The sequence below is a fragment of the Candidatus Angelobacter sp. genome (genome assembly GCA_035607015.1).
In the GTDB taxonomy this organism is placed as follows: Bacteria; Verrucomicrobiota; Verrucomicrobiia; order Limisphaerales; family AV2; genus AV2.
Genome location: DATNDF010000505.1, coordinates 1 through 46,388, shown reverse-complemented (window position 1 = coordinate 46,388; position 46,388 = coordinate 1). Strand labels below are relative to the sequence as shown.

The following is a 46,388-nucleotide window of genomic DNA, read 5'->3' as shown; positions in this document are numbered from 1 at the left end:
AACTCCAACCCCAACCGTTTTGATTCGCTGATCTCCTGCTCGGACTCCGCCAGGTGTTCGCGGATTTTTGAGATCTCATTTTCATCACGGAGCACGTTTTCCGAACATTCCTCGATTTCGGCCCGAAGCTTTTCGACCGCACTCCGCCGCTCGCCAATTTCCGCTTGCAGCACGTCAAACTGGTGCCGCGCGAGTTGGGTATCAAGATGCTGCAACTCGACCATCAACTGCTTGTAGCGGCGCGCTTTGCCTGCCTGACGCTGGAGTGAACCGATTTGTCGTTTTACTTCTCGAATCAGATCCCCGACACGCAATAAATTCTGCTCGGTATATTCGAGCTTGCGCAGTGCCTCGCGCTTCTGCGCCTTGAATTTCGTAATGCCTGCGGCCTCCTCGAATACCATTCGCCGGTCTTCGGGTTTGCTGGAGAGGATTTGCGTAATGTTTCCCTGTGCCATGATGCTGTAGCTCGTCCGCCCAACACCTGTCCCCATGAACAGCTGTTGAATGTCTTTCAGGCGGCACGGCGTGCGGTTGATAAAATACTCGCTTCCCCCGTCGCGAAAGACGCGGCGCGTGATCGTCACTTCGTTGAAGGCCAGTTCCACGCCTGCAGCCAGCAAATGCTCCGTGTCCACGTCGCCAATCGTCAACGACACCTCCGCCATCCCCAGCGGCTTGCGGCCGTCAGTGCCATTGAATATCACATCCGCCATTTCGCCACCGCGAAGCGCTTTGGCAGATTGTTCGCCAAGCACCCAGCGGATCGCGTCAGCAACGTTCGATTTGCCACACCCATTGGGGCCGACGATGGCGGTAATACCAGGCTGAAAATTCAATGACGTCTTGTCGGCAAACGACTTGAAGCCGAGCATGGTCAGGTTTTTCAGATACATAATTTGCCCAGAGTAACTACACTACGGCTTGTAAAGTAAAGCCTAAAAACCACAATATATCGGGGTAAGCCCTGGGCGAGGACTCAACTAATGGAGGCAGAAGCTATGTTTCGGCTAAAGCCGATGTTCCGCCTTGCAGGCGGACCGAGACTACAACTTACGACACCCAGTCAGTTAGAGAATCATTGACTGAATGTCCAGCATATTGTTTTGAAACCTGACAATTCCCGGATGGCAAAGTCGTCGGAAAACGCGGATGCCTCCGCGCAAGCGCTTATTTGAAGCGGTCTTCTTGGAGCGATTTCACGATCGCCCGCCTCAGTTCCAACGGGTCAACCGCGTCCTGACATCGATAGACCACTTGTCCGTCTGGCCCGATCAATATCGTATATGGCAGCGCGCCGTCCCACTTGGGGTCGAACGCCTCCATGAGCTTGTATTTGTCCGTCTCGCCAAAAAGTAGGTTGCGGCCTGATGCGTGATTTTTTTGAAGGAATGCAAGAACGGCATTCCTCTCGTCGGGATAATTCGCGGATACCGTGATCATTTCAAACGCACGGTGACGGTACATGCGGTTGATTGTGACCAAATCTGGAAACTCAGTGATGCACGGCCCGCACCATGTCGCCCAAAAGTTGATGAGCCGCGTTTTGCCGGGAGCGCCGTCGCGCAGGGCTTTCAAAACGTCCGCGCCCGCTAGCTCCACACCTACCGGTTCCGCGGCCAGGTTTTGCATGTATCGTTTGACCGCCTCCTCTTTGCCCGCCCACTTGATCGAACAGCCGAACGACTTTGTGCGCTTGGACTGAACCTCCCGCCCTGCCAGCAATGCGTCAATCGCGTCGCGTAGATCGTGAACCTTTACGAATTCCGGCCGTTCGCTGTCATCCACACGGCCCGCGTAGCGAAGTTTACGCTCCTTGTCGAAAACGAAAACGTGTGGCGTCGCCACCGGGCCATAGGCTCGTGCCGCCGCCTGCATTTCTCCGTCGTAAAGATACGGAAAGTTGAATTCTTTGCTCCTTGCCCGGATCCGCATTTCATCAAATGAATCGCTCAGATCAGTGTAGCCCAGTTCGTCGAGGCGAATCGAGCCAGGATCGTTGGGGTTGATCGCCACGAGAGAAACGCCCCTTGTTTTGTAATCGCCCGCAATCTGTTTGAGCCGTTCTTCATAATACTGGGCGGTCGGGCAATGATTGCATGTGAAGACGATCACAAGAACATCCGCCTTCTTGAAACTTCCAAGCGAATACCTCTTCCCATCCACTCCGCGCAGTTTGAAATCAGGCGCGTGCGACCCAAGGGCGAGCGCCTCACCAGATGGCGCTGCGGAGAGCAACCGCGCACCCGCAAGCAACGCGACAAAAAGAGGATAGAGTGTGTTCATAGATGAGGTTCTGGCAATGAATTCCGCCTCCAAAATCTGCGACATCGCCCCCGTGGACACAACCACTTTTTCCCGCACGACCGGGCTTTTGAAGCGACGGGGAAACGATCGAGTGAGGAGTTCTAATCCTGGTCCAAATCCGCCATCAGCTGACGGTAATCCTCCTCCACCATCGCGGCTACCTGCTCTGTCCAGTGGTTGCGCTCTTCTTCCAGTTCGCCGCGCAACGCCCTCAACCTGTGCGCACCCGGTGCCGGCTCAGTCTTCGAGTCACGAGTGGCGCGCGCAACGCCGATGACTCGCGGCTCCATCCTGGTTGACTCAGTTGTCATAACACGTCCTTCACACAAATCCGTCCGGGCAGTATGCTTGGACTGCTCTCCTTCAAATCCACCTGGGTCGTGCGCCAGCTGCAAAACTTTTTCTCACGTTTCCCGCAGACCGCTCACCCCATTAATGAAGAAGCAAATGCTCTATACGGCGGAGTACGACGATCTGCAATGCGAAGATATTCAAAACGTATTCACCACCTGTTCACAACTTCGCAATCGCAGCATCGACTTCGACCACTTGCCGCGAATCAGAGTCACGCCGGACGCCACGAATCGCTTTGGCGAGGAGCACCACCCCCCGTCGAACCGCGATTCACAGCCGACGAAGCCGCTCCTTCAGGAGCTGACGCGACGTTCCAGTCATACACCACGCGCAGCGCTCTTTCGAAATCGCCCCTCGGCACTTCGATTCGCACACCGGCCCTCGGGCGAGAGAAATCAAGTGTCTCACCCAATTTCGATTCGCTGTGAATTTCGGCCTGTATGCCAACCGCTGCCAACCGGCCCTTCAGCGGTTCGGCTTCGGCAGGCGAGTTAAACGCAGCTACGGTCACGGTCTTCATAGGATGAACTCATTTTAACCTACAAATCTTGAAAGGCAAATGGCAAAAAACATTCCGGGGCGTAAAGATTTGTTGGCCATCCCGGCCCGGTTTGATAGAACCGAAGCATTCCAATATCCATGGCCCCAGGATCAGTCAATTCGACTCATGCAAACGTATCAATCGTCTGACATCAGGAATTTCGCAATCGTCGGACACGCCTCATCGGGCAAGACAATGTTGAGTGAGGCGATGCTGGTGTGCAGCGGCTCGATTCACCGGATGGGCAGCGTCGCGAACGGCACGACGGTATCCGATTACCATGTAAGCGAGCAGCAACGTCACATCTCCGTCCACGCCTCGTTGCTCCACGCCGAATGGCTTGGAAAAAAATTCAACGTCATCGACACCCCCGGTTACCTGGACTTCATCAGCGAAGGTCTAGGCGCATTGCGCGTCGGTGACTTCGCGCTCGTCGTCATCCACGCGAATCATGGAGTCGGGGTTGGTACCGACCAGGTCTGGAATTACGCCACGCAATATGGCATTCCGAAGATGATTGTGATAAATGCCATGGACAAGGATCAGTCGAACTTCGAGAAAACGCTCGCTCAGTGCCGTGAGCACTTCGGAGAACGGGTCTTCCCAATGAACTGGCCGGTCAATCCGGGCTCCGGCTTTAACACCATCCTCGATGTCATGCGCAGTGAGATCGTCACTTATCAGAAGGACTTGAGCGGCAAATTTCAGGAAGTGCCGGCTGCCGGAGAATGGTCGGAAAAAGTCAATCAACTGCACAAACGATTGATCGAACACATCGCGGAATCCGATGACTCGCTGCTGGAGAAATTCTTCGACCGAGGGAGTTTGTCGGAAGACGAACTGCGCGCCGGAGTTCATGCCGCCGTGCAAAAGCAGTCGTTCATTCCCGTGTTTTGCACCTCCGCCGAAACGAACGTCGGTGTCGCCCGACTCATGGATTTCATTGCCAAATACGGCTCGTCACCGGTTGACCGCGAGAAAGTCGGGGCTGTGGATACCGCGGGCAACGAAACCCAGGTCGCCCTCTCGAGTCCCGAACCGGTCCTGTACGTGTTCAAGACGATGAGCGAGGCCCAGTTCGGCGAGCTTTCCTTTTTCCGGCTTTATTCCGGATCCGTGAAAGTTGGGGGGGAACTCTACAACAGCGACAGGCGCATCACTGAAAAAGTCGGCCAGATCTATGTTCTCAACGGAAAAAACCGGACGCCCGTCAACGGCCTCAACGCTGGCGACATCGGGGCGGTTGTCAAACTCAAGGACACACACACCGGCAACACGCTCTGCAGTTCGCGCATGATCGTTGCGCTTCCCAAAGTCGTTTATCCCAAACCCAACATTCACGCTGCGCTCAAACTGAATTCCAAGGGCGATGAGGACAAAATCGCCACCGGCCTGGCCGCATTGCACGAGGAGGATCCCACGTTTCTTTACCATGTGGATTCCGAATTGCACCAGACCGTGATGTCCGCCCAAGGCGATTTGCACCTTGCCGTGCTCACCGACCGGTTGAAGAGGCGCTATAAAGTCGAGATTGAGCTTATCCCGCCGAGGATCCCATTTCGCGAGACCATCAAGGGCCGGGCCGAGTCGAAGTATCGCCACAAAAAGCAGACCGGTGGCGCCGGGCAATTCGCCGAGGTCTGGATGCGCATTGAACCAAAGCCACGCAACACCGGCGTTGAATTCACACAAACTCTCACCGGCCAGAACGTGGACCGCGTTTATGTGCCGTCCGTTGAAAAGGGCGTTCTGTCGGCCTGCGCGGAAGGCATCCTCGCCGGTTATCGCGTGGTGGATTTGAAGATTGATTTCTACGACGGCAAGATGCATCCGGTGGATTCGAACGACATTTCGTTTCAGATCGCCGGCAAGGAAGCGTTCAAGGAAGCATTCACCAACGCGCGGCCCGGCTTGCTCGAACCCATCTACAACCTCGAAATCAAAGTCCACGAGGACGCGCTCGGCAAAGTGATCGGTGACCTTTCCAGCCGGCGCGGAAGAATTCTGGGCATGGACACCGACGGCTCGTTTCAGGTGGTCAAAGCCCAGGTTCCGGCGATGGAACTTTACCACTACGCCACCACGGTTCGCTCACTCACCGGCGGCCGCGGCATTCACACCGAGGAATTCAGCCACTACGAAGAAATGCCGCGCGAGCTGGAACAGAAAATCATCACCGAAAGCAAGAGCCGGAAGCAAGTGGAGCACTGAAATTCCGTTCGACTCGATCCCGATCTCGTCCGAATATTGCGAGAAGTTCAGCGAGGCACACCGTGAAATTCATCGCGGATCTCGATCGAATCCCCTTCCCCTGAACTGCCTTCCTCCTGACCTCCAATACTGCGGCCAACTGCCGACAACCAGTGCATGATAGCTGTGCTCGCAGATGGCGATGTCCGACGCCGACAAACGCTGCGCCATCGTTATCTGCAACATCGGCGTGCATGTCCGTAACGACTCCATCGCCGTTTCGATCGCGCGTGCTGCGCCGCCCGTCGGAAGCCAGGCAACACATATCATCGCGAACAGCGCGCCGGGTATCGAGCGAAGTCGGAGAAGCACTTTCATGCCTGGATGCTAATGAACGCGTGAGTTAAATCAACCACCTTGAGTGTTCAGATGTGTTCCCGGTTCCCTCGCAACCACGAACCCGACTCGTCGAACCACGCTTACTCGTTTATTCCCCAACGCGGAGGAATCGTCGCGTGATGCAGAATTCCATCCAGGAGCGAAGTGACCTTTTCCGCGCGCTTCGTGATGGTCTCGATCGAGGTGTTCAATTCACTCACTGAGGCGCCCGCGGCCTGCGACAGATAGTCCATATTGGCGCGCCGCGCGACTTCGCGCAAATATACCTGGATCGGGACCAATCCTCTGAGCTGATCTTCAGCTGTGCCGATCATCGCCACCAGAACTCCATCGCGCGCACCCCGCCACGGCACCCAGGTCTCGATCCATTTTTCAACAATGCAAGGCAACTCGCGCCGCGCGTGCGCGGAAAACAATATCAAATCAGAACCCGCTGCCTGACGCGCGGCCTGCCGGACGAATCCAGCATCCCGCAGGAAATCGAACCGCCACCATCTGAAATTGAATTCCATGTCCTTCCAGAACCTCTGAACAAGGCGTTCGCAGACCTGCATCGCACGATCGCGTGTCATGGCATCCTCGTAAGCGATGACCGCGGAAAAAACTCCCTCCCTCGCCGCCGTTGATTCACTGACATTCGGTTTAGCAAGCAGGTCGTTCATGAAATCGGCAGCTGTTGGCAACGACTTTTCACGAAACAAAGACGGCCGGATACGATTGCACCGTCGCTACCAAACTCGGCCCGACTCGAAGGAAGTCAAGAGCGACTTTGTCACTTGTTATTCACCGCTTGTTCCCAGGTTATGAACGTGTGTCTCTGCGGTGGAATACGAACAAAGAGGATGCTCCCCTCTCTGCTATTCACTTTGCGCACCGACGATGTAACGTGATAAGTTGAGCCGCCCCTATGGCTGAGATCATCCTTGCCACGCTGAACGCGAAATATGTCCACAGTGCCTTCGGTCTCCGTTACCTGCTCGCCAATCTGGGCGAACTGAGGACACAAACCTGCCTCGTCGAGTTCGATATCACGCAGCGGCCTCTCGATGTGGTGGAGGTGCTGCTGGCCCGCCAGCCAAAAATCATCGGCCTCGGCGTTTACATCTGGAACGTGGCGCAGACGACCGAAACCGTCGCGGCACTCAAACGATTGCGGCCCGATGTTGTTGTTGTCATTGGTGGGCCGGAAGTCAGTTTCGAGGTCGAGAATCAGGAAATCGCGCGCCTCGCGGATTATGTCATCACGGGCGAAGCAGACCGGAAGTTCGCCGAAGCTTGCCGCAAAATCCTTTCCGGGAGCCGCCCTGCGGATAAAATCATCGCCGCCGAACGTCCCGGTTTGAGCGAACTGGTGCTGCCTTACGACCTCTACACGGAAGAGGACGTGGCGCATCGTGTCATTTATGTGGAGGCATCGCGCGGTTGTCCGTTCACCTGCGAGTTTTGCCTGTCGTCACTCAACGTTCCCGTGCGGCAGTTTCCCCTGCCCGCTTTTCTTGAAGCGATGGAACGCCTGCTCGGTCGCGGAGTCCGACAATTCAAGTTTGTGGATCGCACATTCAACCTGAACCTGGACGTCAGCAAAGCAATACTCCAGTTCTTCTACGAGCGTTATCGACCGGGTTTGTTCGTACACTTTGAAATGATCCCCGATCGTCTGCCGGACGCATTGCGCCATCTCATCGCACAATTCCCGGCAGGCGCCCTGCAGTTTGAGATCGGCATTCAGACGTTCAATGCCGGGGTCAGCCGGCTCATCAGCCGTCGGCAGGATTATGCCAAACTCGCCGACAACCTTCGGTTTCTCCGTTCACAAACCGGCGTCCATGTCCACACGGACCTGATCGCCGGCCTTCCCGGAGAATCGCTTGAGAGCTTCGCCTCCGGGTTCGACCGGCTGATCGCGCTCCGTCCCCAGGAGATTCAAGTGGGCATTCTCAAACGGTTGCGCGGAACGCCGATCATTCGCCACGACGCTGAATGAGGAATGATCTACAATCCCGACCCGCCGTACGAAATCCTGCAGAACAAACTTGTGAGCTTCGTCGACATGCAACGGGTGCGCCGCTTCGCCCGCTATTGGGATCTCGTGGGCAACAGCGGCAATTTTGTGGAGACCACGCCGCTGATTTGGAGCGGGACACCGTCACCGTTCGCGGCGTTTATGCGGTGGAGCGACTGGCTCTTCGCGCGGGCCGGACGCAAGTCCGGCATTGCGCTGCCGCGTCTGATGGAGTGGCTGTTTGAGTTTTTGACGACAGAATCCGGGCTGCCGCATTCGGTCGTCGCCGATTCCCTTTGGAGTGATTACCGTCGAGCCGGCCGCCCGGACAAGCCAAAGTTTTTGCGCGGCTACATCACGGAAAAGGAACCGCCGGTTGGGCGCCGTCCTGCGGCCTCAGGTTTGAAGCGCCAGCACAGGCACCAGGCAGATGATGAGACCAAACGGTCGACCGTTCCGCGACCGGAGTTGCTGCGCTGAAGGTCAAACAAGGTTCAGCTGGCGCGCCCAGCTGTCTGCTTCCGGAGGCGACGCATCGAATGGATTGAGCAGGTTCAACGAGTTGACTCCCTCCGCGTCGATCACTTCCCAATCCACGAAGTAGCGGATGTGCTGGTTTTTGAGCATCCGCATGATCCTGGAACGCGCCTGCGCGCGCGTGTTACCGGGCGCCGAGCGCATGGCGTCGGCTATTTCGGCCGACGGAGGGTCCCAGGCGGAAGGCGTCTGGGCCAGGGCGATCCCCAAATTGCGCGCGGGGTCGATGTGATGAAACTCGAGGTCCTGCGCCTTCAGCCACGGATCGCTCCAACTGATGTTCTCTCGCTCCATAAACTGGCGGAACAGCCACCGCTTTGTGATCCAGTCAACCTTGCCGACCAGAATATCCGGACGCGTCGCCAGCGCGGAAAGGACTTCCTCCCAGACCCGGAGGACAACGTCAGTCTCGTTGTCGCGGCCGAAAAACTCCCTCCGCGACGCGTCGAGGAATTTAAAAAGAAGCTCTACCGCGCTCGCGCAACGGCCGTCCGTCAGAGGCACCAGCCAGGGACCGTCGGGTTGGTGGGACAAATTGCGAAAGGTCATCACCGCGTCGGCCAGAACGATTTTCGGCAGCTGGTCCAGTTCCAGCAGGTCAAGCACGAGCGCTGTCGTGCCCACCTTGAGCAGGAGAGATGTCGGCAAAACATTCGTATCCCCGTGAAGCAGGTGCAGGCGGCGGTACTTTCTGGCGTCGGCCAGGGGTTCGTCGCGCGTGTTGATGATGGCGCGGTTGAATTGCACCCACTCGAACAGGTCGTTGTTGATGTAATCCGCGCGCTGGCTGATCTGAAAATGGCTGTCAGCGCCGTGTCGCAACAAATCGCCGCGCAACTCCGCCCCCGGCGTCGAACCCACCCGGCCCGATCCGGCGAAGAGCAGCCGCAGCGTCAAAAACGCCAGCAACGCCAGCACGTTGTTTTCAGAGAGTGGCGCGGTGCGCCGAACGAGATAATTCTCGTGGCAGCCAAAAGTGGCTCCGGAGTAATGATCGACGTTGTTGCGAATGAAACTGACCTGCTCCGCAAGGTGCATTTCTTTGAGCGCGTGCAGCAGAATGGCGTCCCCGGCGCGATCGTAGCGCAGCAGGTCAATCAATGAAAGACATTCCGGTGTGCAATACTCCAGGTGGCCCATGTCCACATAGGACCTTCCGCCGTTGAAAAGAAAACCGCCATTCCCAGCCGGTTCATCCCAGTCGCGCTGGTGCATGTCCGCAAGGCCGAAGCGGTTCTTCTCAAAAATCCAGTTGCGAACCCGGCCGACGGCGCTGGGCGGCCCGGAGGGGTCGCTGGTCAAACAACCATATTCAGTTTCCAGGCCGACGATCCGGTTCATAAGCCGAGCTGGGCGACGGTCACTGCTTCGTACCGCGCACGGCGGCCACCCTTTCTCCCCAGCCAGCCAATCTCCGCCGTCCGTCCATTAACGGCCTTCCGCCAGCCGTCCCGTCGCTCGGCTTCGGCGGGAATCCCGTCATTAAAGGGTTTGTTCTCAATCAGGCACCACCACACCTGAAGCAGGATTTCGGCAACCTCGCCGCGGTCTGATTTTCCCGCCAGCACCTGGTTCGCCCACGTTTGCGCAGCCGCTTCGGGCTCGGGCTGGCTCGCGGCCACGACGACACCTTTGCTGTGAAGTTGAAACGCACCGTCGAAATGCAGTCGTGCAATCAGATCCTGGCCCGGCTCAGTGCCGGCCTCCACCAGCAGGAGTTCCACCAGAAACGGGGCGCTGAATATTTGCTCGAAATTCGTTTTAAGTTGCGGGCTTAACCCGAAGCTGATCAGCCGGCGCAGGCTCACGTCCTCGGGGGCGCGATTGAACGCTTCCAGATGCGCGGCATCAATGGCGGCTTGCCGGATTTTTTCAATGTCTGCGGGATGCCCCAGGCCAGCGAGCCCATGGCGGTCAAACAGCTCAAACACTTTCGAATGGCCCGTGCCGACACCGAGCAGCAGGATGCCGTCCGGCAGCGAGGCCGCAAAAACAGGCGATCCGCCCTTCAGCTGTTCGCGCACGTACTCGCGCCGATTCCCGATTGCCTCCAGCCAACGATATGGTTCTTCCGTCATGATTTCAGCAGTTCGGACTGCTGTTCGGCAGTCACATCTTCAACGCCGGACCCGCGCAGGATCTTGATGGTCGCAAAAGTGTGCGCTTCCGGATTTACACCGCCGGTGGCCGAGTCAAATTCGGACGCAGTCATCAGCAGACGCAGTGCGAACTGCACCGCCTGTTGAAGGTTCATCCGCGCGGGCCGTGGTTCGCCATACCTGTCCTGGAAACTCAGGATGCTGCGGATCGTCCCCGATCCCGAACCGGATGCGGCATAGCCGACGGCGTGGAACTGCGCCCCGAGCGGGTCGTAAAAGTAAATCTGTGGCTCGGGTGGCGTCACCGTCAGATCCACGCTCGCGAACAGCGGCATCACGACGCCGACGCCCTGCATGGTCAATGGTAGATTTTCGCGCAATAACCGCGCGAGGGCGCGGACCTTGGCCGGCAGGCTGAGCGACTGCAACTGGCTGCGCCGGTAGTATTCAAACGAAGTTTCCAGCACCCGCGCCATTTCAAACGCGGTTGCGGGTACTCCGGCGATCGCCAGGACCGACGTCGCATCCAGTTCGAGAACTTTGTCAACGCGGTCTGTGACGATGACATTACCCGCGGTCGCGCGGCGGTCGCCGGCCATCAGCACGCCATCTGCGAAGTGGAACGCAAAGACGGTGGTCGCCTGTGTCTGGACGGGCGCGTCGGGCGACACGGCGGCGCGCAAGGGCGAAACACGGTGAAGCGCGAGCAGGGAAAGGAAATCGCCCGCGATCGGAGAAGGATCGCTCATTGGCCGGTGCGTTGGCGGTAGCGGCGCGCCTGGTCCGGATCCACTTTGCGCATCCGTTTGAGCAGATCATCCACGTTGGGTTTGTCCACTTTCGGCGCGCTCGGACCGTCGCCTCCTCCGCCCGGACCGGCCGGCGCCACTGGACGGGATTTTTGTGATTGGTCAGGCATATCTTGCGGTTATTGTGACACGTTATGACAAGATTCGCAAATCGTCCGGCGAACGCGCCGCGTCAATCGCCCGACTGCAACGCAACACGTCGTCAGGTGTGAACAAATCGAGGAGCGAAATCTTAAAGGAACCGTCCTTGCCTTGCAACGTTATGTGGTCCCATTGCGCCGCCGTCACAGCCGACGCGAATTTCTGAATGCACTTTCCCCGCACGGTCGCGCGGGTCGTCGGTGGATGCGTAACGGCGCGCCGTACGGTTGCCTCATCGGGCGCTCCCAGAATCGCGCCCGATTGTTCGAGGCCGTAATACAGCCCTTCCGCCAGGTCCAGCCGGTGATATTCAAGGTCGAGACTCTGCAACCACGGGTCACCGTCGGGCAGTTTTTGCGCCGCTTGAAAACGCCGCACCAACGCGAGCTTTGCCACCCAATCAAGCCGGTCGTGACAACGCATGGGATCGGTTTCCAAGTCGGTCAACACCTTTTCCCAATCAGCCACCAGCGACGCCTTTGCGGCAACCGTCAGATCACAGACCTCGCGCACCGCCGCCAGATAGGCCCGCTGGACCGCCAGGCCCGTGGAGGCCCGCCCTCCATCGAGCATCACCGGCCAACGAAACTTCTCATCGCGGGAAATCTTCGTCAGTGCCTTCAGGGGATCGGCGAGTACGGGATAAATCCTCCTGGGATCCAACACCAGCGCCTCCAAAACCAGGGCGGTCGCGCCAACCTTCAACCGGGTCGCGAACGGCGACATGTTCGCGTCCCCCAGAATGACATGGAACCGCCGAAACTTTTTGGGGTTCGCGTGCGGTTCATCGCGCGTGTTGATAAGCGGCCGCCGCTGCATCGTATCAACGCTCTGCAATTCGCAGAAAAAGTCACTGCGCTGCGAAATCTGGAAGCCGGCGGAGAGGAATTTATCCTCGGTTTCCACGGCGAACTTGCCCGCCCCGGCAAAAATCTGACGCGTCACCAAAAAAGCCTGGATTCCCTGCGCCAGCGTTTCCCACGCCAGCGAACGGGGCAGCAGATAATTCTCGTGGCAACCGTAGCTGTGGCCGCAAAAATCCGTGTTGTTCTTGTAAAGCCTGACCGCGACGCCGCGTTGTTGAGTCAGATGATGCGCGCAGGCCATCAGGATGCGCTCTCCGGCGCGGTCGTGCGCGACCAGTTCATCGAGGGTGCGGCATTCCGGGGTGCAGTATTCGGGATGGGCGTGGTCGTTGTAAAAGCGCGCCCCGTTGCCGAGCACGAGATCGCTTTTGATTTCCACGAAGCTCAGTTCGCGCGCCGCGTCCTGGGCGTAATAGTCTGCCTCGTCGGTGTCCTGGCGCAGTTCGTGGACGCGAAAACCGCGCATGTCCACGTGCGGATCCTCGCACTCGTAGTCCCAGCACATCCAGACCCCAGGCTCGGTGGCGCTACGCACGAGCGCGATCGACTCGGCAACGACATCAACCTCGCCCGGCGCGTCGCTGAAGATGCCGATTTCCGTCTCCAACCCAAACTGGATGGTGGGCGCGATCATGTATTGTTACGCATTAAGACAGACGGATTGCGCGACCCGTTATGGAAAATTTTTTACAACCTGGAAAAGAATCCCTTTCCCGATCCTGCCGTTGGGTCAACCCCGATCACTGTGTCCGCCTTTGTCCAATCGGTGATTCATTGGTGAGACGAACGTTCCACGTCGTCATACCACGGCGTTTCCAACGGTGTCCGCTTTGCGTGGGCGGATGGGACCGAGTTTGATCACGTTGTCCGGGTCAAAATCCGTCAGTTTCAGCCAGTCTTCAGTGATGTCGGTCGAGGGGAACAGATCGTTCTCGATGTATTCCCGCCGCAGGGCGGCCAGCAGGTCTTCGCGAGTCAACTGGGTCTCCTGCCTGGTGTCTATCGAACGTCTGATCGCCAGGCTCTTGGCCCTCTCCACCACGGCGGCAATGATCGCGCCACTCGCCAGATCTCCGCGGTACAGAATGTCCCGCTTCCCGCTGCGGTAAACCACCTCCAGAAACTGGTTCTCCTCCGCTTTCGCGTAATGCACCTGAACGGCGGCCCGGGCCAATTCGATCTTCGGCTCCGCCAGTGGGAGCGAGTCGCGAAGGTAAATCTCGTAGATGCTCTGCGCTCCGGCGATATCCGGGCGTTTGACCTTGATCTTCCGGTCGATGCGGCCGGGCCGAAGAATGGCGGGATCAATCAAATCAGCCCGGTTCGAGGCCAGGATCACGACCACGTTTTGCAGCGGCTCAAGTCCGTCCATCTCCGTGCAGAACATGGGGACAAGTGTGCTCGCCATCGTGTGAAAGCGTCCGCCGTGGCGGGTGCCGAGAATGGATTCCGCCTCGTCGATGAACAGAAACGCCAGCGCCCCGTCGTTCGCGCGTTCGCGGCATTGAGTGAACAGGTCGCGCACCTGCCGTTCAGATTCGCCCACCCACATGTTCAGGATTTCCGGGCCTTTGACATGGAGGAAGAATTCCGGCCGGTCCACGCCGCTTTGCGTCTTTATTTGCTGTCGCAAATTGTAGGCGGTCGCCTTCCCGAGCAGCGTCTTGCCACAACCCGGCGGCCCATAGAGCAGGAAGCCCTTCGGCACTGTGTGCTCGAATCGCTTGAACAGGTCCCGATGCAGGAACGGCAGTTCAATCGTGTCGCGAATCGCCTGCACCGCCTCTTCCTGGCCCCCGATGGACGACCACGGCAGCTCGGTCACGTTCTCAAGCGAGCGTTCAACCCGCTTTCCAATCCCAATGACCTCGAGCGCCACCCGTTGGTTCACATCAAGCCGGATGTCCATGCCCGGCTTGAGCTTTTCCTTGCTCAACAAGGCGGAGCGTTGAAGAACGAGCGGCATCAGGCCGGATTCCTGACCAATGCGCAAACGGCCGTCGGAAAGCAATTCGTCAATGCGGACAATCGGGCCGTTGCGGTCGAAACCAAGCCCCTGCACCACTGCAAACGCCTCATTCAGCAACACGCGTTGGCCGACCTGCAGGCTGGACAGCGGAACCTGTGGATCGACACGGCAGACGTAATCCGTGCCACCAACGCAGACGTGGGCCTGGTCCGGTTGAATCAGAGTCAGCAGCGTGCCGACGCGAAAAGCAGGAGAGCGCAGCTTCTCGATGATCGCGTCCATCTTCTCGATCGCCTGGCGCGCCTCCTCGTTTGTTTCTTCAATGGATGCGATGCGTTCGCGCAAATAGACCATGTCGAGGATGGCCGGGTGGCGCGGCGGCAGTTTGCCAACGATAAGATCAGTCAACTGCAGGGCGGAAAGCCGATCCAACTCCTCACGCGGAAGCAGACCGCCGAGTGGTGAAGAAACCTCCGGGCCGTCAGCCGGGGATTTGCCGGCTGGAGATGGCGGCACGGACTTCTTCTTTGGCTCAGCCATGCCATGATATTACGCTGCTTCGTTCGATTTGCAAATGCAGACAAGCATTTTTTGCGCGAATCGCGGGCGCGTGCGTACTCCGGTCTTGCGTCGGATCAGGCCCGCTCCGCGCGCTCGACAATTGCGCGCGCGGCGCTGGTGACCGACTCCGCCAGTTCGCGTGGAGCCACCGCGACGGCACGGCCGCCCCAACTCAGAATCCACCGTTGAATTTCCGCGAGACTGGAAAGCCTCAAACGCAACTCAACGCCGCCGTCCTCCAACTCGACCAACCGTTGGGAAGGATGCCACCGCTTTTCGCGGATGTAATCGGCAGCCAGTTCGTCGAAACGGACCACGACGTCAAACTCATCACCGCCGGTGACAACTCCGAAACTGTCGCGCAACCGCTTCTCCAACGAAAACTTCTGCGGACGGACGAACGACTTGCCGGTGACGGTGGCCTCCAGAATCCGAGCCGGAACAAACGTGCGGATGTCCTTTCGCAGATGGCAGTAGGCGAAAAGAAACCACTCGCCATTGATATTGGCCAGGTGATACGGGTCAACCACGCGCGGCTCGGTTTCCTTTCGCCCGGGCTTGCGGTAGGTCAGCTCGAGTTGTTTGCGATTGGCTGTCGCCTTGGCAAGAGTATCGAAGATTTTCAAGTCCAAGACCGGCTCCGCGCTTGTGCGGAAGGAAATCGTCTGCTCCCAGTCGGCAAGGTTCAACGACACCGTGTCAGGCAGGGACGCGGCCATTTTCTTGAAGGCGCTGACGAGCGGCTTCTCGAAGGTCGTGCCGCGATACTGCTGCAAGGCCTTTTCAGCGACGAGCAAGGCGAAAAGTTCCCCCTCGGTGATCTGAAGGGTGGGAAAGCCGCTGACCTCCTCCGTGTAATGGAACCCATTCCGCACGCTGTCGAATTCAACCGGCAACTCCAGGCGGTCACGCATGAACTCGATGTCGCGATAAATCGATTTGGTGCTGACTTCAAGTTCACCCGCGAGAGCAGTGGCGTTGGGATATCCGCCGGACTGAACCGCCTGGTGAATCCGCAGCATCCGCTCAAGCGGGGGTCGGGAACACAGCGATCTTGCCTTCGGCCTGTCGGGCACCTTCACCGGAACGAGGGAACTACAATCCTTTCTGAAAGTAAACCACCGATCCTCCGCGGCCGACCCCGTTGGGCGCGGCGAGTGGTCGCCCCGCGCGCGAATCAGGAACTTTTGTCGAGTTTCGCCAGCAGTTCCTCATTCGTCTTGTGCTTTTTCAGCGCGGCGATGAGCGTCTCCATCGCTTCCACGGGATTCAAGTCCACCATCGTTCGACGCAGTTTACGAATGGCCTCGATATGTTTCGGTGGAAAAAGCTTTTCCTCCTTGCGCGTGCCGCTTTTGGGAATGTCAATGGCCGGAAACAGCCGGCGGTCGGAAAGCTTGCGATCGAGGATCAATTCCATGTTGCCGGTTCCTTTGAACTCTTGAAAAATCAGTTCGTCCATGCGAGAGCCTGTATCCACGAGGGCCGTTGCCAGGATGGTCAGCGATCCGCCGCCTTCAATCTTGCGCGCCGACGCGAACATTTTCCGGGGAATTTCCAGGGCGCGAGCGTCAACGCCGCCGGTCATCGTGCGGCCGCTCCCGCCGTGCACGCTGTTATAGGCGCGCGCCACGCGAGTGAGCGAATCCAGCAGCACAAACACGTCCTTGCCCGACTCCACCATGCGACGGCAGCGTTCGATCATGAACCGCGACAGGCGCACGTGTGTTTCCAGATCCTGGTCGTTCGATGACGCCACGACCTCGGCTTTGACCGAGCGCTGGAAATCCGTGACCTCCTCCGGCCGCTCATCGATGAGCAGCACCATTGCGTGTACCTCCGGATGGTTCGCGGTGACGGCATTCGCGATCTGTTTGAGAATGGTCGTCTTGCCCGTCCGCGGTGGCGCCACGATCAATCCGCGCGTGCCTTTGCCGAGGGGTGTGACCAGGTCAATAATGCGGGTTTCAACCAGATCAGGCGCCGTTTCGAGCTGGAACTTTTCCGTCGGATCAATGGTCGTCAGGTTCTCGAACCGCACGGCCTTGGTATATTCGGAAAACGCCATGCCATTGACTTTTTCCACTTCGCGCAGTTGCGGGCTGGTTCCCCGATGCGGCGGTTGAAGCGGACCGGCGACCTGCGAACCTTCGCGCAGGAAGTTTTTCTTGATCGTGTCCGGCGTGACGAAAATGTCTGTCGGTTTGGGTTGAAAGTGGTTGTCCGAGGAACGGAGGAAACCGAAGCCCTTCTCCGATATTTCCAAATAACCGGAACCGTAGTCCGGTGTGCCATTAGGCTTGTTGCTCATAATTCGACTGTGTTATGTCCGAAGGACCGCCCCAAAAGTGTGGCTTGAACGCCATCAGAATTTGAATCTAGGGAGAACCGCCGCACCGAAATACGAAAAGCACTGTTTTTACCCCGTGCGTCCGGTTTGGACCTGTGACACCGGACTAATACGGTCAATCCCCTGGCAACGCAACAAGTATTTTATCCAAAAAAACACTGTCCTCATCCCCCGACTTCGGCCTTCGCCTCTGCCGCCAGCGGCGTGCTGAGATAGCGTTCGCCAGTCGAGCAGGCGACCGTCACGATCATCTTTCCCTTGTTTTCCGGACGCTTTGCCAATTCGATTGCCGCCCAGACGTTGGCACCGGAAGAGATGCCCGCAAGAATACCCTCTTCTTTCGCCAGCCGCCGCGCCATGGCAAAAGCGTCCTCATTTGTGACCAGGATGCACTCGGCGATTTGCGGGTTTCCCTTCCCGTCCTTCAAATGAAGGTTCCTGGGAATGAAGCCGGCACCCGTTCCCTGGATCTTGTGCGGTCCGGGCTTCAGTGGTTGGCCCGCGAGACTTTGAGAAATCACGGGCGAATCCTTCGGCTCCACCGCCACGGCCTGGAAGGATGGTTTGCGCGGTTTGATCACTTCGTAGCAGCCGGTGATCGTTCCTCCGGTTCCCACCGCCGATACCACGATGTCCACCTGACCATCCGTGTCGGCCCAGATTTCTTCGGCCGTCGTTTTGCGATGGATTTCGGGATTCGCCGGATTTTCAAACTGCTGGGGTATCCAGGATTTCGGCGTCTCTTTGGCGAGTTGCTCGGCCTTGGCGATCGCGCCCTTCATTCCTTCGGCGCCCGGCGTCAATACGAGTTTCGCGCCGAGCATCGCCAGCAGGGTGCGCCTCTCAATCGACATGGTCTCAGGCATCGTAAGAATGAGTTTGTAACCCTTCGCGGCTGCCACAAACGCCAGTGCGATACCCGTATTGCCACTCGTCGGTTCGATGATCGTCGTCTCTTTGTCGATGATCTTCCGCCGCTCGGCGTCTTCGATCATCGCCATGCCGATGCGGTCCTTGACGCTGCCGAGCGGATTGAAGAATTCGCATTTCAATAGAATGGTCGCCGGCACCCCCGCCGTCACTCTGTTAAGTCTCACCAGTGGCGTGCTGCCGACGGTCTCGACAATGTCGTTGTAAATTCGTCCCATAAAAATCAAAGGCGCGCTTGCGCGAAAACGGACTGATTTGTGTGTCCGGATAGTGGCCGAATATTTCAACGGGGCAAGTATTTTTTGGCATCCTCCAGGTGCTTCGCACGATCCGGTTCCAAGGCCGGGGCGGCGCAGAATCTGCCGAAAACAAATGTCCCCGCCGAATCTTTCGATTCGACGGGGACGAAATGGGGGGTGGGAGTGCGCCACACTCTCTTTCCCGTGCCGGCATTAGGCGCGCGTTGGCTGCCAGCTTCCCGACGCTATTCTCCACGGCAAGCGGAGTCTCCGGCCTCGTAGCAGGGCCGCCCAGCGCATTGCTGCGTCTGGATTTCGAGTGAGGCTTTTCAGCTCGCTTGTGCTGGTGGTTGCGCCACCGGCTTGCGAACCAGGTCAAGACACGTCTGTGACTACGGCTCCGCGTCTTCACCACTTAGCGCTGGGTCGGCCACGGCTTTTGGCTGTGCGTTGGCCCAGTGCCACGGGTCTCGCCTCTTGACTCTCAGGTTGCTTTTGGCTCACAGGCCAGCGGTGCCGTTTTTAACATCGCCGGCGTTTCGGAAGGTTTTCACGGATCCTGCCGAGACCTCGTGCCCTTCCCGGTGCGTGCGCTCCTTTTGTCCATCTTTCGATGCTTTTCGTTGGGCGGTTTTCAAAACTTAATTCGAATCCGCCAGAGTCGCCCGCACCGTTCTGGTGCGCGGTAGCAACCGAATACCCTCTGGGTAACCGCGATTGGCCCGGGTTCGAAACTCTCCCGGACTACTTGAACCGGCTCGGAACGGTTTCTCATCGTTCCTGGCCGCCAAGCCCCTCATTCGCGTTGTGACGGCGCGCGAACGCCGCCAGAGGAGCTGGTGAATTGTGCCTCCAGTTTCCGCGCCTTGCGGCCCGGTCATCGAGGGGTCGCGCCAACCAGCCTGGCTCCACCTTTCCCCAGTTGCCTGGGATTATCTTCGGAACGTTCAACGTCATTCTTTCGATTGCCGCCGGCCGTTCCGGTTCTTTCAATGAACTGCGAAAAGACTATCAAATATTACGCAAGGAACAACGAATTGTTGTCCACAAGGTTATTGACCGAAGCGCGCAGTTGAAGGGTTTGTGAACAAGCGAGGATCACGCGTGAAACCGCGGCGTCCATTCAATTCGAAAGTGTGTTATTCACACCCGCCATTCGCGCCAATCACCGTTGGTGAACAAGTTTTGTTCGGCGTCCGAACGAAAAAGCCGCCCCCGCGGGCGGCCTCGCTCATCGCCGACACCTTCAAGCTTTCGAAACTTTCGCCTTTGCGATTCCCTTCCTCCGTTTCAAATAGCGCGCACGGCGTCTGCGTTTTTCGGCTTTGTTGGATTGCTTGCCCATAAGTCTTTACTTTCAGCGAACGATTCGGTTCTTTAACCGCGAATATGAAGACTCGCCTTCTCCGGTTCAACACCTATTTGCCCCTGCTGGCGCTTGTGATGGTCGTTGGCTGCAAGACGGCGGAACAACGAGGGCGGGATCGGGCGATCAGCACGTTGCGCCTCCATCTCGAGGGCAATCCGGGCGGCACGGAATCCACCGCCGCCATCCAAATCGCCGGAACCGAGCTGTTCGTGAACAATGCTTCCTTCCTGGACGAGACCAGCGTCACCAACGCGGCGGTCGTGAACACCCGCGATGGCGGCTTCGCCATGCGCGTCCAATACGACCATCACGGAACGCTGATCCTGGAATCTGTGACTGTGGAGAGCCGCGGCAGGCGTCTCGCCATTTTCACGCAATACGGCAACGGCAAGCTGGAGCACAATCGCTGGTTGGCCGCCCCGTACGGTTCTCCGATCACAGATGGCGTGCTCATTTTCACGCCAGCGGCCACGCGCGAGGAAGCGGAGGAGATCGTCCTTGGCCTGAATAATGTGGCTCGAAAAGTGGCCAAAAAGAATAATTAGTTGTCGTGCGCCGCCTCGCCTGCTGTTGTTTTCCAGTCCTGCTGGTCACCTTCGCCCAGTCACCGGCCTTGCCACAACCGTTTCTGCCACCGACAGCCAATCACACCCTGTTTGAGTCTGGAGGCGGAGAAAGATTTTTTGTCGGTACCGTGGGCAAACCTTGGACAACCGGCACGTTCGGTTGTGTACGCTCGGATGGCCGGCAAATACACGAAGGACTCGACATCAAATGTCTTCAACGCGACTCGCGAGGCGAGCCGGCTGATGCGGTCGTCGCCACCGCTGACGGCACGGTTGTGTATTTCAGCACCAAACCGTCGCTTTCCAACTATGGCAACTACGTCATACTCCGACACCACATCGCTGGTCTGGAAGTTTATTCCCTCTATGCCCACTTAAAAAAAGTTCGCGAGGGACTGAAAATCGGCCTGGAGGTCAAGGCGGGAGAGACCATTGCCGTCATGGGGCGCACTACCAACACACGCGAAGGCATCTCCAAAGAACGTGCGCATGTTCACTTCGAGCTGGACCTCTTCGTCAACGACCGGTTTTCCGCCTGGTATGGGAAGGCCTTTCCCGGGCAGCGCAATGACCATGGCGAATGGAACGGACAAAACCTGCTGGGCTTGGATCCGCGGCTGATTTTCCTGGAACAACTAAAGCAGGGCGCAAACTTCAATTTGTTGAACTTCATTCGCTCGCAGTCGGAAATCTGCCGCGTTATTGTGCGCGATACAAACTTTCCCTGGCTGAAACGGTATCCGGCCCTGATTGAAAGAAATCCGATCGCGGAAAAAGAAGGCGTGGCCGGTTACGAACTTTCGCTGAATTTCAACGGCATCCCATTCCGGCTCATTCCACGCGCGGCTTCCGAAATCAAGAACAAGGCCCGCTTCCAGGTCCTCTCCGTCAACGTGCACGAGCAGGAGAAAAATCCCTGCCGCCGGCTGGTGGTGAAACGCGGCAACCGCTGGGAACTCGGACAAAACGGAAATCATTTGCTGGAACTGCTGACCTACTGACCAGCGAGGCCTTTCGGCAAATTTCTTTGCGGATCGAGACGTTTCCGCTAAATTGCATGACGGTCGGGCTTTGGTGGCCGAATGAATATCAACACCAGCAAAAAACAACTGCGCGTCCATTCACGCGGAATGGAAAATGGATTCCGGCCGGCGGCCTTCACACTGATCGAATTGCTGGTCGTCATTGCCGTGATCGCAATTCTAGCGGGTCTCCTTTTGCCGGCCTTGGGCAAAGCAAAGGCTCAAGCATTGAGTGTCGCATGCATGAACAATCTCAAGCAGCTTCAAATCTGCTGTCATCTTTACGCGCTCGATAACACGGACACCCTTCCTCCGAACAACTACGTCTACGACGTTAATACAAGCCAACCATCCGCAGGATTTAGCTCAAACATTACTTGGTGCCCCGGATTGGCTCCCTACGATTCAACCCCGGCCAATATCGAAAGTGGTTTGCTCTTTTCGTACAACCGCTCCATAGCCATCTATCATTGCCCAGCCGACAAATCGAAAGTTGAAACGACCGACGGCATTCGACTGCCTCTGACAAGGACACGCAGTTACAACATGAGCCAGTCGATCAATGGACATCCTATTGACCCGGATCAATTTATTTATCCCCCCAGCTTTAAAAGAGAGTCGGCTATCGATGAGCCGTCACCCTCGCAGTTGTTCGTTTTTATCGATGTACACGAAGGTGGAATCCTTGACTCCCTGTTTGGCATCCCACCTCCAGGCTGGAATTTCGTCAACACAAATGGCATCCCCGCAGCAGCGACATGGTGGGACTTGCCCGCGAACCGGCACAGTCAAGGGTGTAACTTCTCTTTCGCTGACGGACACGCGGAGCATTGGAAATGGGCCGTTCCAAAAGTATTCGTGAAGATCGGACAACCTGTTGATCTGAACGGCGAAATCAAAGATTATCGACGTGTCCAAGCAGATGTGCGGCCGGCAAAAGATCCAATTTTGCTGTTAGCGCAATAGCTTTCGATTTGGAAGTTCGACGCAACAGGAATTCCCTCTTGCGCTCCCCTGTCCTCGCCGTTATTTGTTTGCGGCTTTTATGAATTATAAAATATCGCAACGTGCCTCTTCGCTGTCGCCTTCGCTCACGCTGGCCATCGACGCCAAGGCCAAACAGATGAAGGCGGAAGGCCAGGACGTCGTCGGTTTCGGTGCGGGCGAACCCGATTTCGACACGCCACAGCACATCAAGGATGCTGCGATCAAGGCGCTCAACGAAGGTTTCACGAAATACACACCGTCGAGCGGCATTCCCGAATTGCGCCAGGCAATCGCCGACAAGTTCAAACGCGAGAATGGCCTCAGCTACAAACCGTCACAGGTCATCGTCTCCTGCGGCGGCAAACATTCCTGCTATAACGTCATCCTGGCGACGTGTCAGGAAGGCGACGAGGTCGTCATTCCCGCGCCGTACTGGTTGAGCTACCCTGAAATGGTAAAGCTTGCGGGGGCGAAGCCGGTCATTTTGCAGACCAGCGACCGGACTGAATTCAAACTCACGCCAGACCAGCTCCGCGACGCGATCACGCCGCGCACACGATTGCTCGTCCTGAACTCACCCAGCAACCCGACCGGTTCGGTTTATACACCGGAGGAAGTCAAGGCCATCGGCGATATTTGCGTGGAGAAGGACGTGCTCATCATGAGCGACGAGATTTACGAACATCTGCTCTACGACGGCGCCAAACACAAGGGCGTCGCCAGTTTTTCGCAGGGGCACTATGACCACACCATTGTCGTGCATGGCTTTGCCAAGGCGTGGAGCATGACCGGCTGGCGTCTGGGCTTCCTCGCCGCGCCGGAGCCGATTGCCAGGGCCATTGACGCCATCCAGAGTCACAGCACGAGCAACCCGACTTCGTTCGCGCAGAAGGGCGGCGTCGCCGCGCTCACCGGACCACAGGATCATCTCCCGAAATGGCTCGCCGAATACGACAGGCGCCGCACCTACGCATGGAAGAAATTAAACAGCATACCCGGCGTCAGTTGCGTGAACTCGAAGGGCGCTTTCTATCTTTTCCCGAATATTTCCAAACTCGGCCTCAAGTCCACCGACTTTTGCGCGAAGCTGCTTGAACTGGAAAAAGTCGCCGCCGTCCCCGGCATCGCCTTTGGTGCGGATGAATACCTTCGACTCAGCTATGCGACAAGCATGGCGAATATTGAGAAGGGACTGGAGCGGCTGGAACGTTTCTGCAAAGGCCTCGCGAAGTAGCCTTCCCTCTTTCGCACGCCGTTAACGGCATGCCTGCCCATACGGTCCTTGTAGGCAGGACACCGACAGCGGAATGAGACTGACCCTGATGTTACGTCTCGACCGCGAAAGCCCATAATCGCAGCCTGATGAATCGTTGGATCCGGTGGCAGGAGTATTTGCGCGCAGGCAACCGCGCGGATTGCCTGCGCAAGCCCATCGCTCAAGGATGCGTGCTCATGGCAATCTGGCTCTGTCCAACGCCACCCGCGCAGTCCGCGGAGGTTTCCTCTTTTCAAGCCGGGAGCGGCGGCTGGCACCTGGGGACCCTCGCAGTTGGTAATCTTGACGACGACCCGCAGCTCGAGATCGTCGTTCCTTATCGAGACTCATCCAGCCACTGGTATCTCGACGCCTTCAAACCGGATGGCACGCGATTGTCCGGTTTTCCCTTCGCGGGAGATGCGGAAATCAACGTCTCGCCGACCCTTTACGACCTGGATGGCGACGGTCGCGACGAAATCATCTTCACATGCGGCGCTCGTGTGATCGCGCTGCGGGGCGACGGTTCGCTGATGTGGTCCACCGAAGTGAACCGGTTCAACTACATACCCGATGGCGGCTACATGACGGTCACCAACGGCTTTTACTGGTCCAACGGCGGCGGGTTCATTCCGAATCTTCCCGCAACCGCGGTTTTTTCCTCGCAGGTATCCAGCCCGATCATCGCCGACATCGACGGTGACGGTGCGAAAAAAGTGGTGACAGCGTGGAAAATAGACCCGGACAGCACGAGCAGCGACCAGGATTTCAACCCGTTCATCAATGACATCTGGGGTTTTGGCGAATGGGGAACGGTCGGCGAAACATGGTCGGGGGGCGTGGTTTTTTTCGACGCGGCCACGGGCGCGAAAAATTACGTGTATCACATTCATCAGCTCGTCGAATCCGGACTGGCCGTCGGGCACGCGGACGAGAACAAGCCCCTGGAAACCTACGTTCTGAACGACAGCGACAGCGTTGTTTGCTTCGACAAGACCAGGCCGCACGGTCTTTATGGGAACGGAACGTTGCACAAGCAATTCGGCAAGAATCAACGGCTCTTGAGCGGCGCTTACGAACAGGGTGTTGATGTTTACACGGTCGATATCGACGGCGATGGACGGGCGGAGGTGCTTGTGCCAACCACGCAACTCAATCCCCTCTGGCAACCCAGTGAGACCGTTCTGGACGATGATGGCGCGATCCTCTGGCGTCAATGGAAGCAGCCGGTCACCTATTCTCTCAATCAGTGGCAAAACAACGCCTGTATGATTCCGCTCAATCCCGACCACGACAACCACATTGACGTCCTCAGTTTTACCCATTCTTACGACATCTCGTTTCGGTACTGGAACGGAGTTGAGCTGGTTGACCGGCCGGGCTGGCCGAAGAGTTTTTATCCGTGTCTGCCGACGCCGCCCGTCGTCGGCGACGTGGATGGCGATGGCCAGGAGGAAATCGTCATCGGCACATACGACCCGGAGAAAAATCCGTCCGAAGGAGCTCTTTACGTCTTCGGCCTCGACGGTTCGCTGAAGTTTTCCGTGCCGGTGCCGGGCGGTTTGAAGCACATTCCAACGCTGGCGGATGTCGATGGCAACGGGCTCGACGTCATTTACCGCTCGCTGGCGGGGCACATTTACATTCAAAACTTCGGTGCCACCAACTCCGGCCCGGTTTCCTGGTCGACACATCGCGGCAACCGTCGGCGCGATGGAAACTTCGGCGTTTCATTATTCCCGCCCGGCACACCTTTGATCATCTCCAGACAGACGGGTTACCGCCGCGCGGCTTTTTCGTGGAGCACGCCCACTGCCAACCCGGCCCGGGCCTGGCGCATCTATCGCGCCGACCAACCCGGGGGCCCGTTCACTCACATCGTCACCCTGGCGGCCGGCGCAAATTCCTACACGGATTATCAACTCAAGCCCGGCTGCCAATACGTTTATGAAGTGGCGGCAGTCCTGGCCGGCGGCGAAATCCGCTCCGCGCCTTTCGCCATGCTGTCCTCGTTCAACGACAACCTCGTCGCGAACGGGGGCTTCGAGGAGAACGACAACAGTCATTGGGACAAATGGTTCACCGGCGACATTGACTGGACGAACATGGTGGTCACGACCAACACCTCGTACCAGGGACAGAAATCCATGGAGATTACGTTGGTTAACAAAGGCAACAACGGCTCAATCTCGCAGTATGGGCAATACGGCACGCCCGACGCCTGCCTGCCCGTGGTACCCGGCCGGCTTTACAGCGTTGGGTGCTTCTTTAGGAGCGGGGGAATTTCCCAACCGTCGGAACACTGGCTCGAATGGAGCTCCACGAAGACCGGTGAAGACACCAACGACCGTCCCTTGCGTCCGTTCCCGCTCTATTTCACACCGCATTTTGTCGTTGGCGCGGATGCGACCGGCTGGACGTACGCCAATCGCACTTTCGTCATGCCGGCCGGTTTTCCGAACGTCGAGTTGACGCATCGCTACAGCATTGCCGCGCCCGGCAGCGGATCAATTTATCTTGATGACGTTTTCTTCCGCGCGCTTCCCTCTCCCGCGTCAACGAACTGGACCGACCTGATTCCGTTCGGTGGAGTCTGGCGATACGCGACGGCCGCGCCTTCAACGAACTGGTTCGCCGCCGGGTTCAACGACCTTCTTTGGCCGGTTGGAATTGCGAAGTTTGGAGCCGGGAGCGGGCCAACGAACATCGTCACACCGTTGCCGCCGCAAAAACCCGTTTACTACTTTCGCAACACGTTCGTCGCTCCGCCACTGCCTTGTGAGAACCTGCTGTTGTCGGCCACGTGTACGGATGGAGGCGGCAAAGCGTTGGAGATTTACCTCAACGGCGTCAGGCTCGCCACTTCCGGCATCGAGGCCGTCAGCCTTCAGGGAAACGAAACCGAATATTACGACCTGACGCCGTTCATTGACCTGCTCCGACCGGGCACGAACACGATTGCTGTCGCGCTCAACAACGTCTGGCAGCCCTCTTGGGATGACGTCGCCTTCGACCTGAATCTTAAAGCGACCTCCTATGAGCCCGTCGATGCCCGCATCAACTCCGTCAGCCAGGAAACGTCTGCCCTTCAGGGTGTCCAGGCCACCGATCTGGGCATCACTGTTCCCTTCAATTCGGTCTGGCGCGTCGAATGCGCCGATATTCTGTCTGCGGACGCCTGGCAGCTCGTGGACGTTGTCACGAACACCTCCACGACGAATTGGGTGTTCCGCGATACGGGACAAAACGGCCGCGTGCCTCCCGGTGCAACTCCAACCCGGTTTTATCGCTTGATTCCAAATTGAGCGGCGCCGCGTTACGCAACCCTGTCGAGCGGCCAGTTCGGAATGATATCGGCATCGGGGTCGGTCGAGGGACGACGAAGCATTAACTTCCGCTCCGCGAGAATTCCGATCATTGCCGCGTTGTCGGTGCACAGGCTTTTTTCAGCCAGGCGCAGTCGCAAAGCGTTCTTCTTGCACGCGGCGGCAAGCGCCTCGCGCAACATGCGATTGCATGTGACGCCACCGGATGCCGTGACGCAACCCACGCCCAGTCGTTTCGCGGCGCGCACCGTCTTGGCCACCAGCACGTCAACGATGGCCGCCTGCGCGCTCGCTGCAAGGGCACGCAAGCGCCGGCGGTCCTCCAGGATTTCAGGATGGTCGCGCAGAAGATAACGGACGGATGTTTTCAAGCCGCTGAAACTGAAATCATCATTCGCGTCGCGCAGCATCGGGCGGGGCAGTTCGAAAGCCGATGCATTCGCGCCTTCCGCGAGTTTCTCCAGCGCCGGCCCTCCGGGATATGGCAGGCCGATGAGTTTCGCCACTTTGTCGAAACATTCTCCTGCGGCATCGTCAACCGTCGAGCCGAGCAACTGATGTTCCAACCCGGCCTGAACGTGGACAAGCATCGTGTGTCCGCCGCTGACGATGAGCGAGACGTTGGGTTGAATTGAGTCGAAGTCCGCCGTCAGCGGATCACCTGAAATCCACGGCGAATAAAGGTGCGCTTCATGATGGTGAATTCCGACAAACGGCTTGCGCAAAACGAAAGCCATCGCCTGCGCGGCCTTCGATCCGACCATCAGCGCGCTCGGCAAACCGGGTCCTTTCGTCGCCGCCACCGCGTCGAGTTCAGCCGGCGCCACGCCGGCCTCGTTCAGCGCGGCGTCCGCCGCCGGCATGAGATTGCGCAAATGTTCGCGCGTCGCCAGTTCCGGCACAACGCCGCCGTATTCGGCATGGAGTTTGATCTGTGAAGAGACGACATTGGCGAGCACCCGTCCCGCCCGGACGACGGCCGCACTGGTTTCGTCGCAGGAAGTTTCGAGGGCAAGAAGGGTCATGACCGGAACGCCGGGGCGTCGCTGACAGTCATCCTGACTGCGCGGGAATGGATCTTGTCCGGCGCCGGATTATTTCGCCGCGGCAACTTTTTCGCTTTTCCGGACCGCGACTTTCTCGCCGACGGAGCGCTGGGCGTAGATTGTGACGCCTTTGAGCACCTCGAGGGCGCGCTCCAGCTGGACATCGTGGATCGCCAGGATCTCTTCGCGTTTGTCATCCGGAAGCGTCTCGACCGCGCCGGGACTGCGGCGGAGGAAGAGCGCCTCCTCGTCCTCTACGCTCATTGGCACGACAATATCCGGCGTGATGCCCTTTTCGTGGATCACTTTGTGGCTGGGCGTGTAATACTTTGCCGTGGTCAGGCGCAAGGCGGACCCGTCCTGCAACGGCAGGATCTTCTGCACAGAACCCTTCCCGAAGGTTTGTTCACCGAGAATGATGGCGCGTGAAGCGCCGGTTGCGGTCGTGTCCTGCAGGCAACCGGCCACGATTTCCGAGGCGCTGGCGCTCCCGTTGTTCACGAGGATGACCAGCGGCAGCGTCGGATGCGCGCCCCGCCCCGAAGAGCGATACTCGCTCCGCTCTTCCGCGTGCCGCCCTTCCGTGGAAACGATCAACTGGTTCTTTGGGAGAAATTTCTCGCAAACCTTGGCCGCCTGGTCCAGCAACCCGCCCGGGTTGTTCCGCAAGTCCAGCACCAGCGCCTGCATCCCCTGCCTGTCCAGCTTCTTCAACGCATCGTCAAGTTCCGAACTCGTCTGCTCGCCGAACTGGGTGAGCCGGATGTAACCGATTTTATTTTCGCCCAGGGGAAATTCACGCTTCCCGTTGATGTCCTTGACGGTGTCCAGTTTGATTTCCGCGCGGGTCAGCTTGTAATCCTTCGCCTGACCGGAGGACGGACGCAGCACGGTGATGTTCACTTCGGTGCCCGGCGCGCCGCGCAACCGTTTCACCGCGTCCGGCAGGGTGAGTTTCTCCGCGCTTTTTCCCTCGATCTTGATGATGCGGTCGCCGGTCAGAATGCCCGCCTTGAACGCCGGTGTGTCCTCCATCGGTGAAATAACCGTCAGAAAGCTGTCGCGCACGCCGATGACGATGCCCACGCCGCCGAACAGGCCCTCCGTGTCGTCCTTCAGTTCATTGTATTTTGACGCGTCCATGAACTCGCTGTGAGGATCCAGCGAATTGAGCATTCCCTTCATCGCGGCGTAGATCAGGTCCTTGTACGTCACCTTGTCGCCGTCCACATAATCCTTGCGCACGCGTTCGAGCACGCGCGTGAAAAGCTCGATGTTCTGATAAACGTCGTCCTTTTCGCCGGCCTGCGCATAGCTGAAATAAATGCGCGCGCCCAGCAGCAGGTTCAAAGTGAGGGCGGTGAGCAGGAGACCATATAAGATGCGTTTCTTCATAAACAGATGATCAACTATGGCAGACAGTAACGGGCCGTCGTCCAATTGGCAAGGGCGGGCTTGGCGACGCCGGGCCCGTCGTCGCGGTTTGTCGAAACCCGCGCCTCGCGCAGCTTCACGCGGACGACTTCACACCGAGCAAAACCCGTTCGATATATGGCAAATCAGCCGCCACGGTCACCTTCGGATTGGGCGCCACGCATTCGACCAGCTTGACCGCCTGCCCGATCAGTTCACACGCGGCGGTATCGTCGGTCACCAGCAATCCTTTCTGCCGCACCGCGCTCAATGCACGGCGGATGACCTCGACGCGAAACGCCTGCGGTGTTTGCACTGCCCAAAGCTTCGAGCGATCCACGGTCCGGGCTATCAGTGAGTCGCCGTCGGATTCCTTGATCGTGTCCGTGACCCGCTGCGCCGCAACCGCGGCGCCGATTTCGCGCGCGGCCCGAACGGTGTCACCGATCACCTTTTCCGAAGTGCATGGACGCGCGCCGTCCTGGATCGCCACGATTTCCGCCGCCGGGTCCAGACTCTGTAATCCGTTCCAGACCGAATCCTGCCTTTCTTTTCCGCCGACGACCACGCGGTGCGGTTTTTGAAAGCGAAATCTTTTCGCCAGCTCGGCGAAGGCCGGTTGCATCGTGTCGCGCACGACCAGAATGATTTCGTCAACGCACGCCGCCTTGTCGAACCGCTGCCACGTGTGGGCCACGACCGGGCGCCCTGCCATCTCCAGAAAGAGCTTGTCCACATCCGGCCCCATGCGGGTGCCCTTGCCGGCGGCAACGATGACGGCAGAAGTCATGGCTCAATGTTCGTGAGAAACAACCTTTACTTCCGATTTGAACGGATAGGGCCAATCAAATTCCGGTTTATGGAAGTTGCTTTTGACTTCTACTGTAAACCGATCCGACCTTACATAATTGTCGGCCGTTACGTGAAACACATATCTCCGCTTGTTTCCTGGCCTACAGTCTGGAGTGAAATAACCTCCTTGTTCTTCTAATATTCGAAGCTTAAATAGGCCGCATTCGGGGAAAAACTCTCCAAAATCAAAGACCTGAGAATCCGAAAAAGATCTTTTGTCTTTAGAGTATTCCTTCGGTGCCCACTCCATCAGCCGAGGAACGGCAAATTGGACTTTCCCTTTTCCTCCAAATTCACCATTAGGGTCTTGGTCAAGTATCGCAACAAGCCAGACGCGACAGCTCTCGATCACTCGATGCGGTGAGTGGTTTTTTACCATCAGGTGATGACAATAGACGGCAGTAGGCTTTCCCTTCAAGACAGGGTTGTCTAAGAAATTGTTTGTGACTTCAGGAATCCCGATAGAAAGCCGAATCGGATCGAAATGTTGCCTCAGTGCATCGCCGAAGAGAGCCATGAGAATCGCAACAATGACAGAAAAGGCGGTCAAAACGTCCAAAATAAACTTGGCGTCGTCATGTAAACCAAAAGAATAAAACCACTCAGCAATAGAAAGAAATCCTAGCAAGACCAAGGCAAGAAAGTTAAGGCGACGTTTCACAAGCCTAATGAACCGATCGCCAATCCAATAATTTCAATTGCGCCGAGCGCACGCCGCTGTATTCGTTGATTTGCCGAGCGAAGGCCAGATCAAAAATGCCGGACGGGAGCGCCGCCTCATCATGGTTCCAGCAAACCACCTCGCGGACGGCGTGTCCGTCGGTGATCCAAAGTTTCGCGTGCTGTTTCTCGCGACCCATCCGCTGTGAAGGACGCTGGAGCGTGACATCGCGCACGACGAATTGCACCGGCGGGTTCCCCTGCCCGATCGGTTCCAGACGCCGCAATTCCTTCAACCGTTCGAGTGTCAAATCAACCAGACGGACCTCGGCGTCCAGTCGAAGCAGCGGCTGAAGTTGTTCGCGCGTCAGCGTCCGCCGGGCCAGATTGTTAAGCCGCTCACGCAGCGCATCGAGATTCTGAGGACGGACAGAAAGGCCCGCCGCCATTGCGTGACCGCCGTGCCGCAGCAGCAGGTCATCGCATTCGCGCAACGCCGCCGCGAGATCGAATCCCTCGATGCTCCGTCCCGATCCCCGCCATTCGTTCCCCTCGCCGCCCAGGATGATTGTCGGCCGGTAGAACTCGCGCAGAACCCGCGACGCCACGATGCCGACCACGCCGATGTGCCAGAGCAGTTTTCCTTCGACCACGACATAATCCGTCTCCGGATTGAATTTCGCGCGAACCGCGCCGATGACCTCTCCGGCGATGCCGCGTTCGATTTGCTGCCGCTCGCGATTTTGCGCGTCCAACTCGCGGGCCAGCGGTTCGGCTTCCGCCAGGCTGCGCGCAAGCAGGAGATCCAGGGCGGCCGCCGCTGTCTCCAGCCGGCCTGCCGCGTTGAGTCGCGGGCCGAGCTGGAAACTGACTTCATAAATACCGATGAGCGCCGGGGTTTGAGCGACCGTTTTCAACGCAACCAACCCCGGCCGTTGCGTCGCGTTCAGACGTTGAAGCCCGATTGCGACGAGAATGCGGTTTTCACCGGACAGCGGGACGAGGTCGGCGACCGTCCCCAGCGCCACCAGGTCGAGCAACGGGCGCACATCATATTCCGCGGCGCCAGACAAACCCGTTTCGCGCCCGCGTTTCACAATCGCGTGGGCCAGCTTGAACGCAAGTCCGACAGAGCAAAGCCCGTTGAACGGCGATCCGGCCGCGACCGCGAGTTGGGGATTTACGAGCGCCGACGCCGCGGGCGGCGGACTCGACACCTGGTGATGATCCAGCACGATGACATCCACCCCGCGCTGACGAAGCCAGTCAACCGTGGACACCGCGGTCGATCCGCAATCCACCGCCAGCACAAGTTTGACGGGATGTTTGAGCAGGCAGTTCTCCACGCCGTCCTGGCTCAGTCCGTAGCCTTCCTCGAGACGGTGCGGCAGGTAATGGCTGACCCGCCAGCCGAGCGCGCCCAACACCTCCGTCAGCAACGCGGTTGAGGTCACCCCATCAACGTCGTAATCACCGAAAATGACCAGCGGCTCGTCCCGGCCTCGCGCCAGAAACAGCCGGTCAACTGCCGCCGCCATGTTCGGCAACAGAAACGGGTCGCTCAACTGGTTCAACCGGGGCTGGAGGAAATCCGCGGCGCGGTCCGGTTGGGTCACGCCCCGATTGACGAGGCATTGGGCCAGCATGGGCGAAATCTTGAGTTCGCCCGCCAGCGGCCCCGCCATGAGCGGCTGTGACGGCGCGATGGACCAGCGATATTTCATCGGTGTTCAGTCCGCGCGGCGGCCGGAGTCGCCTTCACGGCGAATCCGCTTCAGGATCACGTCCCGCCTTGTCCCCGGTGGACTGCTCCCGGCGCGCCGCGAGGACCGAGAAAACGACCGAGGTCAGGATGATCGAGGCCACGACAGCGAGAGAGACCGTGATGGAGATGTCAACGTCCCAGGCGCCGAGCAACATCTTGGTGCCGATGAAACACAGCACGAGCGACAGACCGACCTTGAGGAAGCGAAAATAACCGATCGCCCCGGCCAGCACGAAATAGAGCGAGCGCAGGCCGAGAATGGCAAAAACGTTCGACGTAAAAACGATGAACGGCTTTTTGGTCACGGCGAAAATCGCCGGGATGGAGTCCACGGCGAAAAGCAGGTCGGTCGTTTCCACCATCAGCAGCACGAGCGCCAGAGGCGTCAGCGCGGTCCGCCCGTTGAGGGACGCGAAAAACTTCTGCCCGTTGAATTCCGCGGTCACCGGAAAAAGCCTGCGCGCGGCGCGGATGACGATGTTTTTTTCCGGATCGGGCGGCCTGTCGCCCACGAGGATCATGCGGACACCGGTGAACACGAGGACCGCGCCCAGCACATAAAGCATCCAGTCAAAGCGGTCAATCAGCGCCGCGCCCAGCCCGATCATCGCGCCCCGCATGACCAGCGCCCCGAGGATTCCCCAGAACAATACCCGGTGCTGGTATTCGAGCGGCACGCGGAAATAGGCGAAGAGGACCGCGATGACGAACACATTGTCCATCGACAGCGACAGCTCGATGATGTAGCCGGTGATAAACTCAAGCGATTCCTGCCGGTTCCGGAGTTTCGCCAGCGCGCCGCAAAACACGAGCGACAAGACGCACCAAACGGTGGTCCACAGCAGCGCCTCCCTGAATTTCACGACGTGCGCGCGCCGATGAAAAACACCGAGATCGAGCGCCAGAAAAACGAGGACGATGGCGATGAAACCAGCCCAGTGAAGCGGGGTGATTTCAATCTGGCCGAACATGGCCCCGCGCTCAGACCGCCCGGGCGGGCCGCGTCACGCCGGTCGTCGCGGAGTTTTCCATCGCCAACTGCGGGGTGGCCCCCTTGGGACGATGGCCCTTGTGCCACCACAACACGAGCGCGCTGGCGATGTAGATGCTCGAATACGTGCCGGTGATGATGCCGACGAGAAACGTGAATGCGAAGTCGTTGATGACCCCGCCGCCGAAGATGTAGAGGGCTATGGTCGCCAGAAATACCGTGCCCGAGGTGATGATGGTGCGGCTCAGGGTCTGGTTGAGTGCCTGATTGATGAGGTCCTTGAACGAACCCCGCACGCCCAGCTTCAAATCCTCGCGGATGCGGTCGAAGATGACGATGGTGTCGTTGATGGAAAAGCCGATGATGGTCAGGACCGCCGCCACCACGGTCGCGTTGAATTCGCGTCCGGAGACGCCGTTGGCCATGCAGTAGCATCCAATGGTCATCAACACGTCGTGAATGACCGCCACCACGGCGCCGACGGCAAAGGAGAACTCGTAGCGGAAAGCCACGTAAACCAGAATGCCAAACAGGGACAGCAGCGAGGCGATGACCGCTGATTGTTGAATCTCCTTCCCGACGGTCGGCCCGACGCTTTCCTGGCCCTTCACCTCGAATTTCGCCTGCGGGAACTCCTTCGTCAGCTCCTCCTGGATCTTTTTTGCCGAATCTTTCGAGGTGGTCACACGCAAAGTCTCCGCGCCGCCGCCGACCCCGCCCTGATACTGGATCAGGGATTCCTTTTCGCCCACCCTGGTCAGTGCATCCCGCACCTTCTCGACCTCCACTTTTTGCTGAAAACCGAACGTCGTCGTGTCACCGCCGACAAAATCCACCCCGAACAGTTTCGAGCCGCGCGACACGCCGTAACCCAGACCGATCAGGATGATCGTCCACGACAGGATGAACGCCGGTTTGGCCAGTTTCATGAAGTCGAGTTTCACGCTCCGGATGAGGTGCAGCATGCGCAGCGATTTGAGCCAGCCGCGCTCGAGCACCCAGTCAAAAATAATCCGGGTCACAATCAGCGCCGTAAAGAGGCTTGAGGCCACGCCGAAGGTGAGGGTGAAGCCGAAACCCTTGACCGACCCGGTGCCCATGAAAATCAAAATCACCGAGGAAATCAGCGTGGTCACATGCGAATCGAAAATCGTGCCGAACGCGCGGTCGTATCCCGCCGCCAGTGCGCCGCGCATGGACTTCCCCTTGGCCAGTTCCTCGCGGATGCGCTCATAGATCAGCACGTTGGCATCCACGGCCATGCCGATGGTCAGCACCATGCCGGCGATGCCCGGCAGTGTCAGCGTTGTGCTCAGCGAACACATGACACCCATCGTGATGACGATGTTCGTGATCAGGGCGACATTCGCGACCAGGCCGGCGAACATGTAATAGACGAGCATGAAGACAGAAACGAAAATCGTGCCGATGATCGACGCCTTGATGCCGCTCCGAATCGAGTCCCTGCCCAGCGAAGGATCCACACTCCGTTCCTCGACGATCCTGACCGGCGCTTCGAGCGGATTCATCAGCACGCTGGCCAGGTCGTACGCTTCTTCCACGGTAAAATCCCCCTCAATAACACCTCTGCCGCCCGGGATCTGTCCTTTGATGACCGGTGCTGATTTCACTTCGCCATCCAAAATGATGGCCAGATATCTGCCCACATTGTCCTTGGTCACGTCGGCAAACAGGGCCGCTCCTTCGTCGTTCAACGTAAATTCGATTTCGGGCTGACCCGTCCCCGGATCCATGATGGGCCGTGCGTTTTTGACGTATTTCCCGGTCAGACCCCGTTCGGGAGTTTTCTTGATCAGGTAATGCGTGACCTGTACCTGCCCGTTTTTCGGCCGGGAACGATAGACCATGTTCGTGTAACCAATGGCCCCCAAACCCTGGCTGATCAGTTCGTGGCTCTGAGGATGCACCAGACGAAATTCCAAAAACGCGGTGCGTTGTATCTTCTTTCTGACGCTGTCCTTGTCCTGTTCGGACAGGCCGGGCAACTGGATCAGGATGCGATTGTCGCCCTCGGGCTGGATGAGCGGTTCGGCCACTCCAAACTGGTCCACCCGCTTGCGAAGCACCTCGACCGCCTGTGAAAGCGCCCGGCTCTTTTGCTCGGCTTGGGCCATCTGGTTCGTGTCCATCTCCACGAGAAACGAAGAGCCTCCCTGAAGATCGAGACCGAGTTTGACCTTGCCCGCGGCGTCGCGTTGCAAACGGTGCAGGATGGCCAGCGTGGGGTCGTCCTCCGTCGCCGCGTTCACAAACGGAAAGTATCGCGTGATGCTGTTCGTCCCGACGGCCTCCTGCAGGTTCGCGAATGCGCGTCCCGGCGCCTGTTGTTGCAGTTGCCGGACCCGGTCCAGTATCGCCGTGAAATTGGTGTCGGTGTTGACTGCGCGGTTCTTGAATTCCTCGACGAGATCGCCGTTGGTCGGCGGGTTGATCTCCCACAACGCCCAGGCCACGATGAAGACGACGAACGCCCACTTCCAGAAATTATTGCGCTTCATGAAAAGAGAATTACCCCTCGCCCGCGGCCCGTTCAGTGATTTCCGAAACGGCGCTCTTGAGCACCTCCAGTTTCGTGTCGGCCGAGCGGATGGTGACCGATTTCTCCTGGACGCTGACGACAACGCCCATCACGCCGCCGCTGGTGACGACCTTGTCCCGCGGCTTGAGCGTCTTGAGCAACTGCGCGTGTTCCTTTGCCTTCTTTTGCTGCGGCCGGATCATGATGATGTAGAGAGCAGCGAACATGATGACCATCAGGGGCAGCGGGCCCTTGACGAGTTGCTCCACGCCCGGCGCCTGCGGCGCGGCAGCCGGTGCCGCGTCCGCCAGCAGGGTGTTCAAGGCGAAAAAGGTCATTTCTTTCGAGTCAAGAGTCGCTAAATCTAGGGACGCGACCACGTTTGGCAAGCGTTTTAACTCGATGGACGCCGCGTGGCCCGGCCAACCTCGGCTGGCGCAGAACCGGCATTGCCCCCGGGTCCGGCGTGAAGATTATCTTTCCGAATTCTCCCGGGCCAGAAGCACCTTCTTTGTCGGAACGTAATCCGCCGCGAAATCGCGGCGGAACTCCGCGAACGTCCCCGCCGCCAGATGCGCGCGGATGTCGGCCATCAATTCCAAATAGAGATGACTGTTGTGCACGCTGACCATGCGCAGACCGAGGATTTCGTTCACATTGAGCAGATGGCGCAGGTAGGCCCGGGTGAAATGGCGGCAGGCAAAACATTCGCAGCCCTCTTCGATGGGCCGGAAGTCCGCCTTGTTGAAACCCGCCTTCACGCTCACGGTGCCCTTCCTCGTGAAAGCCGTTCCGTTTCGCGCCACACGGGTCGGCAGCACGCAATCGAACATGTCCACCCCGCGCGCCACCAGCTCGACCAGTTGTGCCGGCGTGCCCAGCCCCATCGCATAGCGCGGGCGGTCTCGCGGAAGAAATTGCTCGGTCAGTTCCACCGCCCTGAACATCTCCGGCTCCGGCTCGCCCACACTCACACCGCCGATGGCATGGCCGTCGAATTCCATCGCGACCAGCGCCTTCGCGCATTCCTCGCGCAAGGCCGCGTTCGCGCCGCCCTGGACGATGCCGAACACGAGTTGTCCCGGCGCGCGTGGCTGTTCGCGGCATTCCTTCGCCCAGCGAATCGTCCGCTCGACCGCGCCGCGAAATTCGCGGGGCGTGCTGGTGTGCGACGGACAATCGTCGAACACCATTGCGATGTCCGAACCCAGCGCACGCTGGATCTCCATCGCCTCTTTGGGACCAAGAAACAGCAATGAACCGTCCAGATGGGAACGGAACTCGACACCGTGCGTCTTCACCTTCCGGATTTTGGCGAGGCTGAACACCTGGAATCCGCCACTATCGGTCAGGATCGGGTGCGGCCAGTGAATGAACCGGTGCAATCCGCCGGCCTCGCGGATGATTTCAACGCCCGGACGGATGGAAAGATGGTAGGTGTTCCCGAGGATGATCTGCGTCCCCATCTCACGCAGCTCGCGCGGATCAAGCGCCTTGACGCTGCCCTGTGTGCCGACCGGCATGAAGACCGGTGTATCAATGACACCGCGCGTCGTGGTCAGGCGCCCGAGCCGTGCTTTGGAATCGGAATCTGCCTTTAACAGTTCGAACATGCGCCTTCCCGCATCAAACTCGATTCAATCGAATTAGGCGAAGGCCATTTTCCGAAAGGACAGGGGTCTCAACGAAAAGTGCGAACCCCACCGTGCCTGAGCGTGAGCTTAGGTCGACCGCAGACGAGTCCACAAAAAAGATCCTTAAAAGCCGATGCCGCCTGTGGACTTAATCGCCGAGGTCCTTGTTGCCAGCCAAACCATATCCGGACTCAACGGATTCTGCACGACCAGGCGCGAAACATTGCCGTTTTTAACGATCGTTCTGCTGTCGATCCATTTGTGGATTTCAGAATGCCCGTCACCAAAAGCAAAGCCGCACGCTTTGTTATGGTAGCTCGCCGGCCAGTCAATCCACTGCGCAGGTTTAGCTATGCCCACCGCGAATCCAGCGTCGTTAATGCTGTACGGATCTTCGTCGAGAAAAATGAAGGTCATTGAGGGGCCGGGCACTACAAAATCACCAAACTTTCCGTACACGTAGTACCGGCCGTTGCGGGTATTGCCGTGGTTACCATCAAGCCAAGGACCATTGACGGGTTGCTGTCCCAAACTTGGCGGATACGGATCCGTGCCTACCGCTTGACTCATAGAGAAGCTACGAACGCGCGGGGCTCCCCTTTTCGAAGGAAAAAATTGAAGGGACGTGTCGGCCGGACATTTGAAAATCTTGGCTGAACTTCCCATGTAGTTCGCAAGAGAGCACTTCTTTGGGTTGGTTAACAGGGTTACATTCGTGTTATCGGGACTGCTTGACATTGTTCCCGAACACCAATTGTGGTAATCGACCTGATTGCCATCGTCCGGGTTTGGTGGTAATAGATCATTAAAATCCCCTCCGTACAGAAACATTGCTTTCATCATCTGGTTGCCATTGTTCATGCATAGGATCCCCTGCGCCTTGGTCTTGGCTTTTGCCAGCGCGGGCAACAGAAGACCTGCCAAAATGGCAATGATGGCAATGACCACGAGCAGTTCAATCAGCGTGAAGCCGTGAGGTCGCAGAGCTGCTCTTGGTTGGGCGGTTGTCGCTTTTGATGTTTGCATAAAGTTTAAAGCCATTTGACTGAAAACTACGGAACTGAGTTTTGTTCAATGCTATGCTACGAGACACCTTCGGTCAACTGTGCGTTACGACGCACACAGCCTGCATGCGTTGCCGCGATCAAACGAGATCGGCGCCAGACTTTTCTGCAGCAGGCAGGCCCAGAGGCAGCCACCGTTATTTTATTGTGACAGTTGAATTCTCCTTCATCCACTGCACGTCCACCCAGGAGTCACCCGCCGCGCCGACCGGCAACGGCATAATCACGTATCGGACGCGCGAGTTTTTAATCTTTGAACCGATCCATTTGTGGACCTCCGCGTGGCCATCCACAAACGAAAAGCCACAGGCGCCGTTGTGAAAATTGGCGGGCATGTCAATGATCTGGGCCGAGCCTTTTTGGTCGGCGCCGTTGCATTGGTTGGCAAACGCCGCGTCGTTGATGCTGTCCGGGTGCTCGTCCACAAAAACCCACGTCCTGGCCGGTGAGACAACCACAGACTGTTTGTCGTAAATCTTCCAGACGCTGGCGGGAAGCCAGCTGCCATGGCCAAATACCTGGCTCATCGAGATGCTACGGACACGGGGCATGCTCTGGCCCTGGTTATTTTTTACCATTGCCCGGTCCGCGGGGCATTTGTAGATACCGCGGCTGTTGCCGGTGTAAGGCCAGATGGGACTTTTAACAAGGTCATTGGTGATGTCCCAGTTCACGCGCGCGCTCGTAAAGTCCAGCACGCCCGAACACCAGTTGCTTCGCCCGGGCGTGAAGCCGTCCTCGGCTGCCAGAAGAATGTCGTTGTTGTCATCGGATTGAAGGCGCCAGGCAAGCATCAACTGTTTGCCGTTGTTCAGGCATCCGATGCCCTGGGCTTTGGTCTTTGCTTTGGCCAGCGCAGGCAGCAACATGCCGGCGAGGATTGCAATGATAGCGATCACCACCAGCAACTCGATCAATGTGAACGCCGTCCTGGAGGAATACATCTTTTGGGGGAGTGGAGTGGATGTTTGCATGGCAATCACACTTTCTGCGGTTTGCGCCGGACTCGTGCATCCGGCGTTGTTTGGGCGGGCCCAAAATTAAACTTCGACGACGGCGACGTCAACCGTGCGTTTCGAGGCACACGGGCGGCAAGCACACCAGGCAATCTTCATTGTTGCAGAAGCGCGAGGACATTGGAAACCGCCTCTTCGGCCTTCGCAGGAATCATGGCGCTCGCGCGCGGCTTTATTTCCACTTCCCCTTTCGCCAGGGATTTTTCGCCGATCCCGAGCCGGATGGGAAAGCCGATCAATTCCGAGTCCTTGAATTTCACGCCGGGCCGCTCATCGCGGTCGTCGAGAATCACGTCCACGCCGTGCGCGGAAAGTTCGGCGTAAATTTTCTCGGCCAGCGTCATCACGCTCCCGCCGGGAGCAATGCCCAGCGGCGTGATACAGACGCAGTATGGCGCGACGGACAACGGCCAGATAATGCCGTCCCTGTCGTTGCACTGTTCGATGACTGCCTGGAGCGTGCGCGTCACTCCGATGCCGTAGCAACCCATGATGGCCGGCCGCTGTTTGCCCGCCTCGTCCAGAAACAGCGCTCCCAGCGCAACGCTGTATTTGGTTCCCAGCTTGAACACGTGGCCGACTTCGATCGCCCGCCGGATTTTGAGCGGCTGCGCGCATTGGGAACAGGTTTCGCCCGCCTGAACAAGCCGCAGATCGGCCCAGGCCTTCACGCCAATGTCGCGCTCGATGGACACGTTGCGGAAATGAAAGCCGTCCTCATTGGCGCCGGTCGTCATGCCTGCCGCGCCGCGCAACGATTCGTCCGCGTACACGGTAACGGCGCCTTTCAGCGTGGCGGTCAATGCGCCGAGACTGCCGGGATGCGCCCCGAGTCCCGTGAAGATTTCATCGGCGGTAGCGGGCCGAAACTGTGGTGTTCCCAAAGCACCGGCCAGTTTTGCCTCATTCAACTGGTGATCGCCGCGCAGCAAAATCAGCGCAAGCCTGCTTTCGACGAGGTACACCAGCGTTTTGATCTGCCGTGCGGCCGGGACGTTGTACGGAGCCTTCGTAAGCGCTTCGATGGTCAGGACGCCGGGCGTGGCGAGTTTTTCAACCGCGGCCGGCTGGCCCGCGGTTTCGGGTTTGCTCACCGCGCTTGTTGCCTTTTCGATGTTCGCCGCGTAGCCGCAACCATCGCAGTACACGACCTCGTTCTCTCCGGTTTCGGCGGGCACCATGAACTCGTGGGAAAACTTGCCGCCCATCACACCGGTGTCGGCCTCGACCGGGAATGCTTTGAGCCCGCACCGTTGAAAGATACGCGTGTATGCGTCGTACATCTTCCGGTAGCTGGCCTGGGCCGCTTCGTCGCTCACATCGAAGGTATAGGCGTCCTTCATGACGAATTCCTTCGCGCGCATGAGCCCGAAGCGCGGGCGGATTTCGTCACGAAACTTGGTCTGAATCTGATAAAAGGCCTTCGGGAGCTGGCGGTAGGAACTGATCTCGCCCGCCACCAGTGTCGTGATGACCTCTTCGTGTGTCGGCCCGAGCAGCCATTCGCGTTTCGTCCTGTCGTTCACATGGAACAACACGTCGCTGGCGGTCTGGTAGCGACCGCTTTGCTGCCAGATTTCAGGCGGCTGCAGCGCGGGCATGAGGACTTCAAGCGCGCCCGTCCGGTCCATTTCTTCGCGGACGATCCGTTCGACTTTGCGCAGCGCCCGCAATCCCAGCGGCAGGAACGTGTACAGGCCGCCGGTCAGTTTGCGCATGAGGCCGGCGCGCAGCAGCAGTTTATGCGAGGTGATTTCCGCGTCCGCCGGAGTCTCTTTGAGTGTGGGAATGAAAGTCTGTGTCCAGCGCATAAAAAAGATGGTTCAGAGTCGGGTTCCGGGTGTCGAGAGCAAAGATGGAAATCACGCGCGCGAGGTCCCGCACCCGGGTCTCACATCGACCGATGCGTGTCTATTTGACCGTGTTGACCAGCGGCGCCAGTCCCTGGATGCGGACCTCGAGCCTGTCCCCGGACTCAATCGGTCCCACGCCGCTGGGTGTCCCGGTCAGGATGATGTCCCCGGGCAACAAGGTGAGGTTCGTCGAGACAAAGCTGACGAGCTGGTAACAGTTGAAGATGAGCTGGCTGGTGTTTGAGTTCTGACGCAGTTGCCCGTTCTGGAACAGTTGAATCGTCAGATCGTGCGGGTCGATTTTCGTTTCCACGTACGGTCCCAGCGGAGTGAACGTGTCGAACGATTTGGAGCGCGCCCACTGGCTCTCGGAGTTTTGAATGGTCCGGTCGCTCACGTCCTGCGCGGCGGTGTAACCGAAAATGTAGCGTGCGGCGGCGGCCGGCGTGACGTTGCGAATGCGGCGGCCGACCACAATGGCCAGTTCCGCCTCAAAATCCGTTCGATGGTGGTTGAACGGAATCTCGATCTTGCCGCCGTCCGGCAGCAGCGACGTGGGCGCCTTCAACCAGAACAACGGTTCCTTGGGAACCGGTTTGCCCGACTCGCGCGCGTGATCGGCGTAGTTTAATCCGACCGCGACAACCTTGGAAGGACTGACCGGTGTGAGGGTCTTGATTCCCTTGGACAGGACCGCCTTCTTTTCGAAGGATGGGGATCCAAACACGTCCCCTTGCAGGCGGAACAGTTCGCCATCAACCACCTTCGCGTAAAAAATGTCGTCACCCTTTTGAAACCGCCCGATTGCTGCCATATAAGTGGGTCTTTCTGTAACAAATCGAACAGCACCATCGCAAGGTGAAAGTCGGAAACCCGCTGGAATTCGCGCCCCGACGTCACACCGGACTTCCAATAAATCCGGCTCCTTGCGAACGCTTCGACGGCAGTACACTGTGCAAAGCTCAATCGGCTGCGGGACGCGAAGTTCTTGGCAACGACAAGGTTATCGGAGTAAATTGAAACGTATCCGGCCCGCCAGTGTCTCTATAGAAACGAATGCGTCGCTGATGAGAATAACGCTTCAACGTTGGTTCAATCCTGTGCTTCTGACGGCAATCCTTGGGTTCACGCCGGTAACGTTCGTACGCGCCGCGGATTCCTTGAGCTGGCACACCCGCTTGAACGAAGTGGACGCACAAATTGAATCGTGGCCGCTGCCCAAGGTGTTGGAGTCCATCGCGTCGGCGACCGGATGGCAGATTTACGTCGAGCCCGACACTCACTACACCGTCACGACTCGGTTCCGCAAACTGAACCCCGCCGACGCTCTCAAACGTCTGCTCGGCGAATTGAATTTCGCGCTCCTGCCGCAAACGAACGGTCCGGCAAAGCTCTTCATTTACCGCAGCTCGGTGCATGACGCGACGCAACTCATCCGGGCCGCGCGAAAATCCACGAATGGTCCTTCCTCCAGGCCCGTCCCGAACGAACTGGTTGTCCGGCTCAAGCCCGGCGCGAGGGAGACCATCGACGCACTCGCGAAACGGCTTGGCGCAAAAGTCACCGGTCGCATTGACGGTCTCAACGCCTACAGGCTGCAATTCGACGACGCCGCAGCCGCACAATCGGCCCGTGCGGAACTGGAAAACGACAGCGACGTCGCATCAGTTGAAAATAATTATTCAGTCGCCCCACCCGGCCAATTGCAGCCGTTGGCGATGAGTTCGCCGGCCCCGCCTTCCTTCAAACTGGCTCCACCGGATTCGCCGGGAAAACTTGTGGTGGCTCTGGTGGACACGCCCATCCAATCGCAAGGAGAGCCGTGGGCGGATTACCTCATGAACAAGATTTCGCTGGCGGGCGACGCTAATCCTGATTCCAGCCAGGTGACGCATGGGACGGCAATGATGGACACCCTTTGGTCCGCGCTTGGCAAGGCACTCACCGATCCCGCGTCCGCCTCCATCGGGTTCCTTCCCATCGACGTTTACGGCGATAACGGATCCGCTTCGATGTTTGATGTCGCGCGCGCTGTCGTAGAGGCGGTCAACCAGGGCGCGCAGATCGTGAACCTCAGTCTCGGCGGCACGGGCGACAGCCCTCTTTTGGATGATGTCCTCGCACAGGCACGCGCCAAGGGAGTATTGCTCGTGGCCGCGGCGGGCAACGAGCACGTCGCCACTCCCACCTATCCCGCCGCGAATCCGAATGTCCTGGCGGTTACGGCAGGAGCCAGGAACGGTGACATCGCCAGTTGGGCCAATTACGGGGATTTCGTGTCCTTGGTGGCGCCGGGAGCATCTGTCATTTATTTCAATGGCCAGGCCTACCTGGTTACCGGAACATCCGCTTCGGCGGCGTACGCCTCCGGCGCGGCGGCGGCGCTGTCCCTGAACGACTCCAAAAAACCAACCGAGGTCAGCGCCCAACTCGCAAAGCTTCCCGGCTTTGCCCCTCCGAAAAATCCCTGATCAGCCGGATGGATTGCGCGTCAGCCGAACAGCGACATGGCGCGCTTCCGGAATGATAAACTTCCTGACTTCGACTGTGACGCTGCCGGGCATGAATTCCGCCAGGATCATGCCTGCAATGTCGGCGGCGAGCTTTTCGATCAACTTCCAACTTCGGCCGTCTCCGAATCTGAGCAACCGCTGCGTCACCGCGTGATAATCGATCGTTTTCGTCAGGTCTTCCGACTCGGCCGCCCCGGAGACATTGCGGGTCATTTCCACGCTAATGAGCAGCCGCTGCGCGCTTGCCCGTTCCTGTTCGGGCACGCCAACACGGTAATAGACCTCCAGATCGCTGATGATGATTTTATCCATCCGCCGGTGACCTCAACGCGGGCCCGCCGCGCGGGGCCCTTTTTCCTTCAATACCGCTTCCACCAGAATCCGTGTCGGGCGGTTCAGTTCCATCGCCAGCAACTCATCTTCGCCGACCCAGCGAAATTCCTGCGCTTCTTCATTCAGCTTTACCCGCGGTTCACCCACGCAACGGCAGGAGTAATTCAGCAGAACAAAATGCGCGTCGCGATAGAATTCTTTCGAGTGAATGCAATCCTGCACAAGCACGAACCGGGCGTCTTCGATGTCCAGATTCGTCTCCTCCTTGATTTCACGCCGTAACGCCTCGACGGAACTCTCGCCAAATTTTACCTTGCCGCCGGGGATGCCCCAGAGCTGCGACCATTTCTGCGTGCGAATCATGAGCGCCCGACCGGCCTCGTCGTAAATGAGCGCGCCGACGGTGACGACCGGACGATCGTCCGTCCCGCCCGGAGACTGCGGGCCGCCGCGTTTGAGTTCAAACTGGTTTCGTTCCAGGATGTCGCGCAATTCGCCGAGATGCTCAACGATGAGGTCGGGTTGGCTCGCCCGCAATTGCTCAAGCCGGTTGTAACCGGTGAGCACCGCGCAGGAGAAAACCCCGCCGTGATGCGCCGTCTCAATGTCATGCTGCATGTCACCGATAAACAACGTTTCCTCCGCTTTCAATTCATGCCGTTCGAGAATCTCCAGAATCCACGATCGCTTGTCCCATGCCTCGATGTACGGGTGGTCGAGGAAGCGGTCGAACCCGGTCATCGCGGATTGCGCCGCGAAATGGTCCCGGTGAATCGTGCTCAGTAAAAACGTGCGCATTCCGCTCCCGCGGCAGAATTCCAGGAAATCGCGCGCATGGGGCAGTTCACTGGAGAGGTGCTGGACCTGTTTGAAATGACGGTGAAACCATTCTTCCAGTTGCGGCAGTGGAATGTGCGCAACGTAACGGCCGTAAAAGTCCTTGAATGGAAGGGAAAACTCGGTGCGAAACTGGTCGAGGGTCATCTCCGCCACACCCGCCTGCTTGAAAACGTGGTTCGACGCCCGCCACACCGCCGGGAGATCGTCCACCAGCGTCCCAGACCAGTCGAAAATGATGTTGCGGATCACGAGCCGAGTTTACTGCCGGCGCCGTGTCCGGCAACTCACAAACCACCTGGCAGCACGAATTGTGAACCACCCATGTCCCGGGCTTCCATCTGCCACGGCGCATCTTGGACGTCAGTCCGCGCGGCTCCGGGACCCTCGCTCCCCGACACCCGCAATCACATTCAACTTGTGTTGGCTCCTCCGTTCGCTTAGAAGATGACCTGTAATGAAGAACCGTCTTCCTCTGCCTCTCGCCTTCATTCACCACTGTCGAAACACATGAACAAGCATCTCCATCGGATTTTTGGTCGTGGATTATCAATCGCTTTGTCGGCGGTCGCCCTTTCCCTTGTGCCTCTGGCGGACGCCGCGACCTTTACGATCAACCCGTCCTCCATCAGCAACACCTACAGCGGCTCCATCACTTTGCAAATCACCGGCCTCACCAACGGCGAGACGGTGCTCGTCGAGCGGTTCCTCGACCTGAACAACAACGGCGTCGTCGATGTTGCCGATCTGCTCGTCCAAAGTTTCAAGGACACGGAAGGCCAGGTCACGTCCTTCGACGGAATTCGCGACGTCAACGTCCCCGGCGACGACGATGGGGCGACCAACGCGAGCATCCAAACCAGCCTCAGTTTCAACTCCGGTCCCGAGTTTTCGCGCTCCGATGGCCAGCATTTGTTTCGCGTTTCCAGTCCGACGGGCCGGTTCACGCCGCTGGTCCGACCCTTGACAGTCACACAGGCGGCGTTCGCCCAGCGGGTCACCGGCAACGTCACCAGCGGTGGTTCCCCGGTGACCAACGCTTCCGTGGCGCTC

At 58.4% G+C, this 46,388-nt stretch carries 39 protein-coding genes; 10 read left to right on the top strand and 29 right to left on the bottom strand.

Features of this window, described 5'->3' with window-relative positions:
- The 3 genes from VN887_20405 to VN887_20395 form a co-directional block, all read right to left on the bottom strand.
- The coding region (locus tag VN887_20405) for an AAA family ATPase (protein HXT42382.1) at positions 1-896 on the bottom strand (896 nt) is incomplete at its 3' end.
- Between the two features lie 274 nt (positions 897-1,170).
- Positions 1,171-2,286 carry a redoxin family protein gene (locus VN887_20400; protein HXT42381.1) on the bottom strand — a complete coding sequence of 372 codons (1,116 nt, stop codon included), beginning with the start codon at positions 2,284-2,286 and terminating at the stop codon, positions 1,171-1,173.
- 122 nt (positions 2,287-2,408) lie between these two features.
- Positions 2,409-2,618, bottom strand: coding sequence for a hypothetical protein (locus VN887_20395; GenBank protein HXT42380.1), 210 nt, complete (start codon positions 2,616-2,618; stop codon positions 2,409-2,411).
- 710 nt (positions 2,619-3,328) lie between these two features.
- On the opposite strand from VN887_20395, the gene VN887_20390 reads away from it, so the two are divergent.
- Positions 3,329-5,413 carry an elongation factor G gene (locus tag VN887_20390; GenBank protein HXT42379.1) on the top strand — a complete coding sequence of 695 codons (2,085 nt, stop codon included), beginning with the start codon at positions 3,329-3,331 and terminating at the stop codon, positions 5,411-5,413.
- Between the two features lie 69 nt (positions 5,414-5,482).
- On the opposite strand, the gene VN887_20385 is transcribed toward VN887_20390, so the two are convergent.
- Both VN887_20385 and VN887_20380 read right to left on the bottom strand, forming a co-directional pair.
- Entirely contained in the window at positions 5,483-5,770 is a 288-nt protein-coding gene (locus VN887_20385; GenBank protein ID HXT42378.1) for a hypothetical protein, read from the bottom strand.
- A gap of 101 nt (positions 5,771-5,871) precedes the next feature.
- Complete coding sequence (locus VN887_20380; GenBank protein ID HXT42377.1) at positions 5,872-6,453, bottom strand: hypothetical protein; 582 nt, start codon at positions 6,451-6,453, stop codon at positions 5,872-5,874.
- 245 nt (positions 6,454-6,698) lie between these two features.
- Here VN887_20380 and VN887_20375 point away from each other — a divergent pair, with 245 nt between their 5' ends.
- Both VN887_20375 and VN887_20370 read left to right on the top strand, forming a co-directional pair.
- A complete protein-coding gene (locus VN887_20375) occupies positions 6,699-7,775 on the top strand; it encodes a radical SAM protein (GenBank protein HXT42376.1) in 1,077 nt (358 codons plus the stop codon).
- Between the two features lie 3 nt (positions 7,776-7,778).
- Entirely contained in the window at positions 7,779-8,273 is a 495-nt protein-coding gene (locus VN887_20370) for a DUF4080 domain-containing protein (GenBank protein ID HXT42375.1), read from the top strand.
- 3 nt (positions 8,274-8,276) lie between these two features.
- On the opposite strand, the gene VN887_20365 is transcribed toward VN887_20370, so the two are convergent.
- The 9 genes from VN887_20365 to cysK form a co-directional block, all read right to left on the bottom strand.
- The gene (locus VN887_20365; GenBank protein HXT42374.1) at positions 8,277-9,671 is read right to left on the bottom strand and encodes a proteasome accessory factor PafA2 family protein; all 1,395 of its coding nucleotides are present in this window, start codon (positions 9,669-9,671) and stop codon (positions 8,277-8,279) included.
- Positions 9,668-10,408, bottom strand: a complete 741-nt coding sequence (locus tag VN887_20360; protein ID HXT42373.1) for a hypothetical protein — start codon at positions 10,406-10,408, stop codon at positions 9,668-9,670. Before VN887_20360 ends, VN887_20365 begins: the two co-directional genes overlap by 4 nt.
- Positions 10,405-11,178: a proteasome subunit alpha gene (locus VN887_20355; GenBank protein ID HXT42372.1), complete on the bottom strand. Its 774-nt coding sequence runs from the start codon at positions 11,176-11,178 to the stop codon at positions 10,405-10,407. The genes VN887_20360 and VN887_20355 overlap by 4 nt, the downstream gene beginning before the upstream one ends.
- Entirely contained in the window at positions 11,175-11,348 is a 174-nt protein-coding gene (locus VN887_20350; GenBank protein HXT42371.1) for a ubiquitin-like protein UBact, read from the bottom strand. The genes VN887_20355 and VN887_20350 overlap by 4 nt, the downstream gene beginning before the upstream one ends.
- Before the next feature lie 22 nt (positions 11,349-11,370).
- On the bottom strand, positions 11,371-12,879 hold the full coding sequence (locus VN887_20345; protein ID HXT42370.1) for a proteasome accessory factor PafA2 family protein: 1,509 nt from the start codon (positions 12,877-12,879) through the stop codon (positions 11,371-11,373).
- A 165-nt stretch (positions 12,880-13,044) separates the two neighbouring features.
- The gene (locus VN887_20340; protein HXT42369.1) at positions 13,045-14,754 is read right to left on the bottom strand and encodes an AAA family ATPase; all 1,710 of its coding nucleotides are present in this window, start codon (positions 14,752-14,754) and stop codon (positions 13,045-13,047) included.
- Between the two features lie 95 nt (positions 14,755-14,849).
- The gene (locus VN887_20335) at positions 14,850-15,797 is read right to left on the bottom strand and encodes a WYL domain-containing protein (GenBank protein HXT42368.1); all 948 of its coding nucleotides are present in this window, start codon (positions 15,795-15,797) and stop codon (positions 14,850-14,852) included.
- Between the two features lie 155 nt (positions 15,798-15,952).
- On the bottom strand, positions 15,953-17,086 hold the full coding sequence (gene rho / locus VN887_20330; GenBank protein ID HXT42367.1) for a transcription termination factor Rho: 1,134 nt from the start codon (positions 17,084-17,086) through the stop codon (positions 15,953-15,955).
- Between the two features lie 203 nt (positions 17,087-17,289).
- Positions 17,290-18,273, bottom strand: a complete 984-nt coding sequence (gene cysK, locus VN887_20325) for a cysteine synthase A (GenBank protein HXT42366.1) — start codon at positions 18,271-18,273, stop codon at positions 17,290-17,292.
- Between the two features lie 1,410 nt (positions 18,274-19,683).
- On the opposite strand from cysK, the gene VN887_20320 reads away from it, so the two are divergent.
- From VN887_20320 to VN887_20300, 5 genes are all read left to right on the top strand, one after another.
- The gene (locus VN887_20320) at positions 19,684-20,208 is read left to right on the top strand and encodes a hypothetical protein (protein HXT42365.1); all 525 of its coding nucleotides are present in this window, start codon (positions 19,684-19,686) and stop codon (positions 20,206-20,208) included.
- Between the two features lie 5 nt (positions 20,209-20,213).
- Positions 20,214-21,230: a M23 family metallopeptidase gene (locus VN887_20315; GenBank protein HXT42364.1), complete on the top strand. Its 1,017-nt coding sequence runs from the start codon at positions 20,214-20,216 to the stop codon at positions 21,228-21,230.
- An 81-nt stretch (positions 21,231-21,311) separates the two neighbouring features.
- Positions 21,312-22,217 carry a prepilin-type N-terminal cleavage/methylation domain-containing protein gene (locus tag VN887_20310; protein ID HXT42363.1) on the top strand — a complete coding sequence of 302 codons (906 nt, stop codon included), beginning with the start codon at positions 21,312-21,314 and terminating at the stop codon, positions 22,215-22,217.
- 79 nt (positions 22,218-22,296) lie between these two features.
- The gene (locus VN887_20305) at positions 22,297-23,472 is read left to right on the top strand and encodes a pyridoxal phosphate-dependent aminotransferase (GenBank protein HXT42362.1); all 1,176 of its coding nucleotides are present in this window, start codon (positions 22,297-22,299) and stop codon (positions 23,470-23,472) included.
- 128 nt (positions 23,473-23,600) lie between these two features.
- On the top strand, positions 23,601-26,798 hold the full coding sequence (locus VN887_20300; GenBank protein ID HXT42361.1) for a hypothetical protein: 3,198 nt from the start codon (positions 23,601-23,603) through the stop codon (positions 26,796-26,798).
- A gap of 11 nt (positions 26,799-26,809) precedes the next feature.
- Here the strand turns inward: VN887_20300 and tsaD are convergent, their stop codons facing one another.
- The 13 genes from tsaD to VN887_20235 all read right to left on the bottom strand — a co-directional run bounded on the left by tsaD (position 26,810) and on the right by VN887_20235 (position 42,466).
- Positions 26,810-27,844 carry a tRNA (adenosine(37)-N6)-threonylcarbamoyltransferase complex transferase subunit TsaD gene (tsaD, locus tag VN887_20295; GenBank protein HXT42360.1) on the bottom strand — a complete coding sequence of 345 codons (1,035 nt, stop codon included), beginning with the start codon at positions 27,842-27,844 and terminating at the stop codon, positions 26,810-26,812.
- Positions 27,845-27,913: 69 nt separating this feature from the next.
- Positions 27,914-29,260, bottom strand: coding sequence for a S41 family peptidase (locus VN887_20290; protein ID HXT42359.1), 1,347 nt, complete (start codon positions 29,258-29,260; stop codon positions 27,914-27,916).
- 115 nt (positions 29,261-29,375) lie between these two features.
- Entirely contained in the window at positions 29,376-30,068 is a 693-nt protein-coding gene (gene ispD / locus VN887_20285) for a 2-C-methyl-D-erythritol 4-phosphate cytidylyltransferase (protein HXT42358.1), read from the bottom strand.
- A gap of 3 nt (positions 30,069-30,071) precedes the next feature.
- A complete protein-coding gene (locus VN887_20280; GenBank protein HXT42357.1) occupies positions 30,072-30,791 on the bottom strand; it encodes a hypothetical protein in 720 nt (239 codons plus the stop codon).
- Positions 30,792-30,795: 4 nt separating this feature from the next.
- Positions 30,796-32,514, bottom strand: a complete 1,719-nt coding sequence (gene recJ, locus VN887_20275; GenBank protein ID HXT42356.1) for a single-stranded-DNA-specific exonuclease RecJ — start codon at positions 32,512-32,514, stop codon at positions 30,796-30,798.
- A 34-nt stretch (positions 32,515-32,548) separates the two neighbouring features.
- On the bottom strand, positions 32,549-33,526 hold the full coding sequence (locus VN887_20270) for a TerC family protein (protein ID HXT42355.1): 978 nt from the start codon (positions 33,524-33,526) through the stop codon (positions 32,549-32,551).
- A 10-nt stretch (positions 33,527-33,536) separates the two neighbouring features.
- Positions 33,537-36,065, bottom strand: coding sequence for a protein translocase subunit SecD (secD, locus tag VN887_20265; GenBank protein HXT42354.1), 2,529 nt, complete (start codon positions 36,063-36,065; stop codon positions 33,537-33,539).
- 10 nt (positions 36,066-36,075) lie between these two features.
- Positions 36,076-36,423, bottom strand: a complete 348-nt coding sequence (yajC, locus tag VN887_20260; protein HXT42353.1) for a preprotein translocase subunit YajC — start codon at positions 36,421-36,423, stop codon at positions 36,076-36,078.
- Between the two features lie 135 nt (positions 36,424-36,558).
- The gene (gene tgt, locus VN887_20255) at positions 36,559-37,698 is read right to left on the bottom strand and encodes a tRNA guanosine(34) transglycosylase Tgt (GenBank protein HXT42352.1); all 1,140 of its coding nucleotides are present in this window, start codon (positions 37,696-37,698) and stop codon (positions 36,559-36,561) included.
- A 144-nt stretch (positions 37,699-37,842) separates the two neighbouring features.
- Positions 37,843-38,745 carry a prepilin-type N-terminal cleavage/methylation domain-containing protein gene (locus VN887_20250; GenBank protein HXT42351.1) on the bottom strand — a complete coding sequence of 301 codons (903 nt, stop codon included), beginning with the start codon at positions 38,743-38,745 and terminating at the stop codon, positions 37,843-37,845.
- Between the two features lie 175 nt (positions 38,746-38,920).
- Complete coding sequence (locus tag VN887_20245; GenBank protein ID HXT42350.1) at positions 38,921-39,757, bottom strand: type II secretion system protein; 837 nt, start codon at positions 39,755-39,757, stop codon at positions 38,921-38,923.
- A 137-nt stretch (positions 39,758-39,894) separates the two neighbouring features.
- Positions 39,895-41,610 carry a proline--tRNA ligase gene (locus VN887_20240; GenBank protein HXT42349.1) on the bottom strand — a complete coding sequence of 572 codons (1,716 nt, stop codon included), beginning with the start codon at positions 41,608-41,610 and terminating at the stop codon, positions 39,895-39,897.
- Positions 41,611-41,710: 100 nt separating this feature from the next.
- A complete protein-coding gene (locus tag VN887_20235; GenBank protein ID HXT42348.1) occupies positions 41,711-42,466 on the bottom strand; it encodes a fumarylacetoacetate hydrolase family protein in 756 nt (251 codons plus the stop codon).
- 253 nt (positions 42,467-42,719) lie between these two features.
- On the opposite strand from VN887_20235, the gene VN887_20230 reads away from it, so the two are divergent.
- Complete coding sequence (locus VN887_20230) at positions 42,720-44,123, top strand: S8 family serine peptidase (protein HXT42347.1); 1,404 nt, start codon at positions 42,720-42,722, stop codon at positions 44,121-44,123.
- On the opposite strand, the gene VN887_20225 is transcribed toward VN887_20230, so the two are convergent.
- A complete protein-coding gene (locus VN887_20225) occupies positions 44,124-44,477 on the bottom strand; it encodes a dihydroneopterin aldolase (protein HXT42346.1) in 354 nt (117 codons plus the stop codon).
- A gap of 12 nt (positions 44,478-44,489) precedes the next feature.
- The gene (locus VN887_20220) at positions 44,490-45,587 is read right to left on the bottom strand and encodes an NUDIX domain-containing protein (protein HXT42345.1); all 1,098 of its coding nucleotides are present in this window, start codon (positions 45,585-45,587) and stop codon (positions 44,490-44,492) included.
- 258 nt (positions 45,588-45,845) lie between these two features.
- Here VN887_20220 and VN887_20215 point away from each other — a divergent pair.
- Positions 45,846-46,388: hypothetical protein (locus tag VN887_20215; GenBank protein ID HXT42344.1), on the top strand; the 543-nt coding region annotated here is incomplete at its 3' end.

Coding starts and splice junctions, on each gene's coding strand:
- VN887_20310 (HXT42363.1), top strand. CDS start 21,312: ATGAATATCAACACCAGCAAAAAACAACTGCGCGTCCATTCACGCGGA.
- VN887_20340 (HXT42369.1), bottom strand. CDS start 14,754: ATGGCTGAGCCAAAGAAGAAGTCCGTGCCGCCATCTCCAGCCGGCAAA.
- VN887_20305 (HXT42362.1), top strand. CDS start 22,297: ATGAATTATAAAATATCGCAACGTGCCTCTTCGCTGTCGCCTTCGCTC.
- VN887_20300 (HXT42361.1), top strand. CDS start 23,601: ATGAATCGTTGGATCCGGTGGCAGGAGTATTTGCGCGCAGGCAACCGC.
- VN887_20345 (HXT42370.1), bottom strand. CDS start 12,879: ATGATCGCGCCCACCATCCAGTTTGGGTTGGAGACGGAAATCGGCATC.
- cysK (HXT42366.1), bottom strand. CDS start 18,273: ATGGGACGAATTTACAACGACATTGTCGAGACCGTCGGCAGCACGCCA.
- secD (HXT42354.1), bottom strand. CDS start 36,065: ATGAAGCGCAATAATTTCTGGAAGTGGGCGTTCGTCGTCTTCATCGTG.
- VN887_20350 (HXT42371.1), bottom strand. CDS start 11,348: ATGCCTGACCAATCACAAAAATCCCGTCCAGTGGCGCCGGCCGGTCCG.
- VN887_20335 (HXT42368.1), bottom strand. CDS start 15,797: ATGCTGCGGATTCACCAGGCGGTTCAGTCCGGCGGATATCCCAACGCC.
- VN887_20365 (HXT42374.1), bottom strand. CDS start 9,671: ATGAACCGGATCGTCGGCCTGGAAACTGAATATGGTTGTTTGACCAGC.
- VN887_20290 (HXT42359.1), bottom strand. CDS start 29,260: ATGAAGAAACGCATCTTATATGGTCTCCTGCTCACCGCCCTCACTTTG.
- VN887_20370 (HXT42375.1), top strand. CDS start 7,779: ATGATCTACAATCCCGACCCGCCGTACGAAATCCTGCAGAACAAACTT.
- VN887_20235 (HXT42348.1), bottom strand. CDS start 42,466: ATGGCAGCAATCGGGCGGTTTCAAAAGGGTGACGACATTTTTTACGCG.
- VN887_20270 (HXT42355.1), bottom strand. CDS start 33,526: ATGTTCGGCCAGATTGAAATCACCCCGCTTCACTGGGCTGGTTTCATC.
- VN887_20375 (HXT42376.1), top strand. CDS start 6,699: ATGGCTGAGATCATCCTTGCCACGCTGAACGCGAAATATGTCCACAGT.
- VN887_20390 (HXT42379.1), top strand. CDS start 3,329: ATGCAAACGTATCAATCGTCTGACATCAGGAATTTCGCAATCGTCGGA.
- VN887_20320 (HXT42365.1), top strand. CDS start 19,684: ATGAAGACTCGCCTTCTCCGGTTCAACACCTATTTGCCCCTGCTGGCG.
- VN887_20245 (HXT42350.1), bottom strand. CDS start 39,757: ATGCAAACATCCACTCCACTCCCCCAAAAGATGTATTCCTCCAGGACG.
- VN887_20400 (HXT42381.1), bottom strand. CDS start 2,286: ATGAACACACTCTATCCTCTTTTTGTCGCGTTGCTTGCGGGTGCGCGG.
- rho (HXT42367.1), bottom strand. CDS start 17,086: ATGAGCAACAAGCCTAATGGCACACCGGACTACGGTTCCGGTTATTTG.
- ispD (HXT42358.1), bottom strand. CDS start 30,068: ATGACTTCTGCCGTCATCGTTGCCGCCGGCAAGGGCACCCGCATGGGG.
- VN887_20385 (HXT42378.1), bottom strand. CDS start 5,770: ATGAAAGTGCTTCTCCGACTTCGCTCGATACCCGGCGCGCTGTTCGCG.
- tsaD (HXT42360.1), bottom strand. CDS start 27,844: ATGACCCTTCTTGCCCTCGAAACTTCCTGCGACGAAACCAGTGCGGCC.
- tgt (HXT42352.1), bottom strand. CDS start 37,698: ATGTTCGAACTGTTAAAGGCAGATTCCGATTCCAAAGCACGGCTCGGG.
- VN887_20250 (HXT42351.1), bottom strand. CDS start 38,745: ATGCAAACATCAAAAGCGACAACCGCCCAACCAAGAGCAGCTCTGCGA.
- recJ (HXT42356.1), bottom strand. CDS start 32,514: ATGAAATATCGCTGGTCCATCGCGCCGTCACAGCCGCTCATGGCGGGG.
- yajC (HXT42353.1), bottom strand. CDS start 36,423: ATGACCTTTTTCGCCTTGAACACCCTGCTGGCGGACGCGGCACCGGCT.
- VN887_20355 (HXT42372.1), bottom strand. CDS start 11,178: ATGAGCGATCCTTCTCCGATCGCGGGCGATTTCCTTTCCCTGCTCGCG.
- VN887_20395 (HXT42380.1), bottom strand. CDS start 2,618: ATGACAACTGAGTCAACCAGGATGGAGCCGCGAGTCATCGGCGTTGCG.
- VN887_20360 (HXT42373.1), bottom strand. CDS start 10,408: ATGACGGAAGAACCATATCGTTGGCTGGAGGCAATCGGGAATCGGCGC.
- VN887_20230 (HXT42347.1), top strand. CDS start 42,720: ATGAGAATAACGCTTCAACGTTGGTTCAATCCTGTGCTTCTGACGGCA.
- VN887_20240 (HXT42349.1), bottom strand. CDS start 41,610: ATGCGCTGGACACAGACTTTCATTCCCACACTCAAAGAGACTCCGGCG.
- VN887_20380 (HXT42377.1), bottom strand. CDS start 6,453: ATGAACGACCTGCTTGCTAAACCGAATGTCAGTGAATCAACGGCGGCG.
- VN887_20225 (HXT42346.1), bottom strand. CDS start 44,477: ATGGATAAAATCATCATCAGCGATCTGGAGGTCTATTACCGTGTTGGC.